Origin of the sequence: Mesorhizobium ciceri biovar biserrulae, assembly GCF_001618845.1 — a bacterium.
Taxonomy (GTDB): Bacteria; Pseudomonadota; Alphaproteobacteria; order Rhizobiales; family Rhizobiaceae; genus Mesorhizobium; species Mesorhizobium ciceri.
The window spans coordinates 4,924,116-4,981,786 of sequence record NZ_CP015064.1; the positions used below are offsets into that span (position 1 = coordinate 4,924,116).

The 57,671-nt window shown below is 62.9% G+C and carries 44 protein-coding genes (2 of these 44 cut by a window edge); 8 read left to right on the forward strand and 36 right to left on the reverse strand.

The features are described from left to right. The 4 genes from A4R29_RS23235 to A4R29_RS23250 all read right to left on the reverse strand — a co-directional run. Positions 1–352: the start of an aminotransferase class V-fold PLP-dependent enzyme gene (locus A4R29_RS23235; protein WP_063172974.1), read on the reverse strand. It extends 854 nt beyond the left edge of the window; 352 of the gene's 1,206 nt are visible here — the first part of the coding sequence; its start codon is at positions 350–352; its stop codon lies beyond the left edge, outside the window. A gap of 55 nt (positions 353–407) precedes the next feature. Next, positions 408–1,274: a formyltetrahydrofolate deformylase gene (purU, locus tag A4R29_RS23240; RefSeq protein ID WP_063172975.1), complete on the reverse strand. Its 867-nt coding sequence runs from the start codon at positions 1,272–1,274 to the stop codon at positions 408–410. Next, positions 1,271–2,164, reverse strand: a complete 894-nt coding sequence (locus A4R29_RS23245) for a methylenetetrahydrofolate reductase (RefSeq protein WP_063172976.1) — start codon at positions 2,162–2,164, stop codon at positions 1,271–1,273. Before A4R29_RS23245 ends, purU begins: the two co-directional genes overlap by 4 nt. A 143-nt stretch (positions 2,165–2,307) precedes the next feature. After that, entirely contained in the window at positions 2,308–3,564 is a 1,257-nt protein-coding gene (locus A4R29_RS23250) for an aminomethyl transferase family protein (RefSeq protein WP_013529879.1), read from the reverse strand. 700 nt (positions 3,565–4,264) lie between these two features. On the opposite strand from A4R29_RS23250, the gene A4R29_RS23255 reads away from it, so the two are divergent. From A4R29_RS23255 to A4R29_RS23270, 4 genes are all read left to right on the forward strand, one after another. Then, a complete protein-coding gene (locus A4R29_RS23255) occupies positions 4,265–4,912 on the forward strand; it encodes a response regulator transcription factor (RefSeq protein ID WP_013529878.1) in 648 nt (215 codons plus the stop codon). Between the two features lie 316 nt (positions 4,913–5,228). Then, positions 5,229–10,622 carry a DUF5801 repeats-in-toxin domain-containing protein gene (locus tag A4R29_RS35115; RefSeq protein ID WP_063172977.1) on the forward strand — a complete coding sequence of 1,798 codons (5,394 nt, stop codon included), beginning with the start codon at positions 5,229–5,231 and terminating at the stop codon, positions 10,620–10,622. 80 nt (positions 10,623–10,702) lie between these two features. Then, on the forward strand, positions 10,703–12,472 hold the full coding sequence (locus A4R29_RS23265; protein WP_063172978.1) for a type I secretion system permease/ATPase: 1,770 nt from the start codon (positions 10,703–10,705) through the stop codon (positions 12,470–12,472). Further along, positions 12,469–13,818: an HlyD family type I secretion periplasmic adaptor subunit gene (locus A4R29_RS23270; protein ID WP_082827485.1), complete on the forward strand. Its 1,350-nt coding sequence runs from the start codon at positions 12,469–12,471 to the stop codon at positions 13,816–13,818. Before A4R29_RS23265 ends, A4R29_RS23270 begins: the two co-directional genes overlap by 4 nt. Before the next feature lie 21 nt (positions 13,819–13,839). Here the strand turns inward: A4R29_RS23270 and A4R29_RS23275 are convergent, their stop codons facing one another. The 8 genes from A4R29_RS23275 to A4R29_RS23310 all read right to left on the reverse strand — a co-directional run bounded on the left by A4R29_RS23275 (position 13,840) and on the right by A4R29_RS23310 (position 22,304). Beyond that, positions 13,840–14,676, reverse strand: a complete 837-nt coding sequence (locus A4R29_RS23275) for a sulfite exporter TauE/SafE family protein (protein WP_027163700.1) — start codon at positions 14,674–14,676, stop codon at positions 13,840–13,842. Positions 14,677–14,798: 122 nt separating this feature from the next. Next, positions 14,799–15,545 (reverse strand): pyridoxal 4-dehydrogenase, SDR-type, encoded by a 747-nt coding sequence (gene pldH, locus A4R29_RS23280; RefSeq protein ID WP_063172979.1) that lies wholly within the window; start codon positions 15,543–15,545, stop codon positions 14,799–14,801. Between the two features lie 33 nt (positions 15,546–15,578). Next, positions 15,579–16,757 (reverse strand): pyridoxamine--pyruvate transaminase, encoded by a 1,179-nt coding sequence (gene ppaT / locus A4R29_RS23285; RefSeq protein WP_063172980.1) that lies wholly within the window; start codon positions 16,755–16,757, stop codon positions 15,579–15,581. Positions 16,758–16,782: 25 nt separating this feature from the next. Then, positions 16,783–17,589 (reverse strand): 4-pyridoxolactonase, encoded by an 807-nt coding sequence (gene pldA, locus A4R29_RS23290; protein WP_063172981.1) that lies wholly within the window; start codon positions 17,587–17,589, stop codon positions 16,783–16,785. A 47-nt stretch (positions 17,590–17,636) separates the two neighbouring features. Continuing rightward, on the reverse strand, positions 17,637–18,572 hold the full coding sequence (locus A4R29_RS23295) for a putative B6 ABC transporter permease subunit 1 (protein WP_027039488.1): 936 nt from the start codon (positions 18,570–18,572) through the stop codon (positions 17,637–17,639). Positions 18,573–18,575: 3 nt separating this feature from the next. Further along, on the reverse strand, positions 18,576–19,673 hold the full coding sequence (locus A4R29_RS23300; RefSeq protein WP_013529869.1) for a putative B6 ABC transporter permease subunit 2: 1,098 nt from the start codon (positions 19,671–19,673) through the stop codon (positions 18,576–18,578). Then, on the reverse strand, positions 19,670–21,238 hold the full coding sequence (locus tag A4R29_RS23305; protein WP_027163702.1) for a putative B6 ABC transporter ATP-binding protein: 1,569 nt from the start codon (positions 21,236–21,238) through the stop codon (positions 19,670–19,672). Before A4R29_RS23305 ends, A4R29_RS23300 begins: the two co-directional genes overlap by 4 nt. A 76-nt stretch (positions 21,239–21,314) precedes the next feature. Continuing rightward, positions 21,315–22,304 carry a putative B6 ABC transporter substrate-binding protein gene (locus A4R29_RS23310; RefSeq protein ID WP_244506860.1) on the reverse strand — a complete coding sequence of 330 codons (990 nt, stop codon included), beginning with the start codon at positions 22,302–22,304 and terminating at the stop codon, positions 21,315–21,317. A gap of 139 nt (positions 22,305–22,443) precedes the next feature. Here A4R29_RS23310 and A4R29_RS23315 point away from each other — a divergent pair, with 139 nt between their 5' ends. Then, the gene (locus A4R29_RS23315) at positions 22,444–22,869 is read left to right on the forward strand and encodes a hypothetical protein (protein ID WP_063172982.1); all 426 of its coding nucleotides are present in this window, start codon (positions 22,444–22,446) and stop codon (positions 22,867–22,869) included. 38 nt (positions 22,870–22,907) lie between these two features. On the opposite strand, the gene A4R29_RS23320 is transcribed toward A4R29_RS23315, so the two are convergent. The 9 genes from A4R29_RS23320 to A4R29_RS23360 form a co-directional block, all read right to left on the reverse strand. After that, positions 22,908–23,918, reverse strand: a complete 1,011-nt coding sequence (locus tag A4R29_RS23320; protein ID WP_063172983.1) for an ABC transporter substrate-binding protein — start codon at positions 23,916–23,918, stop codon at positions 22,908–22,910. A gap of 40 nt (positions 23,919–23,958) precedes the next feature. Then, complete coding sequence (locus A4R29_RS23325; protein ID WP_063172984.1) at positions 23,959–24,774, reverse strand: ABC transporter permease; 816 nt, start codon at positions 24,772–24,774, stop codon at positions 23,959–23,961. After that, on the reverse strand, positions 24,771–25,601 hold the full coding sequence (locus A4R29_RS23330) for an ABC transporter ATP-binding protein (RefSeq protein ID WP_013529863.1): 831 nt from the start codon (positions 25,599–25,601) through the stop codon (positions 24,771–24,773). The genes A4R29_RS23325 and A4R29_RS23330 overlap by 4 nt, the downstream gene beginning before the upstream one ends. A 130-nt stretch (positions 25,602–25,731) precedes the next feature. Then, positions 25,732–26,661, reverse strand: a complete 930-nt coding sequence (gene fhmpcd1, locus A4R29_RS23335; RefSeq protein WP_024505124.1) for a 5-formyl-3-hydroxy-2-methylpyridine 4-carboxylate 5-dehydrogenase — start codon at positions 26,659–26,661, stop codon at positions 25,732–25,734. Beyond that, positions 26,661–27,281, reverse strand: a complete 621-nt coding sequence (locus A4R29_RS23340) for a glutathione S-transferase family protein (protein ID WP_063172985.1) — start codon at positions 27,279–27,281, stop codon at positions 26,661–26,663. Before A4R29_RS23340 ends, fhmpcd1 begins: the two co-directional genes overlap by 1 nt. Positions 27,282–27,307: 26 nt before the next feature. After that, positions 27,308–27,718: a RidA family protein gene (locus tag A4R29_RS23345; RefSeq protein WP_013529860.1), complete on the reverse strand. Its 411-nt coding sequence runs from the start codon at positions 27,716–27,718 to the stop codon at positions 27,308–27,310. Positions 27,719–27,724: 6 nt separating this feature from the next. Then, a complete protein-coding gene (locus A4R29_RS23350) occupies positions 27,725–28,882 on the reverse strand; it encodes an LVIVD repeat-containing protein (RefSeq protein WP_013529859.1) in 1,158 nt (385 codons plus the stop codon). A 55-nt stretch (positions 28,883–28,937) separates the two neighbouring features. Beyond that, on the reverse strand, positions 28,938–30,089 hold the full coding sequence (locus A4R29_RS23355; RefSeq protein ID WP_063172986.1) for a cupin domain-containing protein: 1,152 nt from the start codon (positions 30,087–30,089) through the stop codon (positions 28,938–28,940). A 290-nt stretch (positions 30,090–30,379) separates the two neighbouring features. Continuing rightward, on the reverse strand, positions 30,380–32,008 hold the full coding sequence (locus A4R29_RS23360) for a GMC family oxidoreductase (RefSeq protein WP_063172987.1): 1,629 nt from the start codon (positions 32,006–32,008) through the stop codon (positions 30,380–30,382). A gap of 203 nt (positions 32,009–32,211) precedes the next feature. Between A4R29_RS23360 and A4R29_RS23365 the strand changes: the two genes are divergently transcribed. After that, the gene (locus A4R29_RS23365) at positions 32,212–32,889 is read left to right on the forward strand and encodes a FadR/GntR family transcriptional regulator (RefSeq protein ID WP_063172988.1); all 678 of its coding nucleotides are present in this window, start codon (positions 32,212–32,214) and stop codon (positions 32,887–32,889) included. A gap of 42 nt (positions 32,890–32,931) precedes the next feature. Continuing rightward, the gene (locus tag A4R29_RS23370) at positions 32,932–34,479 is read left to right on the forward strand and encodes a GMC family oxidoreductase (protein ID WP_063172989.1); all 1,548 of its coding nucleotides are present in this window, start codon (positions 32,932–32,934) and stop codon (positions 34,477–34,479) included. Positions 34,480–34,526: 47 nt separating this feature from the next. Here A4R29_RS23370 and A4R29_RS23375 read toward each other — a convergent pair whose 3' ends face one another. The 6 genes from A4R29_RS23375 to A4R29_RS23400 form a co-directional block, all read right to left on the reverse strand. Further along, on the reverse strand, positions 34,527–35,345 hold the full coding sequence (locus A4R29_RS23375) for a GGDEF domain-containing protein (protein ID WP_224621910.1): 819 nt from the start codon (positions 35,343–35,345) through the stop codon (positions 34,527–34,529). Between the two features lie 85 nt (positions 35,346–35,430). Continuing rightward, positions 35,431–36,135, reverse strand: coding sequence for a thermonuclease family protein (locus A4R29_RS23380; RefSeq protein WP_063172991.1), 705 nt, complete (start codon positions 36,133–36,135; stop codon positions 35,431–35,433). A 33-nt stretch (positions 36,136–36,168) separates the two neighbouring features. Continuing rightward, entirely contained in the window at positions 36,169–37,365 is a 1,197-nt protein-coding gene (locus A4R29_RS23385) for an ABC transporter substrate-binding protein (RefSeq protein ID WP_063172992.1), read from the reverse strand. A 166-nt stretch (positions 37,366–37,531) separates the two neighbouring features. Next, positions 37,532–38,215, reverse strand: coding sequence for a lytic transglycosylase domain-containing protein (locus A4R29_RS23390; RefSeq protein WP_063172993.1), 684 nt, complete (start codon positions 38,213–38,215; stop codon positions 37,532–37,534). Between the two features lie 32 nt (positions 38,216–38,247). Continuing rightward, positions 38,248–38,619, reverse strand: a complete 372-nt coding sequence (locus A4R29_RS23395; RefSeq protein ID WP_013529850.1) for a hypothetical protein — start codon at positions 38,617–38,619, stop codon at positions 38,248–38,250. A gap of 60 nt (positions 38,620–38,679) precedes the next feature. Next, positions 38,680–46,860, reverse strand: coding sequence for a DUF5801 repeats-in-toxin domain-containing protein (locus A4R29_RS23400; RefSeq protein ID WP_063172994.1), 8,181 nt, complete (start codon positions 46,858–46,860; stop codon positions 38,680–38,682). 323 nt (positions 46,861–47,183) lie between these two features. Between A4R29_RS23400 and A4R29_RS23405 the strand changes: the two genes are divergently transcribed. Beyond that, complete coding sequence (locus tag A4R29_RS23405) at positions 47,184–48,113, forward strand: transglutaminase-like cysteine peptidase (protein ID WP_063172995.1); 930 nt, start codon at positions 47,184–47,186, stop codon at positions 48,111–48,113. Between the two features lie 49 nt (positions 48,114–48,162). Here A4R29_RS23405 and A4R29_RS23410 read toward each other — a convergent pair whose 3' ends face one another. From A4R29_RS23410 to A4R29_RS23450, 9 genes are all read right to left on the reverse strand, one after another. Continuing rightward, positions 48,163–48,804: a ribbon-helix-helix domain-containing protein gene (locus tag A4R29_RS23410; RefSeq protein ID WP_024502654.1), complete on the reverse strand. Its 642-nt coding sequence runs from the start codon at positions 48,802–48,804 to the stop codon at positions 48,163–48,165. Then, a complete protein-coding gene (locus tag A4R29_RS23415; protein WP_013529846.1) occupies positions 48,794–50,083 on the reverse strand; it encodes an HlyD family type I secretion periplasmic adaptor subunit in 1,290 nt (429 codons plus the stop codon). The genes A4R29_RS23410 and A4R29_RS23415 overlap by 11 nt, the downstream gene beginning before the upstream one ends. 42 nt (positions 50,084–50,125) lie before the next feature. Beyond that, positions 50,126–52,258, reverse strand: coding sequence for a type I secretion system permease/ATPase (locus A4R29_RS23420; protein ID WP_013529845.1), 2,133 nt, complete (start codon positions 52,256–52,258; stop codon positions 50,126–50,128). 39 nt (positions 52,259–52,297) lie between these two features. Then, positions 52,298–53,746 (reverse strand): TolC family protein, encoded by a 1,449-nt coding sequence (locus A4R29_RS23425; RefSeq protein ID WP_013529844.1) that lies wholly within the window; start codon positions 53,744–53,746, stop codon positions 52,298–52,300. Positions 53,747–54,167: 421 nt separating this feature from the next. Further along, on the reverse strand, positions 54,168–54,716 hold the full coding sequence (locus A4R29_RS23430; protein WP_027161456.1) for an invasion associated locus B family protein: 549 nt from the start codon (positions 54,714–54,716) through the stop codon (positions 54,168–54,170). Then, positions 54,701–55,162 (reverse strand): DUF4189 domain-containing protein, encoded by a 462-nt coding sequence (locus A4R29_RS23435; protein WP_063173787.1) that lies wholly within the window; start codon positions 55,160–55,162, stop codon positions 54,701–54,703. The genes A4R29_RS23430 and A4R29_RS23435 overlap by 16 nt, the downstream gene beginning before the upstream one ends. Positions 55,163–55,200: 38 nt before the next feature. Then, positions 55,201–55,866 (reverse strand): hypothetical protein, encoded by a 666-nt coding sequence (locus A4R29_RS23440; RefSeq protein WP_013529841.1) that lies wholly within the window; start codon positions 55,864–55,866, stop codon positions 55,201–55,203. A gap of 13 nt (positions 55,867–55,879) precedes the next feature. Continuing rightward, complete coding sequence (locus A4R29_RS23445) at positions 55,880–56,437, reverse strand: invasion associated locus B family protein (protein ID WP_013529840.1); 558 nt, start codon at positions 56,435–56,437, stop codon at positions 55,880–55,882. A gap of 7 nt (positions 56,438–56,444) precedes the next feature. After that, a protein-coding gene (locus tag A4R29_RS23450; protein WP_063172996.1) for a beta strand repeat-containing protein crosses the window boundary here: on the reverse strand, positions 56,445–57,671 show its 3' end. Its footprint extends 3,768 nt past the window's final position; 1,227 of the gene's 4,995 nt are visible here — the last part of the coding sequence; its start codon lies beyond the right edge, outside the window; it ends in the stop codon at positions 56,445–56,447.

Here is a 57,671-nt window from a genome sequence, read left to right on the forward strand (position 1 = left end):
GAACCCCCTCACCCCATTCGACATCAATGCAATCGACCTCAAGTCCAAGGCGCTCGGCCATATCGACCCACAGGTGCGAGAACTGGCCGAAACGCGACATCAGCACCCGGTCGCCACGATTGAGCGTGTTGGAGATCGCCGCTTCCCAGGCACCGGTGCCCGAGCCGGGAAAGATGAAGACACTGCCGGTCTCGGTCTTGAATATCCGCTTCAGGTCGCGAAACAAGGGCAGCACCAGTTCCGGAAAATCCGGTGCGCGCATATCCTGCATCGGCACGTTCATGGCCCGCCGCACAGCGTCGGGAATGTTGGTCGGACCCGGGATAAAGAGATGCGCCGTTCCATTTTTCATGATCTGGTTCTCCTGTTGATATGAGCATCGCCACACACGGGTCGGTGTTGCCGCCTTACGCGAACACAACCGTTTTTCGTCCGTTGATCATCACGCGGGCTTCGAGGTGCCGTTTGATGGCACGCGCCAGAACGCGGCTTTCGATGTCACGGCCGGCCGCGATAAAATCCTCGACGCTCATGGAATGCGTTACCCGCTCGGTTTCCTGCTCGATGATCGGCCCCTCGTCGAGTTGGGCGGTCACATAGTGAGCCGTGGCGCCGATCAGCTTCACTCCGTGCTCGAAAGCCTGGTGATACGGCCGCGCGCCCTTGAAGCTTGGCAGGAACGAATGGTGGATGTTGATGACCTTGCCGAACAGGCGCCCCGCGAGGTCGTCGGAATACACTTGCATGTAGCGAGCCAGGACGACGAGGTCGGCGCCGACGTCCTCGATCACCGCCAGTATCCGGTCTTCCTGTTCCTGCTTGTTCTCCTTCGAGATGGGCAAGACGTGGTAGGGAATGCCAGCCCATGCCGCAGTTTCGCGGCTGTCTTCGTGGTTGGAGATGATCGCTGCAACCTCGGCTTCGAGCCAGCCAACACGGATCTGGTAGATGAGGTGAAGCAATGCATGGTCAAACTTCGAGACCATGATGACGATTTTCGGCCGACGGCTCCGCTCAAGCAGGCGGCTGCTCAGGCCGAAGCGATCCACCACAGGCGCAAGTCCCTTGGTGATGGCATCGGCAGACACCCAGGCGGGCCCCGAAAAGGCAATGCGCATGAAGAAACGGTTCGAGGCCCTGTCCCAATGCTGGCTGCTTTCAGCAATGTTCGTGCCAAGGTTGGCGAGTTCGGTCGTCACTGCCGCCACGATCCCGGCCTGGTCTTCGCAGGACAGCGTCAGAATGAACGACAGTCGAAGCGCTGCACAATTCATCGTTCGTTGACCCGCGGCCAGCACGCCTCGCGATAATCGGCGAACCAGGCAAGCGTCTTTTCCCATCCGCCGAATGGGAAGAAATGGAGGTGTAGTGGCGCGGTCGGCGCCGGGTAGCTTGCCGCCATGGTTTGTAAGATCTCGGCTGGGTTCCGGTCGGCCACGATGTTGAAGAGGCCGCTGGCGGAACGCCGCAGCGCCGCGATCGAAGGGCCGACACCGCACATCATGGCGAACCGGATGAGTTTGGTAAGGCTGGTCACACCGGCCAGACCAACATGAACCGGCAGCCCGGGATGCGCCGTATGCAGACTGCTCGCCCAGGCGGCGATCATGTCGCCATCGAAGGCGAATTGCGATACGACCCTGGCTTCCAGCGACCGCTCGGCACAGATCTCGAGCTTGCGCCGCAATGCGTCCGTCAGCACGGCTTCGACGATGCTTGGATGCCCTTCCGGATAGCCGGCGACGAAGGCGGTTCGTATCGCACTGTCTTTGACCACGGGATGGGCGAGCAACTGGGTTGCCTCTCCCAACGGCCCCGGAAAGAGAGCCGGATTGCCGCCAAGAAAGAGCGCTTCGCTTATCCCGTTTCGACTGTGGGCGGTGACAAGATCGACATAGTCCTGCTCCGAATTGAAGTTCCGCGCGCCCAGATGTGGCACCGGCACAAAGCCCAACTCCTTGATCCGGCGCGCTGCTTCGATTTGCAAAGCCTCGGGCTTGCCGGGAAGGTGAGTAAGAAAGACGCGCGAGCCAAGCGGGAAGCAGTCGGCTGGTGGCGCAAAGGTGCGTGCCTGCGCCGGTGCCAGTTCGATCGACACCTCCGCGTCGAACGCAAATGTAGCCGAACCTCGCGTCTGGATAAGCTCTTGGCGCATGTCGTTCATGATCTTTCCAGGTCTCTCCCGACCAGCTTCACGATTTCGCGGCACCGTAGGCCGCGGCAATGGGAGCCGGGCAGACCAGCTGCCCGGCTTGTCGTCACGGGAGGATGCAACGACAGGACTCCCAGTTCTGAAACAGCGTTTCGCTAACCGTTGGCGGCGCGTTTGAGCGACAGGAACGGCAGCCCCACGACACGCGCCCTGACATCGGCCGCCACGCCATCCTTGTTCCACTTCAGCGTGAGCTCGGTGCCGGTCTCGGCGGCCTCACGCCGCAGATGGCCGAAGCCGATCATCCTGCCGGTCGAAGGTGACCAGGCGACGCTGCTGGCGTGCCCAACTTCCTTGCCGCCGCGAAAGGCTTTCAGCGGATACCACTGCACGCGCCGCAGATTTCCGGGCGCATTGCTCTCAAGCCCCTTGCCGTCGAGGGCTTGCGACCAGTCGATGTCGAGCCCGACGAGCTGGCGATGGTCACCCGTGTTCGACATGCGCTGCAGCGCCGCCTTGCCGATGAAATCGGCCTTGCGAAAGTCGACCAGCCGGCCCAGGCCGAGGTCGAAGGGCGACGCACGATACTTTCCAGCTGCCTGAATGCTGGCGCCGCCATGGTCTGGGCCGGCACTTGTATAGTCGTAGCCAACGATCAGCAGCCCGGCTTCGAGACGTGCTATGTCGAGCGCCCAGGCGCCGGCAGGAAGGATGCCAAAAGGCTTGCCTGCCGCCTCGACCGCGTCCCACACGGCGGCGCCGTCATCCGCCTTGACCCACAATTCATAGCCATGCTCGCCGGTAAAACCCTGGCGCAGGATCTCGACCCGTCTGCCGGCAATTGTGACGATGGCCAAGCGAGAGAACGGCAATTCCTGCACGGACTGGGTGACAGCCTCCAGCACTTCGCGGGAACGCGGTCCCTGCAAGGTGAGGATGCCGTAGCTATCGGATATGTCGGTGACACGGACGTCGAGGCCTTCGGCATGCTGCTTCCACCAGGAAAGGCCGGGATCGGCGGAAACGCGGAAGGTGGTTTCATCCATGCGGAAAACCAGACCGTCGCCGACGACATGGCCGTTCTCGTCGCACCACGGTGCATAGTAGATCTGGCCGACCTGCAGCTTCTTGATGTCGCGCGGGATGAGCGCATCCATCATCCTCTCGGCATCCGGACCGGCAATGACATATTTCGACAGTGGTGACATGTCGCCCATGGCCACCCTGTTGCGGATAGCCGCCAGTTCCTCGACCATATCGGAGTAGCAATCGACGACCATGTTCCTGTCCCAGCGCATCCAGAGTGCGTTCTGGTTCAGTGGCGCCGTCCGTTCGACGAAGGGCGTGCCGCGAAAGGCGACATGGGCATCTGCCACCACGCTCAGGCCGGACGTGAATTTGATGTCGTTCATTCCAGGTCTCCTCCCAGTCGCAAGGCACTTTGCTGCGACATTCGACGACAACGGGTGAGGAACAGCGCACCTCGCGCCATGGAAACGAAACCATCCAAGCGCAGACCGCAGGGACGGCTTCCTGCGAGCAGCAACCCGCTCAGTCAGATGTCTCTTGCCTCATCCGTATCTTGGGTGAGACTTTCACTTCGCAGCGTTTTTCGGAATGCCCCCGGTTGCCGACGGCATACCCGCAGTTCAACCTGAATATTTGAAGCCGCCGTCGGATTGCTTTCGCTGTCAGCCTTCACCGGCAAATGCTCGCTTGCGGTCGACCAGGTAACGCCGTCGCACCGCACAAGCTCGGCCCGTTCAGCCGTAGCATCGAAGCCTGAATTGGCAGCTCGACGCGTGGGGGGAAAGGCGGTAGCGCGCTGGCGCTACCAAATTTCTCACCCAGGAGTGCGGTGAGACGTCCGGCGATTTCGACTTCGATTCCGCGGATCATCGTGCGATCGAAACGCTGGCATTTCAACCAAGTCCAGCATCGCCTCCGCAGAATCGTCAGCCGGCCTGCTACGCTGCGAGGGAGCCCGCCGGTCCGCCGTAGATTATAGCAATATGTATATTAGCTATTCCTTGACAATCGATGTGGGCTCTGGTTTCCTGATTTTACGGGTATTTAACCAAGTTCGTTGCGTTTTTTACGGACGGTGTTCGCATGTCAACAGTGGTTGTCGCGGACCCGCGGGGGGTATATCTCGCCGGTCTGGAATGGGTGTTGCAGAAGGCTGGACACGATGTTGTCGCCCAGTGTCGCCGCCCTGTGGACGTTCTCGCTCATGTGGAGCGCCATCAGCCTGATATGGTCATCGTAGGCGTGGATCTCGCGGATCAGCAGACATCAGGTCTTTCCTCACGGCTGAAGGCCGGCAACAGCGCTCTCGGCATCATCTTCATCGTGCAGCCAACCGGCAGGCTCGATGTCAGGGAAATACAGACGCTCGACGTCGATGGCCTGTTTCTGGACGGCATCAGCCACCGCTTTCTCATCGAATGCGTGAATGCGGTGGCGGCGGGCAAGAAGTGGATCGACAACAAGATCGTCCAGCAGCTGCTGATGCCCGGCTCGCAGCCCCAGCCAATGTCCCGGCTGACCGGGCGGGAGACCGAAATCGCCGATCTCGTCTCGCGCGGGCTGCGCAACAAGACCATCGCGCAGCGGCTGCATTTATCCGAAGGCACGGTGAAGATGCACCTGCATCACGTCTACGAGAAGTTGCACCTAGGCGGCCGGGCGGAACTGGCCTGGATGACGCACGGCAAAGCCGCCGAGCGTCCGGGAATGGGCCGAACCGGCCTGCTCTGAACACTCTCCACTCGCACCGACATTGTAGCACGGCAACGGCCGCAGAGCCGTCTGGCGGCATCTGGCGCGTGCCTGCGCGACCTCCCCGCAGCGCCCGTCAACCTGACCTATCGAAGGATATATATCGTTCGATCAGGTGCGGACATTGACCGCAATACTATCGAAGCGGGAATGGACGCGCCCTCTGCGCCGGCGGCACAATGAAATTGGAGGGGCGCATTTCAGTATGCGACCGGCTGCACCGGGGTAGGTGCATTTCCGGCATTAGGGGCTGCATCCCTTTTCCAGAGAGAATTTTGAACCAAGGAGAATCTCCATGGCACTCGACATCTTGACCCAGGACATCGTCCTCGACGAGACCACCGGTTTTACGGACGATGATATCAATCCGGCCATTCCGCCATACGACACCAACCCCACGGTGCAATATCTCCTAAGTCTCGACGATCCGGGTGGGCTGACCTCGCCGGAGGTCGCCTTCCAGGCCAACTTCGTCGTGGCCTCGGCGAGCGCGGGAGAAACCATCACCTCGGTCGTTCTCTCCCAGAATCTCACCGGAACCCCGTTTTCCACCACCGTCGGCGTCAACAGCGGCATTCAGACGGTCGATGGCAATTATGTCTGGCTGTTCAAAGACGCAGACCCGACCCATGCAAACGTCGTAATCGGTGTCATCGGCACCTCTGACCCGTCGGCCGCACCGGCTGCAACCGGCCCGCTCGCTTTCTCGTTTGGGCTGGTCAGCACCAGCGCCACCAATGCGGACCTGTACACGGTCGAGTATGTGCCGTTGCTCAATCCGGACGCGACCAATCCGGACGACCGTATCGGTTTGACCAACAAGGTGTTCGCGTCGGTCACCGGCACCTCCGTGGCTAGTTTTCTGGGCTCAGCCGCCGCGCCCGGCAACAATGATTTCTATCTGATCAATTCGGCCAATGACGCTTCCAAGCAGCTGCTGGTAATCGGTTTGAACGGTGGCAGTGCCAACGTCAGCGAACAGGGCTTCGGCATCAACAACCAGAGCATCAATCCGAACGAAACGCTGCAGGTCGATTTTGTCACCGGCGGTACCCTGAACGCAGGGAGTGCGTCGCAAATCCAGTACGGCAATCACATCGAGACCATCACGCAGGCCGGGTTCACGATCAGCCAGATCACACCTTCCACTCCGACTGCGCGTGTGGACGTCACCGTCAGCGCCTTCAACAATACGGGCAACGACCAAGGCACGAACTTCTTTGACGGCACCACGACCAGCCCCGTGGATATCACCGGCATCAAGTTGACGGGTACATCGGGGTTTGCGTCCGTCATCACTGTCGATGGCACCTATGCGACCGGCAGCGGCAACATCACCGTCACCGGGCTCAGCGGGACCGGAAACGCCGTCACCATCACCGGGCTCGATAACACCACCACCGTCGATATCACCACCGGCAGCCCAATGGATCGGCTGACGGTCAAAGGGGTCGATGCAAACGAGGGGTGCGACATCTCCGAGTTCCATTTCTCGGCGACGAGCACCAACGCCTATAGCGAAGAGGTCGGCTCCCACATCAACTTCGACGATGATGGCCCGAGCATCTCGACCACCGGCGCCGAGCCGACGCTGACCGTCGACGAGTCGGTTCTTACCACCAACGACACGCAGAGCTTTGCCGCCAACTTCAGTTCGAGCTTCGGCGCCGACGGGGCCGGCACGCTGACCTACGCACTGGGCGTCGTGGCAGGCCCTTCGGGTCTGATCGACACGGCGACCGGCCAGGCGGTCGTCCTCTCGCTCAATGGCAGCGTCGTTGAAGGCCACACCATCGGCTCCAACGACCTCGTATTCACCGTCTCCGTCAGCGCCGCCGGCGCCGTCACCCTCGACCAGCTCCGGGCGGTGGTCCATGCCGACGCCAGCAACCCCGACGACAGCACCAGCCTGGCCGCCGACAATCTGGTCACGCTCACCGCGACCGTCACCGACAAGGATGGCGACCACCTGTCGGCCAGCCTCGACATCGGCCAGAACCTCAACTTCAAGGATGATGGCCCGAGCATCTCGACCACCGGCACCGAGCCGACGCTGACCGTCGACGAGTCGGTTCTTACCACCAACGACACGCAGAGCTTTGCCGCCAACTTCAGTTCGGGCTTCGGCGCCGACGGGGCCGGCACGCTGACCTACGCACTGGGCGTCGTGGCAGGCCCTTCGGGTCTGATCGACACGGCGACCGGCCAGGCGGTCGTCCTCTCGCTCAATGGCAGCGTCGTCGAAGGCCACACCATCGGCTCCAACGACCTCGTATTCACCGTCTCCGTCAGCGCCGCCGGCGCCGTCACCCTTGACCAGCTCCGGGCGGTGGTCCATGCCGACGCCAGCAACCCCGACGACAGCACCAGCCTGGCCGCCGACAATCTGGTCACGCTCACCGCGACTGTCACCGACAAGGATGGCGACCACCTGTCGGCCAGCCTCGACATCGGCCAGAACCTCAACTTCAAGGATGATGGCCCGAGCATCTCGACCACCGGCGCCGAGCCGACGCTGACCGTCGACGAGTCGGTTCTTACCACCAACGACACGCAGAGCTTTGCCGCCAACTTCAGTTCGGGCTTCGGCGCCGACGGGGCCGGCACGCTGACCTACGCACTGGGCGTCGTGGCAGGCCCTTCGGGTCTGATCGACACGGCGACCGGCCAGGCGGTCATCCTCTCGCTCAATGGCAGCGTCGTCGAAGGCCACACCATCGGCTCCAACGACCTCGTATTCACCGTCTCCGTCAGCGCCGCCGGCGCCGTCACCCTCGACCAGCTCCGGGCGGTGGTCCATGCCGACGCCAGCAACCCCGACGACAGCACCAGCCTGGCCGCCGACAATCTGGTCACGCTCACCGCGACCGTCACCGACAAGGATGGCGACCACCTGTCGGCCAGCCTCGACATCGGCCAGAATCTCAACTTCAAGGATGATGGCCCGAGCATCTCGACCACCGGCGCCGAGCCGACGCTGACCGTCGACGAGTCGGTTCTTACCACCAACGATACGCAGAGTTTTGCCGCCAACTTCAGTTCGGGCTTCGGTGCCGACGGGGCCGGCATGCTGACCTACGCACTGGGCGTCGTGGCAGGCCCTTCGGGTCTGATCGACACGGCGACCGGCCAGGCGGTCGTCCTCTCGCTCAATGGCAGCGTCGTTGAAGGCCACACCATCGGCTCCAACGACCTCGTATTCACCGTCTCCGTCAGCGCCGCCGGCGCCGTCACCCTCGACCAGCTCCGGGCGGTGGTCCATGCCGACGCCAGCAACCCCGACGACAGCACCAGCCTGGCCGCCGACAATCTGGTCACGCTCACCGCGACTGTCACCGACAAGGATGGCGACCACCTGTCGGCCAGCCTCGACATCGGCCAGAACCTCAACTTCAAGGATGATGGCCCGAGCATCTCGACCACCGGCGCCGAGCCGACGCTGACCGTCGACGAGTCGGTTCTTACCACCAACGACACGCAGAGCTTTGCCGCCAACTTCAGTTCGGGCTTCGGCGCCGACGGGGCCGGCACGCTGACCTACGCACTGGGCGTCGTGGCAGGCCCTTCGGGTCTGATCGACACGGCGACCGGCCAGGCGGTCATCCTCTCGCTCAATGGCAGCGTCGTTGAAGGCCACACCATCGGCTCCAACGACCTCGTATTCACCGTCTCCGTCAGCGCCGCCGGCGCCGTCACCCTCGACCAGCTCCGGGCGGTGGTCCATGCCGACGCCAGCAACCCCGACGACAGCACCAGCCTGGCCGCCGACAATCTGGTCACGCTCACCGCGACCGTCACCGACAAGGATGGCGACCACCTGTCGGCCAGCCTCGACATCGGCCAGAACCTCAACTTCAAGGATGATGGCCCGAGCATCTCGACCACCGGCGCCGAGCCGACGCTGATCGTCGACGAGTCCAACTTGGGTGCCAACAGTGCGGATTTCGCGACCGTTTTCACCCCAAACGCCGGCGCGGATAGTGACGCTATCAGCTATGCGCTCGGCATCAATCAGGTTACGAACGTTAGCGGCCTCACTGACACCTTGACCGGCCTGTCCGTCCTGCTTTTCGTCGAAGGCGGCGAGGTGGTCGGTCGTGCCGGTTCAGCCGCTGGCGATATTGTGTTCACGGTGAGCGTGGCTGTTGACGGGACCGTGACGCTCGATCAGGCACGTGCCGTCATACACTCGCCCGACACCGGACCGGATCAGCAAACATCGCTGGCAGCCGATGATCTCGTAACCTTGACGGCGATCATCACCGACGGTGACGGCGACCAGGCCTCGGACAGTGTCAACATCGGTACAAGCCTCGTCTTCAAGGATGATGCGCCGACGATCACAGTGCCGTTCGACGGTGACCAGAACGCCGGCAACGGTATCGGGACCCCCGAGACTCTGGCCAACACGCTCAACGCGTCGGCCACCGGAGCCTTCGGGTACGACATCGGCGCGGATGCTCATCCGGCCGCGTTCTATGCGAGTGGTTCTGACTTTGTCGACCAGAATGGCGCGCTTGCCGGCGTCCAGATCGGGCTCACCGGCACGATCACCGGCGGCGGCGGTGGTAACATTCTCACCTCGGAGGTGACGCTGGCGTCGGAGAGCCTTACCTCCGCGACGTTCAACTTCACTTTCACCTACGACAAGGATCCGGCGGCTGGCACCCAGACCGGGACGGCGGGCGGCACCCTCGTCTTCGACAAGATTGCCGATACTTATACCATCCACCTGACCGACCCTCTCGAAGGCTTCAGCTTCGACGTTATCCACACCAGCCAACTCTTGTCCAAGGAGCCCCTCGGCAATACGGGCCACCCACAGATCGTGCTGGAAAAATTGCAGGCTGATGATCCGAATACGCCGGCTAACGAAAATTTCTACGTGCAGTTCACGGGCAACTTGATCAACAAAGCCAACCCGTTCAGCTTGACAGCCAATGGCGAGGGGTCATCCGGCGACGCCACCTTCACCCTAGGTGGTCACGAGATGGTGAGCAACGCCAATGAAAGCTGGGTATCCGCGACGCAGAGTACCAACGGTGTCGCCGGTGACACGATCCAGAAAGGCGAACTGCTCACATTGCGGTTCTTCGACAGCAACGTCGGTATCAACAGTCAGAACGAGGCTACCCAGCCGACAGCGACCGCCGGCACCATGGCCATCAAGTTCGATGGCATCGGCAACAGCGAGGATCTGATGCTGATCCTCAACCTGATCGACGACAAGGGCACGGCGTCGACGCTCGACGATGTCTCGATTACGAGGGCGATGTACGTGCAGAATGCCGACATCTTCAAGATGGGTCACGTCCCGGCCCCGTACAGCGGCGAGTTCACGCTCGACAACAATGACGGCCTCGTGATCATCGAGCAGAACGACTACAACGCGGCCGGCGAGCACTTCGTGTTGCAGGGTGTCCAGATCATGCAGTCGGGCAACGGCATCACCGGCAACAACACGGCAATCAACCTGAACCCGACGACCGGCGCCGGTGGCGGCAGCGATGCGACCACCAACCTGGTGAATTTCGACCCCACCGACAACGACGTGCTGAAGATCACGGACATCGGCTTCACCTCGACCTCGACCCAGACGCCGGATGCCCACCTCGACTTCGCCTTCAAAGTGGCGGACGCGGACGCGGACCAGACGGCGATGCAGCACATACTTGTCGACGTCGCCTGACACTGGCCAACGGGGGGGCAGCCAATGCTGCCCCCAACCTTCCCGCACGAGATGTCATCCCGCACACCAGAGAAATAACGATGAAAACCAAACAACAGCCCCCTGCCCTGCAGGTGGTGATGAAAGAGGCCAGACGTGCCATCCGGCCGCTCGTCTGGTTCAGCGGCGGCATCAACGTGCTGATGCTGACCGGAGCGCTCTACATGCTCCAAGTCTACCACCGCGTGTTGTCCAGCCACAGCCTGGAGACGCTGGTGATGCTGTCGCTGATGGCGGCAGGGGCGCTCGCGGCAATGGCGGGGCTGGAGGTGGTGCGCGGGCGCCTGCTGGCTACCGTCGGATCGTGGATGAACGCGCGATTGGCACCGGTTCTCCTGACCGCATCGGTGGAATATGCCGCCTCGGCGCCAGGCCAAGCCAACGCCCGTCCGCTGCGCGACCTGGATCAAGTGCGCAACTTCTTCACCAGCCCCAGCATCTTCCCGATCCTCGACGCGCCTTGGGCACCGTTGTTCTTCGTTGCCATATTCTTCATGCACCCATGGCTGGGCTGGTTGGCGCTTTGCGGCGGGATCGTGCTGTTCGCTTTGGCGCTGCTCAACGAATACCTCACACGCAAGCCGCTGACCGAGGCCGCAAGCGCACAGTCGCGGGCCTATGTGCAAGCCGAGGCGGCGATCCGCAACGCCGAGGTCGTCCAGGCGATGGGCATGTTGAAGCCATTGCTGGAAGGCTGGAAGGCCCAACAGGACGAGGCCAACAAGGGACAGGTTCTTGCCGCCAACCGTGGCGGCGTCATCGCGGCTATCGCGCGTTGTCACCGGCTGGCCCTGCAAATGGCCATACTCGGCCTCGGCGCCTATCTGGTTGTTCGCAACGAGGCTTCACCCGGCATCATGATCTCCGCCTCGATCCTGATGGGTCGCGCCTTGTCACCGGTCGAGCAAGCGATCGGCACATGGAAGGCGACGGTGGGAGCGCGTGCCGCTTACAAACGCCTCACCGCGGTCGCCGGACAGCACCGGGAAGCCACACCGGTCCTGCCACTGCCCCGTCCGAAAGGCAGGTTTGAGGCCGACAACCTTGTGCTTGCCCGACAGGGTGGCGAGCACATCCTGAAAGGCATCAGCTTCCGTCTCGAGCCGGGTGAAGCGATGGCCCTGATCGGTCCGAGCGGGGCCGGCAAGACGAGCCTGGCGCGCATACTTGCCGGTGCCTGGCGCCCGTCGGGGGGGCGTGCCTTGCTGGACGGAACGGATGTTGCCCAATGGGCGGCGGAAGACCGTGGCCGTTATGTCGGCTATTTGCCGCAGGACATCGAACTCTTCGCCGGCACCGTATCCGACAACATCGCCCGCTTTGCGACGGTCAATCCGGCGGTCTTCCAGCACGTGATCAAGGCAGCGCAGTTGGCCGGCGTCCACGAACTCATCAAGGGACTGCCGAAGGCCTACGGCACCGAGATCGGCGAGGCGGGTGCGATACTGTCGGGCGGGCAGCGCCAACGCATCGGGCTGGCGCGGGCACTTTACGGCGACCCCACGCTGCTTATCCTCGACGAACCCAATTCCAACCTCGACAGGGAGGGCGAGGAGGCATTGATTGCCGCTCTCGGCGTGGCCAAGGCGACGAACACAACCGTTATCCTGATCGCGCACCGCGCCAACATCTTGGAGAAGGTAGACAAGATACTGGTCCTCAACAGGGGTCAGCAAGATCTCTTCGGGCCGCGCGACCATGTCTTCAACGAACTCGCCAGCCGCGTCAGCAAGGTGGCCCATCTGCCCAAGGCTACCCAGTTGCCTGCCCTCGAAGTGGTCAAGGAAACCAAAGAGGTCAAGGAAGCATGAGCCGCCCCCCGGAATTGAACGTCGTGCCGTTGCCCCTTCCGCCGCCCTCCCTGCTGCAACCGATGCCGCTGCGTCTCACAGGCGTGACCTGCACCGGGTTCGCGATCATGTTCCTGTTCTTCGGCGTCGCGGGAGGTTGGGCGGCCCTGGCACCGTTGGACAGCGCCGCTGTGGCGCCGGGCGTTATCAAGGTCGCCGGCGACCGCAAGCTGATCCAGCACCTCGAGGGCGGCATCATCGCGGAGTTGAACGCAGCCAACGGTGATGTCGTCAAGGCCGGCAAGATCCTCGTCCGGCTCGACGACACGCAGGCAAAGGCGCAGCTCGACCTGATCCAGAACCGGATAGCAACGCGTGAGGCGCTGGCCGCACGTCTCAGGGCCGAGCGTGACGGCAGGGCCGAGATCGAGTTCGATCCGGCGTTGCTCGCCAACCCCGCCACCGCCGCAAGGGACGCGGTGGCCGCACAGCGTGACGTGTTCGCTGCGAAGCACCACAATCTGGCGGACGAGCGGGAAATCCTCAGCCAGCGCCGCCACCAGACCGAGGAGGAGATAAAGGGACTGGAAGAGCTTATCGTCACCAAGGACAAACAGATCGAGGCAATCGAGGGTGAGACCAAAGACCTCGAGAGTCTCCTCAAGAAGGGGCTGACTACCCGCGAGCGGAACCTGTTGCTCAGACGACAGCAGCAGGAGATCGAGGGCGAGCGCGCCACCAACATCGCCGCAATCGCCCGCGCCAGAAGCGCCATGGCCGAGATCGACATGCAGATCCTGAACCTCGACACCGTGCGGCTCAACGAGTCCGTCGATGAGTTGAGCAAGGTCGAGGCGGAACTGTTCGACCTGAGACAGGAGGAGCGTGCCGCCAGGGACGTGCTTACCCGTACCGATGTCGTCGCACCGGTTGACGGCATCGTCATGGATCTGAAGGTCCACACCGCGGGCGGTGTCGTGAAACCCGGCGATACATTGATGACGATCGTACCGCTCGGACAACAACTCGTGGTCGAAGCCATGGTCAAACCGGAGGATGTCGAGACGATCGCACCCGGACAGCCCGCGCGCGTCAGCTTCCCGGCCTTCGCCCGCTACAACCTGCCGCCGCTCGAGGGTGTCGTGGAGATCGTGTCGGCCGACCGCATGGTTGAGGAGCGCAGCGGCGCACCGTATTTCGCCGCGACGGTTGTGATCGACAAAAGCGAACTCGGCAAGCTGGAGGGCCGCAAGCTGCTGCCCGGCATGTCGAGCGAGACGATGATCCGGACGGGGGCTCGCACCGTTCTCTCTTATCTCGCCGAGCCGATCACGCAGAACTTCCGCCGGGCGATGCGGGAAAAATAGCCGTACGCCGCCCAGCGAAATTCAAGACAGCAGCATTCGCCCGGCCGTGATCGCCAGGAAGAATGCAAAGGCAAGTTTCAGGTAGCGCGGGTTGAGCGCGTGGGCGAGCCTTGCGCCCAAGGGTGCGAAGAGGAAGCTCACGGGCGCTATGATGGCAACCGCCGGCAGGCTGACGTAACCCAGGCTGAGCGGAGGCCTGCCTGCGATTGCGAGACCCGACCAGATGAAGCCAGCCACTGCCGGAAGCGCAATAAGCAGGCCAAGCGCCGACGATGTGCCGACGGCCCGGTGCACCGGAAAGGAAAAGCTGGAAAGCGTCGGCACCGAGAGCGTGCCGCCGCCAATTCCCATGAGCGAAGAGACAAAGCCGATCACAGAAGCGATCGCACGGTTGATCCAGCCGCTCTGCGGCAAGTGATCGGAGATCACGAGGTGCTTCGGCAACGCCATGTTGAGGGCCACCAGCAGGCCGACGACGCCGAAAACCAGCCGCAAGCCGGCGCCCGGGATGAACTTCGACGTGATGCCACCGATCAGGGCACTCACGAAAACGGCCGGTCCCCACAGAGTGAGCAGAGGCCGATCGACATTGCCGCGCCTGTTGTGCGACCGCATTGACGAGATCGAGGTGGGGATGATGACCGCAAGCGACGTCGCGACAGCCAGATGGCTGATCACAGCAGGCGAAAAGTGGAACAGGCTAAGCACCCAGAACAGCACCGGGACGATGACGATGCCGCCGCCGACCCCCAGCAGACCGGCGAGCACGCCGGAGGCCATTCCGGTCATGGCCAGACCGGCGACCAGCATTGCAATCGTCAGCCCGTCGAAAACCGACGTGTCGAATCCGAAGTCCACTGTGATCTTTCCTTGATTGGCCGACTGCGGCCTTGCGGATACATTTTTGGCCGCGCCTGTCCGCCCGTCGCGACCTGGGTGCAGATCGCCCGAAAGCGTACAGGTTTGGGGTGCGGAATGCTTTAGTGGCGCACCATCCCGGCGTCGACATTGAGCGTCTGGCCGGTGATCCAGCGCGCATCGTCGGAGGCCAGGAACGAGACCACATCGGCGATATGTTCCGGCTGCCCCTTGCCTTTCATCGCCTGAAGCATCTCGACGAAGCCGAACGCCTCATTGTGCGGGCTCGCCTTGACGCCGTCGCTCTCGATCAGGCCGGGCGTCACCGCATTGGCGGTGATGTTGTATTTGCCGAGTTCGGTGGCGAGCGCCCTGGTGAAGCCTATGACGCCACCCTTGGCTGCGACATAGGCCGCCATGTTCGGCGTGCCGGCAAAGAAGGTGTTGGATGCGATGCTGATCACCCGCCCAGCTTTGCCTGCCGCACGCATCTGGTCCGTGCCGGCGCGGCTGACGATGAAGGTGCCTGTCAAATTGACGTCGATGATCTTGCGCCAATGGTCGAGATCGACATCGTCCCAGGCGACGAACGGCACGATGCTGGCATTATTGACCAGGATGTCGATGCCCCCGGTCAGGGTCTGGATTTCGGCGAAGAGTGCCTTGACGGAGGCCGGATCGGAAATGTCGGCGGCAATCGCCCTCGCCCTTCCGCCTATTGCCGCGGCCGCCGCCTTGGCGCCTTTGGCATTGATGTCGCTGACGATGACGGTTGCCCCGTCGGCGGCGAGCCGCGCGGCGATCGCCTTGCCGATACCCTGCGCAGCGCCCGTAACCAGGGCCGTCTTCCCCGCAAGCCGTTCAGTCATGAAAATGCTCCCTCAATCCGTGGTGATATCTGTTCAGGCGTCGGCGTCGATCACGGCGAGCGCCGCGTCGATACCCCTGCCGATCGCCAGTTTCTGGCCGGCCGCGTTCATGGCGCCGCCAAGTGCCGTCAGGGCCGCGATCGCATAGATCGGCTGGGCGGTCGGTCCCATGTGGCCGATGCGCGTCAGCTTGCCCAAGGTCTCGCCGCGGCCAGACGAAAACACCACCCCGTAACGGGCGCGGGCAGCCTGGCGAAGCGCCTTCTCGTCGACACCTTCGGGCGTGCGGACGGCGGTCGTGGTCGGCGACGCGATGCTGTCGCTGGCAGCCCAGATCGACAGGCCCATCGCGGCGACCCCGGCGCGCATGGCCTTGGCGGTGAGCGCGTGGCGCGCCCACACCGCCTCCGGTCCCTCATTGAGATAGAGGTCGAGCGCGACATCGAGCCCGTTGATTTCCGAGACCGACGGCGTGAACGGAAACGGCTTATCCCGCGACCACGCATGCTCCCAATCGACGATGCTCAGCATGGATGCGCGCGGCGCTAGGGGATTGCTCTTCATCTTGGCCCAGGCCCGCTCGCTGACGCCCATCATCGTCAGGCCGGGAGGCGCGCCCAGGCATTTGTTCGGGCCGGTGACATAGATATCGGCCTTGCAGTCCTCCGGGTGCGTCTGCATGCCGCCAAAGGACGAGACGGCATCGACGATGAGATAGCCGCCATGCGCTGAAACCAGCGCACCGATGGCGTCGATCGGATTGATGGTGCCGGACGGCGTGTCGTGGTGGCAGACCGACACGATGGTGATTTCCGGATGCTTCTTCAGCATTGCCTCGACCGCCTGCGGATCGATCGCCTCGTTGTAGGGCACCTCGATCTCGAGCAGATGTGGCGAATAGCGCTTCGCCCAATAGCCGAACCCCTTGCCGTAAACGCCGGAGGCAAGGTTGAGCACGACATCGTCCGGCGTGATCAGCGAGGCCGCGGCGGCCTCCAGGCCAAGCACCGGCTCGCCATGCAGGATGACCGGCTTGTTCGACAGCCGCATCGCCTTTTGCGCCTTGTCGACCACACCCTCATAGAAAAGCTGGAACGCCGGGTCGTAGTCGTAGAGCACCGTGCGGCCGAGACCGCGCAGCACTTCGGCATAGGCGTTCACCGGTCCCGCGGTCAGGGTGATGACCGGATCGGCGTGTTCGAGATAGCGCATCGTCTTGTCTCCGGATTGGCGGCGGTCAGCCGTAGAATTGCGTGCCGGTCTTGTAGGTCTTGAAGTTGTCCATGTCGTGCGAGTACATCAGCTCGGCGCCATGGTCTTCGGCGAGTTTCTTCACCTTGCGCATCGAATTGATGCCCGCCACCGGATCGATGTGGAAGGCCGCCTGGCACAGCGTCTCGAGGCTCTTCTGCGTATAGGCCGCATCGATCGTGAACATGATCGGCTTGCGCTTGGGGAACTCGACCAGCAGGCTGTAATGGCCGATCGAATGGCCGGGCGTCGAGATCAGCCGGACGCCCCTGGCAAGCTCGACGTCGCCATCGATGCCTTCAAAGGTCGAATTCGCCCGTGTCGTTCCCGCAAGCAATTGCCCGGTCGCGCCACGCGCTTCGGCAGCCTCCGCCGAAAAACTCAGATCGGAATAGCCGAGATGCTCGAAAGGTTCGGGATTGCAGGCCTGCGGCACCTCGGTCCGGTGGCAGATCTTCTTGGCGTGCGGAAAATACTTGTTGCCGCCGCAATGATCGAAGTGGAAATGCGAATTGACGACGACGTCGATGTCCTTCGGTTCGAGGCCGAGCAGCGCCAGGGCGCCTGGGATGGTCTGGTGCTTTTCCTGGATCGGCTTTTCGAACGGCAGCACCTTCATCACGTGATCGTAGTCGTAGCCGGTGTCGATGAGGAACCGGCCCTCGGCATGTTCGATCAGGATCGAATAGACGGGGAAGCGCACTTCGCCGCCAGGGCCGCGGTTCCAGAACACATGATATCCGTCGAGAACGAGCGAGCCGCCGTCGAGCAGGTAGACCTTGGTATCCGACATTCTTGCCTCCTTTATTGGCGCGGGTCCCGTCCGCGCATGAATTGTCCTCAGCGCGCGCCGCGCTCATATGGAATGCCGAGCGCCGCCGGCAGGCTGGCGCGCCGGCCGAACAGCACCAGCATGATCATCACCGCCAGGAACGGCAGCATCTGGATGATGTCGGTCGGTATGTTGATGCCGGCCACTTGCATGGCCGTCGTCAGCGACAGGCAGACACCGAACAGCAACGCGCCGAACAGCACCCAGATCGGGCGACCGCGCGCCAGCATGGCCAGCACGATGCCGAGAAAGCCCGCGCCATTGGTGATGAACGGAATGAACAGCCCGGCCCCGACATTGGCGAGATACGCGCCCCCGAGCCCGGCCAGCGCTCCGGTCGTCAGCACGGCGATGGTGCGGGTCCGCACGACATCGATGCCGGCGACATCGAGCGCGGCCGGCTTGTCGCCTGCCGCCTGCAAATTGAGGCCCAGCTGCGTGCGCCGGTAGATGTAGCCCATGCCGAAAACCAGCGCGACCGCCAGATAGACGATCAGATGATGCTTGAAGAATGCAGGCCCGATGACCGGGATGTCCGAAAGCAGCGGAATGACAGTCGCATCCGCCGCGGGCAGGCGCGGGTAGCTGCGCGAGAACTGGAAATGGTGGAGCAGCGCCGTCAGGCCTTCCAGCCCCAAGGTCAGCGCGATGCCGATGACGATCTGGTTGAGCCCGATGCGCACGCAAAGCAGCGCCATGACAAGCGCCACCGCAGCACCCCCGGCGGCGCCGGTGAGAAAGCCCAGCCACAGCGACCCGGAATAGAAAGCGCCGACAAAGCCGAGATAGGCGCCGGCCAGCATCATGCCTTCGATGCCGATATTGAGCACGCCAGCCTTCTCGGAGATCTGCTCGCCGAGCCCGGCAAGCAGCAGCGGGATCGCTGCGGTGACGGCGCCGAACAGCAGCGCGCTGAGAAAGACCTCGCTGAACAGCCCGGTCATGCCCTAGGCCCTCCGCGACTGGTTGTATCGGTGATCGAAATATTCGGCGAGCGCGAGCACGATCAGCACGATGGAAACCAGCACCAGCGTGAAATGATTGGGCACGCCGAGCCGGCGCGCCGCGCTCTCGCCGCCGATCGAAAGCACCGAAAGCAGGAATACGAAGCCGATGGCTGCAAAGCCGTTCATGCGGGCGAGAAACACGGCGGGTATTACGGCAAGCCCGTAGGCGGGATTCCAGTCGGCGCGGACATTGCCCTGGACGCCAATGATGTCGACGGCGCCGGCAAGCCCGGCCAGCCCGGCCGAAATGGCGAAGACGGCGACGGTCAGGCCGGGAACGCCGAGCCCCGAGTGAACCGCCGCTCGTGGATTGGCGCCGACGATCCTCAGCTTCAGCCCGAACGCCGTGCGCGTCATCACCAGATGCACGATGACGATCGCCGCCAGCCCAAGCAGCAGGCCACTGGTGATGGTCGTTTCGAACAGGCGCGGCAGCCGGTCCTCCACCGGCAGCGTGCGCGTCTGCGGCACGGTCGTGCTTGGGTCGCGAAACGCCAGCTTGACCAGCACATTGGCGAGCGAGGTGCCGAGGAACGTCATCATCAGGGTGGTGATGATCTCGTTGACGCCCTGATAGGCACGCAGCAGCGCCGGCACCAGCGACCAGATCATCGCCACCACCATGGCGATGAGAAACGAGCAGACCAGCGCCAGCCAGGCTGGCATGATCTGCACGAACACGGGAGCGCTGGCAGCCGCCGTCACCGCGCCAAGCAGGAACTGGCCGTCGCCGCCCAGATTCCACATGCCGGCGCGAAAGGCGACGATCAGGCCGGCGGCGAGAAACAGCAGCGGCGCCATGCGCGTCAGTGTCTGCTGGATGCCGAGCGGCGAGAACAGTCCCTTCTCCAGCACGAAGCCATAATAGGCCAGCGGGTCGACGCCGACGGCAAGCAGGATACAGCCGGCTATGACCAGCGCGATAAGGATCGGGCCGAGCGTCATCAGCAGCCGATGCAGGATGTCGCGGCGCGTCGCTGCCCCGCTCGTGGCATCGAGTGCGGTGGCGCTGACCGTGGGTGCGGTGTCGATGCTCATGCGGCAAGTCCGATCATCAGGCGACCGACCTTTGTGCGGGCGTCGTCTACGTTCTCGACGGTGCCGACCAAAGCGCCGTCGGCGATGACGGCGATGCGGTCGCACATGCCAAGCAATTCCTCGAGGTCGGTGGAGATCAGCAGCACGGCAAGGCCACGCGCCGCCGTATCGCGAATGCGCTGGCGCGACGCCAATGTGTTGGCGAGATCGAGCCCATAGGTCGGCTTGTTGAAGATCACCACCTTGGCGCCTTCAGCCAGTTCCCTTGCCAGAAGCACCTTCTGGATGTTGCCGCCGGACAGCCGCGCGACGGGCGTCTTCAGGCTCGGCGTGCGCACGTCGTATTCGCGCACGAGCTGCGCGGCGCGCTTGTCGATCTCCGCGCGCTGCTCGACGCCGTTGCGCCAGAACGGGGCCGCGCCGACCTGCTTGAGGAAGAAATTGATCGAGACCGGGAAGGTGCCGACAGTGCCCTCGCCCAGTCGGTCGTCGGTCAGGTAGCGAAGGCCGCGCCGGCGGCGCTCGCCGACGCTCAGCGTCTCGATGGCGGCGCCGTCCAGCCGCACCGAGCCGCTTGTGGCTGTACGCTGGCCGGCCAGCGCTTCCGCCAGCTGCTTCTGGCCGTTGCCGTCGATGCCGGCTATGCCGAGGATCTCGCCCGGGCGGATGTCGAAGGAGATCGACGACAGGCCCGGCGCATTGTCCGTCGCCGCTACCGCCAGGTCCGTCACCTGAAGCAGCGGGTCAGCGCCGGCGCGGGCAGTGCGGACAGGACGCTCGACGGCTTCCGGGTCATCCTTCTGCTTGCCGAACATCAATTCCACGATCTCCGAGACGATCTCCTGTTCGCCCAGCGTGCGAAACCGCTCGGGTGGAATCTCGCCGACCTTGCGGCCAAGCTTCAGCACCGAGATGCGGTCGCCGAAGGCAGCCGCCTCCTTGAGCTTGTGGGTGATGAAGACGATCGCAAGGCCCTGCTCGACAAGGCGGCGCATCAGCGCGCCCAGTTCGTCGATACCTTTCGGCGTCAGCATGGAGGTGGACTCGTCAAGGATGAGCAGCCGGCTGTTGCGCAGCATCGCGCGCAGGATCTCGACCTGCTGCTGCTCGCCGAGCGACAACTCTGATACCTTGGCTTGAAGCTTGACGGTGATGCCGAGCGTGCCGGTGATCTCGGCGACGCGCGCCGCCAGTTCCTCGGTCCTGGGGCGCTGCCACCACGGCCCGCCAAGCAGGAGGTTCTCCGCCACCGTTAGCGTCGGCACCAGCATCATGTGCTGGAATACGGTGCCTATGCCGAGTGCCAGCGCATGGCGTGGCGAGGTGATCGGCGTCGGTTTGCCGTCGACCAGTATGCGTCCTTCGTCAGGCTGCTGCAGGCCGGACAACATGCCGATCAATGTCGATTTTCCAGCGCCGTTCTCGCCCAGCAGCACATGCACTTCGCCCGGGCGGATCGACAGGTCGACGCTGTCATTGGCAACGATGCCGGGGAACCGTTTGGTCACGCCTTCAAGCGCGACGATGTCGCGCCCGGCAACGGACGATGAAGAAAAACCGCTCATGAAGCCCAGCACCAAAAAACAGGAATCGTCCGGAGGGGTGAACGGATCACCCCTCCGGCAGCCGACCATGATCGCCTTACTGGGCGACGCTGGTCATCAGTGCCCTTACGGCGGCCGCGTCATAGACCGGCTCGACCTTGATCTTGCCGGAAATGACGTCCTCGCGCAGCGCCTGGATTTCCGTCCAGACATTGTCCGGGATCGCAGCGGTCTTCAGCAACTTGACCGAGTCGTCCTTGAGGCCGATCGTATAGTGTTTGGTGCCGAACGTGTCCGCCTTCAGGTCGGCAATCATCGCCGCATAGACCGGCTCGATATTCCACACCACCGACGACAGCAGGAAGCCCTTGTCGATCGGTGACTTGTCGCCGATGACGTCGATGAAATAGACCTTGCCGCCATCGGCTGCCTTGGTTGTCTCGACCGCCTGCAGCATGCCGAAGCTCGAACCGTTGCCTTGGCCGAAGATGATGTCGGCGCCCGACGCGATCACGCTTTCGGTGACGCGCTTGCCGCCGGCCGCATCGCTGTAGGCGGCCGGGCCGATCACCGCGTAGGTGATCTTGACGTCCGGGTTCTCCGCCTTCACGCCTTGCGCGAACGCCGCCGACTGCGAATTCCACGATGGCGGTTCGCCCGACACCACGATGCCGACCGACTTGGAACGCGACACCTTGGCGGCGAGACGGCCGGCGAGATAGGCGCCCTCGTGGCCGCTCAGCGTATAGTCGGCGACAAGGCCCTTCTCCAGGCCGGCTGGCGTGTCGACGATTGCCACCGGAACTTTCAATTCCTTGGCGATTTCAGGCGCCGAGGTGTTGTAGCCGCTGGCATGCGCGATCAGCAGGCTGGCGCCGTCGGAGGCAAGTTCCCGCAAGGTCGGACGAACATCGCCATAGCCGAGGCCCTGGGCCACGACCACTTCGACGCCGGCGGCCTTGCCAGCCGCCTTGGCGGCATCGATGCCTTGCTGGTTCCAGCCGTAGTCCGTGCCTTCTTCGGGCGTGAGGATGGCGATCGACTTGACCTCGCCGGCAAGCGCGCCGCTCAACAAGACACTGGTCAATATAACTGCACTTACACTGCTCTTAAGAAGCTTTAACATGTTACCCTCTCTGTTGTTTCACCAATCAATATTCTTATTGTTATTGCGCAAAAGCGAGATAGACTGCCTAGGAAAAATTACATTGTGAAGCTCAGGCAAAGTGAAGATCCGTTATGCCCTTCCGGTGATGCTGGCGTTGTCGTCCTTCGCCAACGCGGTTGAGTTGCACCATGTCGCCGTCCGCACCGGCACTGACGGGCTCGACATGGTTCCGTTGACGATTTCGAATGCGGGCAGCGAAGGCCTCTCCTGCAACGCCGACTTCGCCCACTGGTATTCGGCCGGGATCGCAACGATCGAGCCGGGCAAGAAGACCCGCGTCGAGCTCTGGTTCGATGCGAAGACCGGCACGTTCACGATCCTCAACGACAAGCGCGAGAACCTGCCCGTCGAGCGGCTGTGGTGCGGTCTGGCGAGCCGAGCATATGCCACCCGCGTGCAGATCACGCTCGACCGCACCGATGCGGCGAAAGGCGAGCGTGATGTGTCCTGCGCCATGGCGCAGGACAGCCTGGCCTGCCGGTAGGCGCTCATTCCCGCGTCCGTTCGAACATCGCGAGCCTCTTATTCTTTCGCCAGGAACGCGTCGGTGAAGACGTCGTCCGCCGACAGAGCCGCCTTGAGCACGCCCTGGTCCGTCAGCGTCTTCAGGGTCTCCTCCCACTGCGTCTTCGTCATCCAGCCGAGACCGTGTTCCTTGGTGTCGGGGCTGGTGAACGTCGAGGCGATGTCGGCGTTGATCTGCGCCAGCAGTACGTCCTTCTTGTCCGCATAGCCGGGCGCTGCCTTGGCCGTGATCTCGGCGGCCTCTTCCGGATGAGCCACGACATAGTCGAAGGCCTCCCTATATGCCTTGACGAAGCGGCGCACGACCTCCGGCTTGTCCTTGATCATCGCCTGCGAGGTGAACAGGCCGGAGCCATAGGCTTTCCACCCATAGTCCGCCCCCATCATGATGCTGAGCGAGCCGGGGCCCCCGGCCTTCGCTTCCAGTTCGGGAACCTCCGCATCGATATAGCCGACGACCGTCTGAACCCGGCCAAGCAGCAAATAGCTTTCATAGGGAGGCGAGACGCTGTTCAGCGTCATGTCCTTTTCGGTCAGGCCGTTGGCGGCCAGGAAGCCTTTGAAGAAGATGTAGGTGGAACCGGCCGGATGAATGCCGATGGTCAGTCCCTTGAGGTCGGACGGCTTGGTGAGCTTCAGCGTCTTGGCCAGCGAAATGATCCCCAGCGGGGAGTGCTGATTGACGGCTGCCAGCGCCACGACCGGGACATTCTGCGACCGTGCGACGGCAAGCGTGGGAAGATCGCCGAACCCGAAATCCGCGTTCTCATTGCCCACCAGCCGCATCGCGTCCGGCGAGCCGGATCCCTTGCGGATCTCGGCCACATCGATGTCGTTCTTGGCGAAGAAGCCCTTTTCCTTGCCGACGAAGAACATGGCGTGATTGCCGCGCACGACCCAGTCGAGCTGGACGTTGACCTTGTCCGCCGCCAGAGCCGCGTTGGAAAAACCGAGTGCTGCAACAAACGCCGCGAAGGTAGCGGCCTTGATAAGTGAGCGTCTCAGCATTTTTTGTTCCCCTTTTTTGAATTTGGTTGATCGAGCGGGCCTAGGATTGGCTGAATTTCGGCGCCCACGGCACCACGATGCGTTCTAGGATTTCGGCGGCGTAGTAGAAGGCGATGCCAAGCACGGAAACGAGCAGCAGCGCTGCGAAGACCAGCGCCGTGTCGAGCTGGGTCGACGCGAACTGGATGACGTAGCCGAGACCGTCCGACGCCCCGGCGAACTCACCGACGATGGCGCCGATCACGCTCAACGTGGCGGCGATCTTGGTTCCGGCCATCAGGTTCGGCAGCGAGTGCGGAACGCGGATCCTGAACAGGATCTGCGTCGGGCTGGCCCCGACGGAATTCATCAGCGACAGCAGCGAGCGGTCGACCGATTGCATGCCCGCCAGCATGGAGAGCGTCACCGGAAAGAAGGCGATGACCAGGATCAGGCCGATCTTGGGCGCCAGCCCATAGCCGAACCAGAGGATGAAGATCGGCGCGAGGGCGACTTTCGGCACGTTCTGGAACAGCACCACCAGTGGATACAGCGCGCGTCCCAACCAATCGAAGCGCACGATGACCAGCGCAATGGCAATGCCGACCACGACCGAGACCAGGAAGCCGAACAGGATCTCGCCCGCCGTCACCAGCGTCGCCTGCATCAGCGTGCCCCATTGCGCCACCAGCGACTTCGCGATCTCGGACGGCGCGGGAATGATGAAGGCGGATATGGCAAAGATCCGCACCGCGGCTTCCCACAGCACGACCGTCACCAGCAGGAGGATGACAGCCGGCAGCCAGCTGCCGGTCGCCGCACTCCAGCTGGAGGCGAGGCGCGGCTCGGAAAGGTTGGTGATGGGTTGGTCGCTCAAGACGCGCCTCCCGGTTGATGGCTGGAGCGCAGCATCGTTCGCAACTGGACCACCAGCCTGACGAACTCCGGATCTTCGGTGACCGACAGGTCGCGCGGGTAAGGCAGCGCAATGTCGAGGCTCTCGGTGATCCGTCCCGGCTTGATCCCCAGCACGTGAACGTGGCGCGACAGATGGATGGCCTCGTCGATGGAATGGGTGACGAGCACGATCGTCTTGCCGGTCCGCTGCCAGATCTCCAGCAGCGACTGGCCCATCGAATCGCGGGTGATGGCATCGAGCGCGCCGAACGGTTCGTCCATCAGCAGGACCGCCGGATCGAGCGCCAGGGCCCGTGCAATGGCGACCCGCTGCCGCATGCCGCCCGACAGCTCGTTTGGCCGCTTGTGGGCGCTGTCGCCCAGCCCCACCAGTTCCAGCATCTCCTGCCCGCGCGCCCGCAGATCCGAGCGCGAGAGCGACTTGTCGGCGATGCCGAGCAGCATCGAGGCATTGTCGACGGCGTTTTTCCAGGGGAGCAGGTTGGCGTCCTGGAAGACGAGGCCGATCATCCGCTTGCGCGCCGCCTCGACCGGCGCGAGCCCGGCGATCGAAACGCTGCCCTGGGTAGGCTGCACCAGCCCGGCCAGCACCTTGAGCAAGGTGCTCTTGCCACATCCGGAAGGACCGATAAGGGAAACGAATGATCCCTTTGGCACCGAAAGATCGATGTTCCTGAGGATCAGCTGACGGGCCATGACCACCGAAACGCCCTTGGCGGAGATTAGATCGTCATGGCGGATATGGGCCGGCCTGTCGCCGGCGGCTCGGATGGTTTCAATGCGCATGGCTTGTCGCCCCGCGCGCTGTTTTCTGCCGCACCCGCACCATCTTGATGGCGAAGGCGCCCTTCACACAAACAGCCGACCGGTGGAACTCCTCAAACCGGCTGGCCCTCTGCGCACCATGTGACATTGGCTACTCCCGGCCTTCCAGGATGCGCCGCACCGCGACGAGCTTGCGCGCCCGTTCACCTTGCAGCGCCTTTGTCTGCTCGGGCGTGTAGGCAAACATGCCCTCGCCCGACTTGATGCCGAATTTCGACGCAGCCGTCTTCTCCAGAACCATCGGCGCCACATCGTCGCGGTTGGAGAGATCGGCATTCAGGAAGGACGAGACGGATTTGTAGATATCCAGCCCCGCCATATCGAGCAGCGCCATCGGGCCGATGACGGCGATCTTGTAGCCTATGCCCCACGACACGCAGGTGTCGAGGTCTTCCGGCTCGATGACGCCGCGCTCGACAAGATCGACCGCCTCGCGCAGCAGCGCATAGAGCACGCGGTTCTCGACGAAGCCTGGAACGTCCTTCTTCACTACCACCGGCAGCAGGCCGATCGAGCGGATGAGATCGCGGATAACAGCCACGGTTTCAGGCGCGGTCTTCTCGCCGCCGATCACCTCGATCATCGGGATGATGTGCGGCGGGTTCGACCAGTGCATGCCGACCATCCGCTCGGGATGCGAGATATGAGCCTGCAGCTTGGTGATCGGGATGCCCGACGTGTCGGAAGCGACGATGACGGACGGGCCGATCAGTGGATCGATGTCACGATAGGTCTGCGCCTTGATGTCGATATTCTCGGGCACGTTCTCGATCACCAGTTCGGCGCCATCGACGGCCTCGGCGATCGTCTCGACGAAACGCACTTTGCCGGCACCAGTCCCGGGCGCCTCGATGTCGAGACGGTCGAGCACGCCGCCGGCAAGATCGAGCATGCCGCGGGCGCGCTCGATTGCCCCTGGCGAAACGTCATACGCCGTCACATCGAGCCCGCCGCGCGAAAGCCGCGCGGCGATGCCTGGACCCATCGTTCCCAGTCCGATGAGAGCGGCGCGCTTGATCATCATGCGGCCTTTGCGGGAGCAGCAGTGGTTGCCGCCTTGAAGGCCGGCCGAGCGGCGATCGCGGCCACCCAGCGCTCCAGATTGGGCATTGACGGCCGGTCGATCTTGAAGTCGACGCAGCGCTTCAGGATCGGCGCGCAGGCAATGTCGGCAAGGGTCAGCTTGCCGAGCGCCAGGAAGTCCTTGCCGGCCAGGTGGCCGTCGACGATCTTGAGCTGCGCGACAAGGTCCTTCACTTGTTCCTTGTATTCGGGGGTCTGTTCCTCGGGCGTGAGCTTGGCGCCCTTGAAGGCCGCCAGGTAGCCCGGATTGACTGCCGCCAGCAGGAAGTCCATCCAGCGCTCGACCTCGGTCTTTTCCGCCGGCGTAGCGCCATTCAACTGTTCGCCGCCGAATGCCGCGAGATAGCGCAGGATGGTGTTGGACTCCCAGATCACGGTGTCGCCGTCAACCAGCGTCGGCACCTTGGAGGTCGGGTTGAGCGCCTTGTATTCCGCCGTCTGCGTGTTCTCGAACTGGCGGCCATAATCCTCACGCTTGTAGGACGCTCCCAGCTCTTCGAGCATGAAGAGCACCTTCTGGACGTTGCCTGATGTCTGGCGGCCTAACAGCTTGTACATGTCTTCTCCTCGCTAGTGTCCAGGGCCTACTTGCTCGCCGGCAGCGGCTTGTAGACGATGGCGTCCATTTCGATCTTGGTGTTGATGACCGCTTTTGCCTCGACGGTCGTGCGCGCCAGAACGGCGTCGCCGATCCCTTCGAGGAACGCCTTGTTGTAGCGGCCGAAATCGCGCGTATCCTCGAGATAGGTGGTGATCCGCACGACATCCGACAGCGTCGCGCCTTCATGCGCGATGACGCGCGCGATGGTCTTCAGCGTCGCCAGCGTCTCTTCTTCGATCGTGCCGCTGATCATGTTGTTGTTCTCGTCTTTCGGCACCTGGCCCGAGACGAAGATGAAATCGCCGGCACGCACCGCCGGATGAAACGGCAGGTTCGGGTTCTTGTTGCCGATGGCGTAGTGGCTGGCGGATTTTCGCGTGCTGTCGCTCAACATATCCCCCTAGAGAACGCTGGTTTCGATGATGTCGACGCCACGGATGCGGTCGATCAGGTAGACGATGCCGCGGTCGTCGATGGTCACGTCGTTGGACGAGGAACGCTCCGCGCCCTCCGGCGCGTCGGGCATGAAATGACCGACTTCCTTTGGCGCGAACGGATCGGCGATGTCGACGAGGCGCAGCCCCTGCGCGAACCACGCAAACGGAATGACGGTGCCATTGAACCGCTCGGAAGGCTGATGGCAGCCGGTCATCTGCGGCTGCGGTGAACCGTCCGTGTCGAGGCCCGGCACCTGGAAGGTCGAGATCGGCAACGGGTTGGTCTCGTCGGTGATATCGTAAATCCAGGTGAAGGCCGGCGGCGATGGCCGAAGCTTGGCGACATCCTCGTCCGCCACCACCATGATGTTGCGGCCTTTGAGCGGCTGTGGAATCGGCAGGCAGGTGTGCGTGGGATGCGGAAAGCTCGGGCTCGAATTGACGTGCGAGACCAGCTTCGGCTTGGTGATGTCCGAAATGTCGAGGATGAACAGGCCATGATGCCAGTAGCTGACATAGAGCCTGTCGCCCATTCGCAGCGGATGGTGACAGCGCGGCGTGACATAGTCGTGCCAAGGATACTCTTCGCCGCCCCCGGTCCACTGGCCCGGTATCCACCAGCGTCCGACCTCGACCGGCTTCGCGGGATCGATCAGGTCGAGGATCATCACGATGTTGCCGACATAACCGTCGGCGGTCGGCGATATGTAGGCGTAACGGCCGTCGAAGTCGTAGCGGTGGACGCCCTTGCCGCCGGTTATCCATTTCGAGATGAGCTTCGGCTGTGCCGGCTTGGTGGTGTCATAGAGCGCCAGTCCGCCGCCGAAATCAGCCGGGCCGGCGTCGCCAAAGCGCTCGTGGTTGATGATCATCAGTCCGTCCTTGGCGCGCACCTTGTGCGAGTGCCAACCGGGCGGGACATCGATCGTCGTAATTTTGCGCGGATTGCGCGGGTCGGAAATGTCGACCAGCGTCGTGCCGCTCGGCGGCCGCATGTGGCCGATATAGAGGATGTTGCCGTCGACCCAGACCTGACCGCCGCCTGGGCAGTCGACATGGCCGATCTGCTTTGTGTTGAACGCCGAAACCAAATGCATACGCCCTTGCTGCTGAAATTCCATTTCGATGTCCACGCCGCCAATGGCGGCGCGGACATTGCCTGCCGGAGGACCGGAACTAGACGAGACGGAGCAGATCGCCGGCCTGGTTGCGGCCCCAGCGCTTGTAGAGGAGCAGCGCCTTTTGCGTCGGCGCATCGGTGGCGCCGAAGAAGATCACCGGCTCGCTCGACGAGCCGTTGACATGCTCGACCCAGGAACCGCCGGGTATGGCGATGGTGTCGAACTGGTTCCAGTCATAGCGCTTGCCGTCGATGATCGAATGGCCGTTACCGCGGAACGGCGCCAAGAGCAGGCTGGCGGTCTCGCGCTGCGGCAAGGTCTTCTCGCCGGGACGCAGCATCTGCACGTAGAAATTGATGGTGTGGAAGACGGGTCCGCCGGTCGTCGGATCGACATAGTCGATGACGATGCCTTCATGGGGGTCGCCTTCCCAATCCTTGTGGGCGTCGAGAACCGCTTCCATCTTCTCCCAGCGATAGACATACATCGGCGACGACAGGCCGCCGCCACGCTTGTGGTCGACGAAACGCGGCATCAGGCCACCTTCGCCGTAGATGCGCTGTGAGTAGTCGCTGGGATAGCGGGCGGTCTGCACCTTCTTCTCGACTTCCTTGCCATCGACCATCTCGGTGTATTTGTGGTCGAAATGGACGGCATGCAGCGTTTCGACCAGCGGCAGGTCGAGCACCGACAGGTTCACCGCCTGCTCGCCGCCAACGGTGCCATGATTGTGCCAGGCGTCGTTGGGCGTCAGCACCATGTCGCCCGGGCCGAAGACCACGTCTTCGCCCTCGACGCCGGTGAAATTGCCCTTGCCCGTCAGGCCGAAGCGGATGGCGCTCGGCGAGTGCTTGTGCGGCGGCATGATCTCGTCGGGATCGTTCAAGCGGTAGGCGGTGTACATGGTGCTGACCGATGCACGCTTGGGTGCAAGACCGGGATTGACGAGGATCAGCGAACGGCGCTCGCTGTCGTCCATGGTCACCAGTTCGGCGGCGCGCTGGAGCAGCGGCTCGATGTCCGAATAGGACCACACGAAGGGAACGGCTTTCGACGTCGCCATCAACTGCTTGATCTCGTCATGGTCGACGCCTTCCGACGTCGCCCAGAACGGAAACATGTTCTTTGCGTAGAGGGCGTCGTAGAGGCCCTTGAGTGCCGCCTTCTTGTTGGTGAGCACATCGTTAGCTGGTTGCGCCAGGGACATATCGGACACCTCTCGTCACGAAGAAAATACTTCTAACCAACTCAACCGTATTCGCATTGGTTTTGCTCGACAATACCCAAATTGCGAATCTTATAAGTTTTTGGTTGAGGTGCATTTTTGAGTGGCAAATGCCCAGAAATAGGCAGAACCAGCCTAGAAATGCACGGAATTCAGCTCACAATCAGGGCGTGAAACCGCTTCGTCACGGCCATGCTGACGCGCATGACAGTCCAACCAACGCAGTTTTTCAGTCTCAACCAAAAGACTTTGGTTGCATTCCGGCCGCCTTATCAGGCAGCCACGCTCTGTTGAGCGCGGCTGCGGATCAGATCCGCGGCCTTTTCGGCGATCATGATGACCGCCGCATTGATGTTGCCGCAAACGAGGTCGGGCATGACCGAGGCGTCCACGACACGAAGCCCGGCAATGCCGCGCACCCGCAATTCCGGATCGACCACCGATGCCGCATCGACGCCCATGCGGCACGTGCCGGCCGGATGATGCACGGTGATCGAGGTCTTGCGGATATGCTCGTCGATCTCTTCGTCGCTCTCGCATTTCGGGCCGGGGAAGAACTCCGCGCCGACGAACGGGGTCATGGACGGCTGGCTGGCAAGGTTGCGTGCAACACGAAAGCCGGCGCGAAGCGACTGCCAGTCGCGCTGCGAGGACAGGAAATTCTGACGGATCAGGGGCGCGGCGACCGGATCGCTCGACGCCAGCTTGACGCTGCCGCGGCTCTCCGGCTGCACCGCAACGATCCGGGTCGCAAAGCCGTCGGCGAACGGCGCCTTGAACGGCGACATGTAAGGCCATGCCCCAAGCGGCGCGGCGGTGAAAAGCAGCTGTACGTCCGGCAACGGCCGGCTTGCGTCGCTCTTCAGGAATGCCACGACGCCGCCAGGCACATCTCCCGAAAAGCCCTTTCCGGTGAGATAAGTCCTGACGAAATCCAGCCCGATACGATCGGCCCGCATCATCTTGAGAAACGGTCCAGGCTGTTTGCGCCGATACATCACGATAACCGAAACGTGGTCCTGCAGATTCTTGCCGACTTGCGCACGATCGACCTTCGTCTCGATGCCATGCGCCGCCAGCTCGCCGCTGTCGCCTATGCCTGACAGCATCATCAGCTGCGGCGTGTTGATGACGCCGCCGGCAAGCAGAACTTCGCGCCGCGCCAGAACTTCATGGCTCGCCCCGCCTCTGGTGTAGGCAATGCCGGCTGCGCGGCCATCCCTGAGCAGGATCTTCGTCGCCATCGCGCCGGTCAGCACCTTGACATTGCCGCGCCGCATGGCGGGCCGCAGATAGGCGGTTGCGGTCGAGCAGCGGCGGCCGTTGGCAATTGTCATCTGCAGCCGGCCGAAGCCTTCCTGTATGGCGCCGTTATAGTCATCGGTCTGCGGGTATCCGGCATCACGGCTGGCTGTGGCGAAGGCATCGATCAGTTCGTCCTTGTAGCGGCAGAACTGGGTGTTCAGCGGCCCGCTGCCGCCACGGTACCGGCTTTCGCCCGCTTCCCAGCGCTCCTGCTTCTTGAAGTAGGGCAGCACCTTGTCGAACGACCAGTCCGTCAGGCCGCTTGCCGCCCAGCGATCGTAGTCGCCGCGATTGCCGCGCACATAAGCCATGGCGTTGGTGGAGGAAGAGCCGCCGATGACCTTGCCGCGCGCGCATTCGACCTTGCGGCCGCCGACATTGGCCTCGGGCTCGCAGAAATACATCCAGTCGTGGCGGCGCTCCGTCAGTATCTTGCCCCAGCCGAGCGGGATGTGGATCATCGGATCGCGGTCCCAATCCCCCGCCTCCAACAAAAGCACCGACACGGCAGGGTCTTCGCTCAGCCGGTTCGCCAGCACGCAGCCGGCCGATCCCGCACCGACAATGACGTAGTCAAAGGTTTCGCCAGCCGGCATGCGTGATCCTCGGGAGAAAGACGTCTGCCGCGATGGCAACCGTCGACATGGGCAGTCAACCATCGCGCAACTGGTGTTGTCAACCATTGCGTACAGTTGTAGATTGGTTGAATTGGTTGAGTGCCGTCGAACAGGTTTTCGTGTCACAATATGATGTCGGGACGTTGAGTCGGCGGTCTGCCGATCGGACAGGAGATTTGGTTTTGAGCGCATTCGAGCCGCAGGTCGGACCATCTGATCTCGACGACATCATCGCCGCGGTCCGCCAGTTGCAGCAGGGCGGCGGCAAGCTTCCGTCCGAGCGCGATCTTGCGGAACATCTGAGCGTCAAGCGCCATCAGCTTCGCAAGGCGCTTGAAGTGCTGCGCCTTTCGGGCGACCTCAAACCGGCGCGAGCCAGGCGGGCGCCGACCGCCCTTCCGAGATATGGCGAGGAACTGGTCAGGGTAACCAATCCGATCGAGGTCCTGGAATTGCGCCTGATCATGGAGCCGGGCCTTGCCCGACTGGCGTCGCTGCGCGCCTCCTCTTTCGAGACGGCGCGGATCCTCGACGCGGCAACCACGCCGGAGAACGCCCCGTCGGGTGAGGTCGACTTCGCTTTCCATCTCGCGATCATTGCCGCGGCCCGCAACCATCTCGCCGCGGAATTCTACAAGATGCTGCGCCAGGTCGGTGTCGATGCGCGGGTGAAGGTTGCGCGCACCGCGGCACCCACCTGCCCCAAGCGGATCGCCCACCGCGACGGCGAGCATCGCCTGATCGCCGAAGCGATCTCGCAGCGCGACCCCGAAGCGGCAGAGGCCGCAATGCGCGCGCACCTTTTGTCGGTGCAGAGACAGATCATGGAACGGTCGAATGCCGGCGCCTTTGCCGCGTGATCGCATCACCTCTGACGTCGAGCCTGTGCGGGGAATTTCAAATTGAAACGTCATTTCGACGTGCTGGTGATCGGCGCGGGATCCGCTGGCTCGGTTGTTGCCAGCCGTCTCAGTGAAGACCGGTCGTGCCAGGTCGGCCTCATCGAGGCCGGGGCGATGCCGGCCGATCCCGACATCGCCGACCCGCTGAAATGGACGATGCTCCAGGGCCGCGCCTACGACTGGAGCTACCGGACCGTGCCCCAACCCTTCACCGCCAACCGCGTCCATGAATGGCCGCGCGGCAAAATCGTCGGCGGCTCGAGCTGCCTGCATGCAATGGCCTATGTGCGCGGCCATCCCGATGATTTCGAACCCTGGGTGCAAGCCGGCGGCGAGCGCTGGTCCTATCGGGGGTTGTTGCCGGGCTTCATCCGCAGCGAAGCCTTCACCGCCTTCGACGGGCCAACACGCGGCAGGAGCGGCCCGCTGGACGTCTATCTGCCGGACGCCGAGGTCAGTCCGGTCGTGCGTGCCTACATCGCCGCCGGGCGGGCCATGGGGGCTCCCGCCCTGAGCGACCACAACAGCGGCGAGCTGGTCGGCACCAGCCCCAATTCACTCAACATACGCGACGGCAAGCGCCTGAGCGTCGCCGACGCCTATCTGCCGCCGCGGGTCATGGCGCGGCCGAACCTGACCTTGCTCACCGGCCACGAGGTCGAGCATCTGGTTCTGGACGGCCACAGGGTCACGGGCGTGAGCGTGGTCTGCGAGGGCCAGACCAGAACGCTCTGTGCCGACCGGATTGTCCTTTGCGCCGGCGCCGTGTCCACGCCGCTCATCCTCATGCGGTCGGGCATTGGTTGCCCGGATACGCTGAAGCAGGCTGACATACGCTGCCTTGCCGATCGCAGCGAGGTGGGCCGCAACCTGCAGGATCATCTGCTGGCTCTTGGAAATGTCTACAGCACCAAAAAGCCGGTGCCGCCTTCCCGCCTGCAGCACTCCGAATCGCTGATGTATCTGCACAGCGACGACCCGACCCGCTCCATGGGAAGTCCCGATATCGTGCTCGCCTGCGTCTTCGCTCCGTCGGCGGCCGAGGGCCTGAATGCCCCGCTTTATGGCTCGGCCTTTACCATCCTTTGCGGCGTCACCCATCCGACAAGCCGCGGGCGCATCACACCGAGCGGCCCGGGCCGCAACGATGCGCCGGTCATCGACCCGCATTATCTGGAAACCGAACACGATCGCGCGACATTCAGGATGGCGTTGAAGCGGGCGCGCATGGTCGGCCATCATGAGGCCCTGGACGAATGGCGCGATACGGAGATCCTGCCAGGCGCACCGGTTCGGTCCGATGCCGAACTCGATGCTTTCATCGCCAGGGCTGCTTCCACCCATCATCATCCGGCCGGCACCTGCCGGATGGGTCTTGACACCGAGGCCGTCGTCGATCCTGACTTGCGGCTGAACGGCTTCGACAATGCCTTTGTCGTCGACGCCTCGGTGATGCCGGCGATCCCGAGCGGACCGATCAACGCGGCGATCGTCGCCATCGCCGAAACCTGGGCGGCGTCTTCACGGGTTACCCCGCCGGCCGCGTGAGGGCGTCCGCGTCCGACAATTCCCCTGGCTCCGGTTCCCGGCGACTATCAGCTATGGAGATGCGTCAGCTCAAACGCCGCTCCGTCCTGGACGCCGGCCATGCGCTGCTCGGCGGACCGGAACATGTCCGCGAACTCCACCTGGTTCTCGAACACCACGCCGCCGACCTTGACGGTCAAGGCATCCTCGGTGCCTTTTGGCGCGAAATAGACTTGTGCGATGCGCGCCCTGATACGCTCGCCGATTTCCCTGGCTTCTGCTTCGGTCGCGCCGGCGAGGAAGACCCCGAACATCGACGTCCCCATGCGTCCAACCAGATCCTCCGCGCGCACTGACGATTGTATGGTTGAGGCTATGAGCCGCAAGGCTTGATCGCCCCATTCAAGACCAAAGCGCAGGTTGATGGACCGCAGATGCTCCGAATGGATGACCAGGAAGGCGCCGGATTTCGGCCCCGGCACCGACGGCCTTGCGGTTCTTTTTTCGACCATAGACGTGAAGACCGCTCCGTTCAGGCAGCCGGTCGTGGTGTCGAAGGTTGCTGACTTGTCGAGTTCCCGGCGATAGCGACGAAGCTCGATCTGTTTCAATCCAACGAACAGAAAAAGCGGAACACCAAGAACAACAGGCAACAGGATTGCCGTGACCATGCTGCGCCCAAATGGCGTCAGCGCCTCCGAGAACAGAAGCAGATAATTGAGACCGACGGAAACGCCCAGGATTGCAGTGGTTCCCAGAAAGGTCAGCAAAGCGACGCCTTTCCATGCCTGGTCGGTGGTGCTCGCCATAGTCTTTGTCACTGGCCGATCTCCTGTGGATGGGCTTGTATAAGGCCGGTGTGTTGCAATTTCAGTTTCAAGGAACATTGCAATTTAATCGATTGCGCGATGACCCCCTCAAGGCTGCGCCCGTGGCGGTTAACAAACAAAACATCAGGGATTGAATGACAGCCTATTGTGCCGGGCCGAACATGCCCATCTCCGCGTCCCTGGCTGTCGCCTCCGCCTTGCCGTAGATGCCGCTCGGCAGCGCCGTGGCCCAGCCGTTGGAGACAAGCCAGGCGCCAACATCCTGCTTGCCCAGCCTGCACGGTGCGGCGACGGCAAAACGCTCGACGTCCGGCGGTACGAAACAGTGCAGCGCGCGTCCCCTCAGCCAGGAATTGAAAACGGCGCGGGCGCGCACGCCGCAAGGCCAGGTGACGTCATGAAACGAGCAGGAGCTGTCGAGATCGATGCCTCGCACTCCGCTGATGACCACCTTGCGGCCCATGGCTTCGAACATCGCCGATGATGTGGCAACCGGGCGGTAGAGCAAGACCTCCCGCCAATCCCTGGGCGTCGGCGATTTCGGGGGCACGGCGAGACCGAGCTCGCTGAGCGGCGGACGGGGCTCGGTCCGTTCGATCTCAGCGGGATCAAGCCGTGGCGGAGCGATCAGGTCTTGAGCAACCTTGCGCGCCGGCTCCAGGCGTTGTGCGCCGGCAACCCGGGCAACCGGCCGGATAGGCTGGGTATCGTCAACATCCCGCGACCGGGCACGGACAGGCCGATCGACCGAAAGCAACGCCCCGCCCTGAATGATCAGCAGTATCCCCGCCAGGAGCAGGAGGCTTCCAAGTGCGATCGCCAAGCGGCTGCGGCCCGGCCTGGCCATCAGCTTGAACAGGATCCCAGGGATTTGCGCCGGTCAGAAACCCGACGTCGATTTGGCAACCAGTTTGAGCGCACCTTTTTCAATCCGATAGAACGGCATCGAGCGTTGGCTGGATCCGTCGGCCCGAAACCGGAACAGGCCGGTTGACCCCCGAAAGCCGTTTGGATTCTCAAGAACCTTTTTGCTGAAACCATCGGGCCCGACCGCGCTGGCAATCCCTGCCGTCAGCGCAACCATATCATAGGCGTAGGCCACATTGACGTCAGCCGGATAGTTGTATGTCGTCCTGAAGCGGTCGGCGATCGGCCCGGTTTCGCTTGCATCGAGCGTGGCGACAAACGCCCCCTCGAAGAGCGGATCCATGGGGTGCTCCAGCCAACGGTTCGTCCCGACGACGGAGATCGTCTTTCCCGGAATGCCCTTCGATTTGAGGGCGGCAAGGACAGGCGACGGACTGCCATTGCCGCTGGCGACGATGACGGCGTCGGGGGCGTCCACCAGTGAGCCCATTTCGTCGACCGTCTTCGCGCCGTCGCCGGCAGAATATCGGAGAGTGACCGCGAGCGCCGCGCCGTAGATGCTGAGGCCGTTTGCGACCCGCTTCTCCATGGCGCCGGCGTTTGGGCCATCCGCGACAAGCAGTACGAACTTCTTGCTGCCTTTCGCGGCCAGTCCCGCGGCGCCCGCGGCGGCGCTGTCCGCTTCGCCAAGGAGCACGGCATAGACCCCGGGGCCGCCGGCGAAATTGTCGGCGAGCGCCAGGACCGGTGGCCGCTTCGACCCCGACAGCGTCGCAATATGCTGGGCCGCCGGCAGCTCGGTCGGGCCGATGACGACTTTAGACCCCGTCGTAATGGCCGTAACCGCCAGTTTGCCGGCCAGTGCGCTGTCGCCTTTGGTGTCTTCTACCGTCAGCGCCAGCAATCCGTTGCCGATATCCGTCATCGCCAGCTTGGTCGCATCGAGCATCTTCCTGCCGTTTTCCCCGGCCGTTCCAGGGGCGGACAGCGGCAGCAGCATCGTGACTTTGGTCGACCCGGTGCCCAGCGACTGGGTCGCCTGGACGGGACCGGCACCGGCGGCGCCGTTCTGCCCGGCAGGCGCGGTAACGGCCGCCGGATCGAGCACTTCGGACACGCCGCCCTTCGACTGGCAGCCCGACACGATCGCGGCGAGCGCCAAGGCGATTGCCCATGTCCGCGGACGGTGGACCTGTCGGCCAGCTTCCATGAATGCTCCACCCCTATGTGCCGCCGGATATTGTTCCCGGTCTGGTCTTCAACGCATGTTACGGCGGACTTGCAGTGCCGTCTGTAGTTCTTTTAGCCGCCGAAAAGCCTGCCTCTGAGCGCCCTGATCTGCCTTGTTTGCCCGGCACTTCGATAGTCGGCGCATTTCATGTATCGCGGCCCAGGCACGAACACGCGGCGCACGCAAACGCCTTTCCCTGGGCAGGGGCTCCACCCTCCCCGCCTGGCGAAAACGCGGAAAAGCCGAATGTCGCCACCGGCAAGGGGCCGGTCACTTCGATCCCTTCCCTTGCCAGGATTGCCCGCGCACGCTGGCAGTAGCGGACTGAAAGTGCCGAGAACCGGCTTTCATTGTGCCCGGCGCGATACTTCATGACGGTGGTGCAGAGATCACCCGCGGCGAGCCTGTTGGCCTGTGCAAGATATTTGACCCCCAGCGCGATGTTGGCCGCCGGCGCGCTGAGATCGTCGAGGGAACCTCGAAAGCCGAGCATCCTGGCGGTCGCCGGCATCACCTGCATCAGGCCGACTTCGCCGTCGGCGCCTTGCACGTCGGGATCGAAGCCGCTTTCGATCTCCATCACGGCGTGCGCCAGCATCGGCTCCAGGCCATAGATCGATGCCTGGCAACTGGCAAACGCCTTGAAAGCCTGCCGGGTCCACTCCGTGGCAGTGTCACAGTGTGCCGGCCGCGTCAGGCTGGACGGCTGCTGTTGTTCCACAAAAGGCCGTTCCAGCCAGTTGGCGTGGGCCAGCGTGACAGTGAGGCCAAAGCCGACGAACGCGATCGCGCCTGCGATCGCCTTCGAGAATGATCCGGCGGCTGTCATGATGGCCAACAGGCGTGGGTTCGCCTATCCGGTCAGTGCATGTACTCGACCATGCGATCGTGAAAACACTCGCATTTGTTGAGGGTGTCTTCGTCCTTGTAGTTCGTCTTCAGGTAGCCATAGGCCTTGCCGCAAGCGACCTTGGCTTCCGATGCCCAGACGAAGACGGGCCGGGACGAGTTGATCCACTCCGAGCTGTTGGCGGCGGCGACCGACTCGTCCATCAGCTTCACCACCTGCTGCTTCAGATCGACGATGTTGTCGTTCAAGACCAGATTGGACGTGCCGACGACACGGCAATAATCGCCTGTCGGACCTTCGATGATATCGGCGGCATACCCCGTCGACCCGACTGCCAGCAACAGCGTCGCAGCGGAAACAAGCAGTCTTGCAGAACGTTTCATGTTGAGCTCCCCTAAATATTAGCGACGTATAACATAATCGCGTGGTTGTGCGCTATGGCGTTAGATCGTGACCGTGTGTTGTACATGCGCCGTGTCGTCGTAGAGTATCGTGATGGCACCGGCAGTGGTCGGTCCGGCCTGCAAATCGGCGACAACCACGAAATTGGCCGCATTGCCCGAACCATCGGTGTCGACGCTCAGCGTCTTGGTGCTGGTGTCGTAATGCACGTAGTCGTCGATGGTCCCTGCAGCCTTGTCGAACAACGAAGTCAGGTCGATCTGATCTCCTTGGCCTTTATTGTAGTCGATGATGAGATCTTTGATATTGAGGTCGTCGAGCTTAAACGTGTCGGCGCCGGTGCCGCCGGTCATCGTGTCATGGCCAGCGCCGCCAACAAGAATGTCATTGCCACCGCCGCCGTTGAGAGTGTCGTTGCCGCCGCCGCCCGCGAGGTAATTGTCTCCGGAGTTGCCGAACAGGTAATCGCCGCCATTGCCGCCGATCAGCCCTTGGATATTGGCAAGGATGTCTCCAGCCGCGTCGCCGCCGCCGATAGTGCCCGCTGCCGGATTGCTCAAGTCTGCCGGTACACCCGATGCGGATCCATTGTCCGCGAGATGGATCGAGACCGCTCCGACGCTGCCGGTGTAGTCCACGATGTTCAGTATCCCGCCAGCACCGTCAAATTGGTCGGTACCGGTCCCACCGTGGAAAACATCATTCGCTGCTGTACCAACGAAGTGATCGGCGGATGTAGCTCCGCCAACCGAGTTGACGTCAAAGCCGGTACTGACGGAATCGTTGTCGCCATCTTTGCCGCTCACGTTGACTGTGAAATGCATGTCGCCAGCGGGGTGAGATTCCGAGTAGGAAAACGTCGAGAACGAAACTTTGATATCGTTGGCATTAGCAGGCTGATCGACTCCCGTTAGTATCGCAGACGTAATACCTGTCAAACCGTTGGCCGTCAGATCGCTTTGCGTGATGGTAAGATAAGTGGACGTTGAATCGATAGTTTTCGGTATCGTAACGGTTGTTGTGCCATCCGATAGCGTGACGTTTATAATGCCTTTATTGTCCACGCTGGCAATCTTCAGGCTGAAATTGGACAGCGGGCTAGGAAACTCCAACTTGAAACTGTCATCTATGCCGAATGTGGGATTTCCAAGTCCGAAAGCATGGCCACCGGGCTCCGAATTATCCGTATATGCATTGAAGTTGGCCGTAGCCGATGATCCGGTATCATCCGTCAAGGCAGTCAGCTTCACGGCACCGAAGTCATAGTTTCCAATCGGCGAGTTTGCGATGCTGGAAGCCAGATCGATCGTCGACGTTGTTCCAGGCCGCGCAGCCAATTGGATGACATCGTAGGTGCCGTCGAGATTGAGTTGAACGGTAAAGATCTGCGTCCCGTCCGATGCGAAGATGTTGACCGAGGAGCCTCCAGCAGCACTGGTTGTCCAGCCTGCCGGCAAGCCCGCGATGCTGGAAATAGTCAGCGATCCCAGGCCATCTGCTCCCGTATCGTACTGCAAAACGCCCTGCAAATGCCCGACTTCGTTTGACAGGTGGGCGTTGGTTACAGTTCCAAACTGGGGACCGTCATCGTTGAAGGTCAGGTTGCCGCCGATATTGGCCGTCGCACTCGCCGTGTCGCCGTCCTTATCGGTCACCGTTGCCGTCAGCGTGATCAGATTGTCAGCCGACAGGCTCTTGGCATCGTTGGGATCGGCGGCGTTCGGGTGAACCACAGCCCGCAGCTGGTCGAGCGTCACATTGCCCGACGCATCGGTGGCGACCGTGAACACGATCGCGCCGCCGGCGCCGGCCCGGCCGACCACCTGGCCAGCTTCGAGGCTCAGCACCACAGCCTGGCCGCTCGCCGTATCGACAAGACCCGTCGCTCCGGCGTTGAAGCCCAGCGCATAGGTGACCGGGTTGACCAGCGCCGCGCCGTCGGCGCCGAACACCGGTGTGAACACCGATGCGAAGCTCGCTGACGCATTCGTCCCAAAATCGCTCTCGTCGACCGTCAGCGTAGGCTGTGTCGCATTCGCCGTCACAGACGGGCCGTCATCGTTGAAGGTCAGGTTGCCGCCGATATTGGCCGTCGCACTCGCCGTGTCGCCGTCCTTGTCGGTCACCGTTGCCGTCAGCGTGATCAGATTGTCAGCCGACAGGCTCTTGGCATCGTTGGGATCGGCGGCGTTCGGGTGAACCACAGCCCGCAGCTGGTCGAGCGTCACATTGCCCGACGCATCGGTGGCGACCGTGAACACGATCGCGCCGCCGGCGCCGGCCCGGCCGACCACCTGGCCAGCTTCGAGGCTCAGCACCACAGCCTGGCCGCTCGCCGTATCGACAAGACCCGTCGCTCCGGCGTTGAAGCCCAGCGCATAGGTGACCGGGTTGACCAGCGCCGCGCCGTCGGCGCCGAACACCGGTGTGAACACCGATGCGAAGCTCGCTGACGCATTCGTCCCAAAATCGCTCTCGTCGACCGTCAGCGTAGGCTGTGTCGCATTCGCCGTCACAGACGGGCCGTCATCGTTGAAGGTCAGGTTGCCGCCGATATTGGCCGTCGCACTCGCCGTGTCGCCGTCCTTGTCGGTCACCGTTGCCGTCAGCGTGATCAGATTGTCAGCCGACAGGCTCTTGGCATCGTTGGGATCGGCGGCGTTCGGGTGAACCACAGCCCGCAGCTGGTCGAGCGTCACATTGCCCGACGCATCGGTGGCGACCGTGAACACGATCGCGCCGCCGGCGCCGGCCCGGCCGACCACCTGGCCAGCTTCGAGGCTCAGCACCACAGCCTGGCCGCTCGCCGTATCGACAAGACCCGTCGCTCCGGCGTTGAAGCCCAGCGCATAGGTGACCGGGTTGACCAGCGCCGCGCCGTCGGCGCCGAACACCGGTGTGAACACCGATGCGAAGCTCGCTGACGCATTCGTCCCAAAATCGCTCTCGTCGACCGTCAGCGTAGGCTGTGTCGCATTCGCCGTCACAGACGGGCCGTCATCGTTGAAGGTCAGGTTGCCGCCGATATTGGCCGTCGCACTCGCCGTGTCGCCGTCCTTGTCGGTCACCGTTGCCGTCAGCGTGATCAGATTGTCAGCCGACAGGCTCTTGGCATCGTTGGGATCGGCGGCGTTCGGGTGAACCACAGCCCGCAGCTGGTCGAGCGTCACATTGCCCGACGCATCGGTGGCGACCGTGAACACGATCGCGCCGCCGGCGCCGGCCCGGCCGACCACCTGGCCAGCTTCGAGGCTCAGCACCACAGCCTGGCCGCTCGCCGTATCGACAAGACCCGTCGCTCCGGCGTTGAAGCCCAGCGCATAGGTGACCGGGTTGACCAGCGCCGCGCCGTCGGCGCCGAACACCGGTGTGAACACCGATGCGAAGCTCGCTGACGCATTCGTCCCAAAATCGCTCTCGTCGACCGTCAGCGTAGGCTGTGTCGCATTCGCCGTCACAGACGGGCCGTCATCGTTGAAGGTCAGGTTGCCGCCGATATTGGCCGTCGCACTCGCCGTGTCGCCGTCCTTGTCGGTCACCGTTGCCGTCAGCGTGATCAGATTGTCAGCCGACAGGCTCTTGGCATCGTTGGGATCGGCGGCGTTCGGGTGAACCACAGCCCGCAGCTGGTCGAGCGTCACATTGCCCGACGCATCGGTGGCGACCGTGAACACGATCGCGCCGCCGGCGCCGGCCCGGCCGACCACCTGGCCAGCTTCGAGGCTCAGCACCACAGCCTGGCCGCTCGCCGTATCGACAAGACCCGTCGCTCCGGCGTTGAAGCCCAGCGCATAGGTGACCGGGTTGACCAGCGCCGCGCCGTCGGCGCCGAACACCGGTGTGAACACCGATGCGAAGCTCGCTGACGCATTCGTCCCAAAATCGCTCTCGTCGACCGTCAGCGTAGGCTGTGTCGCATTCGCCGTCACAGACGGGCCGTCATCGTTGAAGGTCAGGTTGCCGCCGATATTGGCCGTCGCACTCGCCGTGTCGCCGTCCTTGTCGGTCACCGTTGCCGTCAGCGTGATCAGATTGTCAGCCGACAGGCTCTTGGCATCGTTGGGATCGGCGGCGTTCGGGTGAACCACAGCCCGCAGCTGGTCGAGCGTCACATTGCCCGACGCATCGGTGGCGACCGTGAACACGATCGCGCCGCCGGCGCCGGCCCGGCCGACCACCTGGCCAGCTTCGAGGCTCAGCACCACAGCCTGGCCGCTCGCCGTATCGACAAGACCCGTCGCTCCGGCGTTGAAGCCCAGCGCATAGGTGACCGGGTTGACCAGCGCCGCGCCGTCGGCGCCGAACACCGGTGTGAACACCGATGCGAAGCTCGCTGACGCATTCGTCCCAAAATCGCTCTCGTCGACCGTCAGCGTAGGCTGTGTCGCATTCGCCGTCACAGACGGGCCGTCATCGTTGAAGGTCAGGTTGCCGCCGATATTGGCCGTCGCACTCGCCGTGTCGCCGTCCTTGTCGGTCACCGTTGCCGTCAGCGTGATCAGATTGTCAGCCGACAGGCTCTTGGCATCGTTGGGATCGGCGGCGTTCGGGTGAACCACAGCCCGCAGCTGGTCGAGCGTCACATTGCCCGACGCATCGGTGGCGACCGTGAACACGATCGCGCCGCCGGCGCCGGCCCGGCCGACCACCTGGCCAGCTTCGAGGCTCAGCACCACAGCCTGGCCGCTCGCCGTATCGACAAGACCCGTCGCTCCGGCGTTGAAGCCCAGCGCATAGGTGACCGGGTTGACCAGCGCCGCGCCGTCGGCGCCGAACACCGGTGTGAACACCGATGCGAAGCTCGCTGACGCATTCGTCCCAAAATCGCTCTCGTCGACCGTCAGCGTAGGCTGTGTCGCATTCGCCGAGATCGTCGGCACATCGTCAATGATGTCAACAGAGATGGTCGAGGTAGAGCTGTTGCCGAAACTGTCGGTCACTGTGTAGGTGAACACGTCCTTGCCGGGCTCGGTCACGGCGCCGTTGTCGGTAGCAGGTGCCGTCGTGAAGGGCGTCGTCAGCGTGTAGGTAAAGTGGCCGTCTTGATCGATCTGCAGCACGCCGTAGGTGCCCTGCACAGTCACCGGGCTGCCGTTAACCGCCGATGATGTGGCTCCGGCGATGTTGGTTACATGCGGGCTGTCCGGATCGCCGAGCGTCAGCGTCCCCGTAACAGTCTCGGCCGGGCTCGACGGATTCGTGCCCGTCACTGTGCCGTTGGCGATGTCGTCGCCTGTCATGCTGGTGTCCAGCGCGGCTTCGTCAACCGTCACTGTTGCCGCGACCGGCTGCGGCGTGCCGCTCGACACGGCAATTGTCAGCGTCGAGGGTGAGGTGTCGCCGTCGCCGTCCGTGATCGCGTAATTGAAGACGTCGATGCCCGACGCGTTGGGGTTGGCATGATAGCTGTAGCCGCCGTTGGCATCGACCGTCAGCACGCCATACGTGCCCGTCACCGTGCTGCCCGCAACGTTCGCCCAGGCAATCGAAGCGATGCCGTCAGCGCCGGCCGTGTCCGCCGAACCGATCCCGTTGGTGCTCGTTCCGGTCTCGACATTGCCCGTCACCGTCTCACCCGACTGCGCCGCGTCCGTGTCAGCCTTCGCCGTCGGAATGTCGTCGACGATGTCGATGACGATGGCTGCCGGGGCCGACGACGAGGTGCCGTCAGAGACGGTGAGCGAGAAGCTGTCGGTCTCGGTGACTGCCGGAACGTCCGTCGTCGTGCTGGTCAGTGTGTACTGATAGGCAGCAACGCCGGTTGCCGGGTTGTAGCCGGTGATCAGCAGCGTGCCGTGGTCGCCCTGGAAGACCGAACCGTCAAGGCTGCCAATGGCAACCGTGACGCCGCCGATGGTGACGCTCTGCACGTCGTCGAGCCCGTCGGCGTCCGACACCGTGAAGGTGCCTGTTGCAACCGTGCTGCCGTCGCCGGCCGCCGAACCCGCCGCCAGACCTGCTTCATAGACCTGGTCATGCGCGCCGGCCGGATTGCCCTGGTCGACGACGATCTGCGGCACGTCGTTGGTGCCGTTGATGGTGATGGTCAGCGTTGCCGTATCGGTGTCGCCGTCGGCATCCTTCATCGTGTAGTTGAAGGTCTCGGTCAGCGTCTGGCCGGCGTCCAGCGCCTGCACCGCCGGATCGGCGTTGTTGAGCGTATAGGTGTAGGTGCCGTCGGGATTGGCCACGAAGGTGCCGTGCGCGCCCGTCGTCGAGCCATCCCAGCTGACGAAGCTCGTCGGCGTGTCGGCGCCCGGCTGGTTGTTGGCATGCAGGTCGTTGGTCAGCACATTGCCGTTGACCGGCGAAAGCGCGTCCTCGCTGATGCTGTTGGTGTCGTCGACCGCATTGGGCACGTCGTCGACGATGTCGATGACGATGGCTGCCGGAGCCGACGACGAGGTGCCGTCAGAGACGGTGAGCGAGAAGCTGTCGGTCTCGGTGACTGCGGGAACGTCCGTGGTCGGGCTGGTCAGCGTGTACTGATAGGCCGCAACGCCGGTTGCCGGGTTGTAGCCGGTGATCAGCAGCGTGCCGTGGTCGCCCTGGAAGACCGAACCGTTAAGGCTGCCAATGGCAACCGTGACGCCGCCGATGGTGACGCTCTGCACGTCGTCGAGCCCGTCGGCGTCCGACACCGTGAAGGTGCCTGTCGCAACCGTGCTGCCGTCGCCGGCCGCCGAACCCGCCGCCAGACCTGCTTCATAGACCTGGTCATGCGCGCCGGCCGGGTTGCCCTGGTCAACGACGACCTGTGGGACGTCGTTGGTGCCGTTGATGGTGATCTCGACCGTTGTCGTCGAGGTGTCGCCGTCGCCATCGGTCAGCGTATACGTGAACGTGTCCGTCAGATGCTGGCCGGTGGTCAGCGCCTGGACCGCCGCAGCGCCGTTGTTCAGCGTGTAGCTGTAGTGGCCGTCCGCATCGATCGTGATCGAACCGTAACTGCCCGCCACGGCCGACCCGACATGGCCCGAGGCCGATGCAACCGTGCCTGCCTCGACGCCCGTTACCGTCGCCCCGTCCGCGCCCTTAACGTCGGCGACGCCGTCCGTCACATTCGCGTCCGCGCCGCCGCTGGCCGTGATCACGTTGCCGTCCGCGACCGTCGCGCCGTCTTCCGTCACGCTGTCCGTATCGGCAACCGCGGTCGGCACGTCGTCGACGATGGCGACGGCAAAGGTGGTGCTGGCCGAATCGCCGTCGACGTCCGTGACAGTGATGCTGAAATTGTCCGGAACCGTGTCGTTGGGATCGAATCCGTTCGTGTGCTCGGGATGAGTGACCGACTCGGTCACCGTGTAATTGTATTGGATAGCACCCGTGCTTGGATTGTAGGAGACGATCTCCAAATAGCCGAACTGGCCCGGGATCTGCTGGCCGACGCCGGTGACGGCGACACCGTTGATAACGATCGACCCGATTCCATCCGGTGCGTCGATGCTGATCGTTCCGATGCCTGAGGTTTCGGAATTGCTTGGCGCGTCGCTGCCGGGCGATTGTGTCTGGTTGCCATCGAGGCCAGTTTCACTGGCCGCTTCGGTCGGGGCAAGCAGTGACGTGGCCACCACTGAAACCGGCCTGTCGACGATGGACGGGAACAGTTCGCGGCGATCCAGAAGCCCAAACTGCAAGGCGGTCGGCGGCAGCAATGCCGACAGGTCGAACCCGTCGCCGATGCCGCCGGGGGGAACCGAGAAATCACCGCCTGCGCTTGAATTCGAACCGCCGGGGCCGGCCGAGATGGAACCGTCGGCGCCGAAGGCGACATCGACATGGCTGGCTTCCAGCGCCGCCAGCAGCGCGACGCGCGGCACCTCGACGTCGCCGATGATGAAGGTCGGCACGTTCAGGGCGCCGTCCTTGATCACGATCACCGAGCCGTCGGCCTGTTCGAGCACAAGGTTTTGGCCGTCGACCTTGATGTTGTCGATGGAAGCGTTGGCAGGAAGCCTTACCACGTGGCTGGCGTCGGCTACATATTCGTGCGGCGCAGCTGCCGGCAGCGTCTTCGCTTCCGCGGGGGCTTCCGGCTTGACGGGCGCTCCGCCGCCGACATCGACCGGCACCGGTTCGGACGCTGCCGGTGCGGCCTGCTGCGTCGAATTTGCCTGTGCGACCCGGATCTCCGCCGGCGATGTCTGATCGCCGTGTTCACTGGACGCGGAATGCTCGTTCAAGGAACCCGAAAAGCTGTCCAACTCGATATTGTTCGTCATGGCTGAAACCCCTCCGATATTTACCGGATAGAGACAGCGGCCATTTCTACTTTGCAACTGCCCCCTAATCTATTTCATATACTATGATATGCATTGCTCGGCATTTTTTACACGTGGTAAACCGCGACAATATAACCTGATATATGCTGGCTTCCGGAGGCTTCCCTAACGGAGGACTGGCCGGGATTTTTTGGTAAATCAAAGTATAAAATTGAATAGAATTTTAAATAAAATAGATGAAGACAGTTGCTGGATATTTATCCACCTTCCTTTCCAATAATTTGAGACAAGATTGGTAGCGTCCACAGTCAAAGGTGGGTGTTATGAAAAAGCAAAAATCGGTTCCGGGAAAAACCGGGCTCCAGATGCTCCTGCTGGCAATCGGGCTTGTCGGCCTGGCGGGGCCGTCATTCGCCAGCGATATCCCCGCACCCGGCAGGCCCCAGGAGGAGGTCCAGACGCCGCCCTGTCTCGGCGGTGTTTCACTGACGAGGCCCCAGTCCTGGCAGCCTGCGGACGCTTACCGGATCGGCATGGTCACCGGCAGCTATAGCCCGGATATCGGCCGCGGGGACGGCTCGTCAACGGCGCGAGATGACGCCGGAATAGATCCGGTGCAGACCGCGTCGATTATTCCAGGGGTCTTCGGATCGGTTGCCTTGTCCATGCGCAATTTTCCCGTCGCGGCGCGCTGGGCGCCTGTCTACCGGGCAATCACCGCCTGCTCGGCAGGCAGCCCCTGCGAGCACAAGAGCACGGCTTTTGCCGGCATGATCGCTGCCGCTCAAGGCAAGGGATTCAGCGAGAAGCTGTCCTTCGTCAACAGCAGCGTCAATCGCCTGATCGCCTACAGGAAAGACAGCGTCGTCTACGGCAAGCTCGACTATTGGGCGAAGCCTTCGGAGATTCTTGAGCGGCGAGCCGGCGATTGCGAGGATTTTGCCATCCTCAAGATGACGGCCCTGCTGAGGGCCGGCATTCCGACGCAAAGCATGGCGCTTGTCGTCCTCCAGGATCGCAAGAGAGGCTTCTTTCACGCAGTGCTGTCGGTGAGCACAGGCAGCGGCACCTTCATTCTCGACAGCCTCAGCAACACCGTTATGCGTGACAGCGATCTCCCGGATTACGTCCCGCTCTATTCGTTCAGCACGGACCGGGCCTGGATCCACGGTTCAAGACCGGGCGGCGCCCAGATGGCCGACATCAAGGGCGGTTTCGCCACCGTCGCACCCGGCGAAGGTTTTCAGCCATAGGGTTTCGGCCAGTCTAAGCCATAGGTTCTCGCCAAGGACTGGCGGGCATTCAGCCGCCGAAGACGAACGCCATCAGCAGTTCCGGCTCGAGCACCGGAGCCCGCACCGCATTCAATTGCCCCCGGTATCGACGGTCACCCGCGCCGATGACAAAACCGGTGGCCACCGGCGATTCGCCATTGGCGTCGAGCCGCGTGAAGATGTCGGCCACATTGAGGTCCAGCGCCAGCTTGAGGTCGTGCCGTGCGTCATCGCTTGGAGCGATCGGCAATTGGCGTTTGACCAGTTGCTGGAACGGCGCGTTGAACGACAGGATCTTCTTCGAAGAAGCCAGGGCAAAGGCCGGAGACGGGCACGCGACCAGTATGGCGTTGATGGTGTTGATCGATGCAAGCCTTCGCAAGGTCAGGTTTTCGTCCCCCAACCCACGCATGCAGGCCACCCGGATCGCGGATGTCAGATTGCCTGTCTGGGCCTGGCTTTCGGCGATCTCGTCGATGAGCATGCCGATCGTGCACTTCCTGCTTTCGGCCATCTGCTTCAGCGACATCCAGAATGCCCGCTCCAGACGAATGCCGCGCCGTATGCCGCCTCGCGCCACGACCCGAAACTCCAGCCCGAAATCCTCGGCGGCGACTGGCGCAAGCAGCCGCTCGCGATCGGAATGATGAGGGCTGGCGCTACCGCTCACTCATCGCCTCCTCGCGCGCTTTGTTGATCGGCTTCAGGAGGTAGTGCAGGATCGTCTTGCGCCCGGTCTTGATGTCGACCGAGCAGATCATTCCGGGGATGATCGAATAGGCCTTGCCGTCTCTTTGAAGCGTCGATTTGTCCGTCGCCACGCGCACCTGATAATAAGGCTCCCCCGTTTTCTGATCGACCAGGCTGTCGGCTGTGATGTTGGAGACCTTGCCCTCGATGCCGCCGAAGATCGAGAAGTCATAGGCGGTGACCTTGATAAGGGCTTCCTGGTCGGGCCGGATGAAGGCGACATCCCGCGGCGAGACCCGTGCCTCCACCAGCAACGTTTCGGAGGTTGGCACGATGCCGGCCACGACGGCGCCAGGCTGGACGAAGGCGCCGACCGTGTTCAGTTCCAGCGTGTTGACGATGCCGTCCACGGGAGACCGGATATCGGTGCGCGCGACCTTGTCGGTGGCTCCCCTTATGGTCTCATCCACCACCGAAAGGTCCGCCAGCGCCTGGGTAAGGTCGTCCAGCGCCTCCTGCTGCAGTTGCAGGCCGAGTTCCTCGACCTGAAGCTGAGCTTCCGTGATCGACGATTTGATCTTCTTTATCGTTTCGCCGGCAAGGTTCAGCTGGCCGTTGAGTTCGGTCTGCTCGCGCTCTACCCGGAGCTGCTCGGTCCTTGCCATCAGGCCTTTCTTGACCATCGCGTCGACGAGTTTTGCCTCCTGGTCGCTGACGACCAGGTTCTTAGAAAGACGATCGGAATTGGCCTCCGCCTCGGCAAGTTCCTTCTCGCGCTGATCGAGGCGTGACTTGAGCACGGACAGCTTGTTGTCGAAGTTCCCGCGCCGGGCGATGAGCAGCTTCTGTTCATTGTCGCAGATTTGCGGAGCGACCGACTGGATGTCCTGCGGGCACGGAAATGGGCCCGAGAGATTGCCGGCCTGTTCGTATTTCAGCCTTGCTATGCGCACTTCGAGCGCGCGCGCCTTGGCCTGCTGCTCGCCAAGGCTGGACGTGTTGAGCGTGTTGTCCAGGCGGATGATGAGATCGTTCTTCTTGACGACCTGGCCGATCGTCACGGCGATTTCCTGAACGACACCGGCCTCGCTCGCCTGGATGATCTGGGTCTTGGAAGCAGGTATGACCTTGCCGTCGCCGCGTGCGATCTCATCGACTTCGGCAAAGGACGCCCAGGCGACAAAAACGACGAAGAGCGCTCCGATGATGAATATGGACGCCGACGCAAACAGCGGCGGTCGATCTTCCCTGGCAAGCATTTCCCACGCCCCAACGCATTGGATGCAGCAATAATTGTTTTGTCAGGCGCTTGTTTTCTGCAACGCCTGTATGACTTGGTCCTTCGGTCCGTCGGCAACGATTTTGCCCTGTTCGATAACGATCAGGCGGTCGGCCAGTTCAAGCATGCTGAACCGATGTGTGGAGACGATCAGCGTCGTGTCGCGGTCAAAGGCGACTTTGAGCTGCTTGATCAACTGGCGTTCGGAAGCAAGATCCATCGAGCCCGACGGCTCGTCCAGAAAGACGATTTTCGGTTTGGTCAGCAGCAGGCGCGCGATCGCCACCGTCTGCCTTTGGCCGCCCGAAAGATTGGTGCCGCGCTCGCCGACATTCATGTCGTAGCCGCGCGGGTGGCGTGAAACGAAATCATCGACGCCGGCAGCCTTTGCCGCTTCGATGATCTGTTCGTCTGTAGCCTCGGGGCATGCCATCAGGAGGTTTTCCTTGATGGTGCCCGAGAACAGGTCGCCGGCCTGCGCAACGATGCCGACCGCGGCGCGAACCTCGGACGGGTGATACTGGCGAATGTCGATCCCATCCAGCAGCAACTCACCGGAAGTCGGCAGGAAGAGCCGGCCGACCAGCCGACCCATCGTCGTCTTTCCCGATCCTATGCGGCCGATGATGCCGATCCGCTCACCCGGCTTGACCGAGAAATTCAGGCCGGTCAAAACTTCGTTTTCCGAGCCTGGATAGACAAACCCGACATTCCTGAACACCATCGCGCCCTTGCGGATGGGGCGGTTGACGAAGCCCACCGTGTCGGGCCGGTCTTCCGGTTGAGCCATGATCGAATTCACCATCCTCAGCGAGAGCATGGCCTGGCGGAACCGGGACAACGTTATGGCGATCTGGCCGAGCGGCGCCACGGCCCTGCTCGCCAGCATCACCGTTCCTATGATTGCTCCTGTCGAAACATGCCCTTCCGAGAAGGCATAGGCGCCGGCCACGACCAGGGCGACGGTCACCAGCTGCTGTATGGACTGGGTGATGTTGCCCGCTGCCGCCGAAAGCTGCTTGATTTTCTCGGACGTGTTGGCGGCGTTCTTGGAGTGCTCTCCCCATTTCCGCAGCAGATACGCCTCGGCGCGCAGCGACTTGATGGTCTCCAGCGTCGAGATGGATTCGACCAGCAGGGCCTGGCGCTGCGACGCTTCGTTCATCGAGGCTGCGACGCGCTTGCCGATGCGGCGCTGGGTGACCAGGCCGACGATGACGGACATCACGAAGGCCAGCGCCGGTATGATCACCAGCCAGCCGCCTATTGCATAGATCACAAGGAGAAAGACGAAGACGAATGCCGTGTCGATGAACACGCTTATGGTGTTGGAGGTGAAGAACTCCCTGACGAACTCATATTGCGTGACCCTGTTTGCGTATTCACCGGTCGAGCCGGGGCGCGCCGAAAGCGACGAGTTCAGCACTTTTTCGAACAGCAGATAGGATATCCGCAGATCCGCCTTGCGCCCGGCATAGTCGATGAGGGAAGCCCTGGCCGTCTTCAAAAGCAGGTCGAACAGGATGACCGCACCGATGCCGAGAGCCAGCACCCACAGTGTCGATATTGCCTTGTTCGGCAGGATCCTGTCGTAGACGTTCATGGTGAAGATCGGCGAGGCTATGGCCAGCAGATTGATGAACACCGCCGCCAGGACGACTTTCGAGTAGGTGCGCCAGAAAGCGCCCATCGTCCCTGTAAGCCAATGTCTTCGCTCGATCCTGGCCGCCGAGCCGACCGACATGGTCTCGGCGGCATTGGCATAGGTGATCGAAAAGGAAGCGCCGCCGCTGATGTAGCTGGCGGCCAGTTCCGACCGGCCGATCGTGGTGCGGCCGTCTTCCTGGGGCGCGGTGATATACGCATCGCCTTCGCCTAGAGCCAGCAGGGCGACGGGCAATTGGCTGACGCGAAAGACGATGGCCGGCAGGTCGATACGCCCCCTGAGAAAATCGCGATGATTGAACTCCGTGACTTCCAGGCCGATGCGTTCGGCAAGGTGCCTGATGTCGTCGGCCGCAATTCGCGTATCCGAGAGCGGCACGCCGGCAAACAGCACGGTCTCCGCGCTCGGCCTGCCGAGATATCCGGCAACGGCCGAGAAGCAGGCCTTGAACGCCTCCTTCGGGGAGAGGATGTTGGGTTGCTGGTTCACGATCTGCCCGTCAGGACGCTCGCTGGACCTTGTGCTGTCCTATTTCTTCCTCACCGGAGCGAGAATATCGAATGGCAGGTCGTTCTTCTGCTCCGATGGCGTCCGCGCATAGGTTTCTGTGTCCGCGGTTTCCGGTGCTGCGAACTCGGTGCGTGCATAGGCCGTCGCTTGCTTTGCCGGCTCGAGATTCATCGTTTTCAGCAACTGTCCGGTCGCGGCCAGGAGCCGGTACTGGGCAAACAGCGATGCGTAGGACGCGGTATCCGCCAGCGTTGCCGTGTTGAACCGTGTATTCTGCGCATCGAGCACGTCGAGCAGCGAGCGCTGTCCGACCTTGAACTGCTCGCGATAGGAAGCAACCAGCTTCTCATTGGCAGCGGCTTGTTGCCTCAGGGTCTTTGCCAGATCGGCTTGCCGGAAACGGCGATCCCATGAGGTGCGAACGGCTTCCTCGATTTCACGCTGGACCTGATGCAGCGCGAGACGCTGTTCACTGGTGCGGCGGATCTGTTCCTGCTCGTTGGCCTTGTCGATGCCACCGCGGTAGAGGTTCCAGCGCAGGACCACGCGCGCCTGCAGGTCGGTGGTGTCGCCATCGTCGCCGTCAATGTCGGTTCCTGCCCGGGCCCGACCTTCAGCGATGATGGAGGGGCCAAATTTTGCCCGCGCAGCGTCCACGAGGGAGGCCGCCGCGTCGATGTCGCTGTTGGCCATGTGTACGCGCGGATTGCTTTCCCGCGCCAACCCTATCGCGTCGTCGAGCGAGCGCGGGAGTGCGGCCGAAACATCGCCAGGCCTCGAAGGGCTGGTCAGTGGCTTTCCGACGGTTTTGAAGAAGCGGATCTTGGCCGCTTCCAGTTCCTCGGTCGCCTCCTGCATGCGCGCCTTGGCGGCGAACAGCCGTTCCTCGGCCTGTTGCCGGTCGGCCTCGTTCAGCGCGCCGCCCGAGATGCCTTGCCGGATGTCGCCGAGAATTGCCTGGTGGAAGCCGAGATTTTTCTTCGCTTCGGCAACGATCGAGGCCTGCAGCATGTATTCCAGATAGTCCTGGACAACGGACAACCCGATGAATTCGGACCGTTCCAGAACGCGGAACGAAGCGCCGTCGACGCGCGATGCCTGACGGTTCAATTCGGCCCGCCTTCCGCCGCTGTCATAAAGCGTCTGCGAAACGGTAAGATCCGTTTCAGCCGGATAGAGCGCATCGCCTTCGATGGAAAGAGAGCGCCGGGACGGATTGTCGAGCCGGCGAACGCCAGCCGATGCCTCGACATCGACACTGGGAAGATAAAGGCCCTTGGCCTGCCGCAACTCGAACTCGATGGCTTCGCGATTTTCGATCGCCTGTCCAATCTCGGGATTGGACTCCACCGCGACAGCCATCGCCTCCTTGAGCGTGAGCGCGTGAGCACTGCCGCAGGTCAGCATAGTGGCCGCCATCAAAAGACCAAGGCGCCTGCCTATGGTCGACATGTTTGTCGTATTCATTAATCCCACCCTAACGTTTCCCCAGCGTCCTTTTCAGAGCGCTAACCAAGCCAAGGCCTGCCCGTCGGTGGATTATTCACAGATTCACGAAATATGTGAGCGATTATTGATTTAGAGATCGCTAAATAGCCTTTTTGGGCAACAAGGCTGCGAGATGTAGCAAAAATAGCACATAACGTCGGCTCGCTGCGGTTGTATCCGGACGCCGCATTCAGTGGGAAAGCACAAAAAACGGCAGGCCAGTGGGCCGGTATGGCCAGAATCATGGCCGGTTCGGATAGCGGCTGTCGATGATCCAACCTGAAGTTGAGCCCTTTTTCAGGCACGCCCCTTTGGATGCCGCGTCCAAAAATACTCCATCGCGGCGGCCGGCGTACGTTTCATGTGGCTCACTGCGGCCAAAAGCTGGTCAGCGCGCACCCTAATTTGCGCTCAACGCCACCATGCGGTCGAGCGCCGCGGTCAGGCCGCGAAGCGACACAGGGAAGCTCAGCGGGGTCTCGGCGTCCGTCGTGACATTGAGCTTCAGCACCGAGCCTCCCCTCAGCTTTCCAAGCGTCGGCCGATCGACCGTAAAGACGGAGACGCAACCCGTCGGCAGGCAGGTCCTGAAGCGCTGCGGGGACAGCGGCGGTTGATCGTCGATCTGCAGCGTCACGCCCGGATCAAGGAGGATGCCGAAGGGCAGAAGCAGGGTAGCCGTCGTCGAACCGTCCGGGCGTGCCGCGATCTCCATGGCAAGAAGCCTCTGCCCGTTCTGCTGGACCTGGTCTTGCGCAAGCGAGCACACTCTCGCCTTTTCCCGTACCGAACAGGTCACGCTCCAGTCCTGATAGACCTCACGCAGCGATGAGGGTCCATCCGGGACAGCCGCCACCTGTTGCTGGGCAGACGCCGGCGACATCAATGAGAATAGAATTGCTCCACATGCGGAGACGGCCTTCGGGCCAAGCTTCATGTGCAGACCCATTCGCGGATCTTGCATTTCTCTCCCGTCGCCTCGCAGGCCTGCAAAGCGAGATCCTCCGCTTCCCGACGGGTCTCGGCCGAGTTCACGCCCCAGGGCGTGAAACGGTTCTCCACTTTGTCTGCCACGGCAAGCGCACCGCAGTGCTTGTAGGGAAAGCCGGTCTCGTCGTCATCATTCCAATGGCGATGGTTGCGGAAGACGGTGACGACGTTGCAGGCCTTTCCGCCTGCGTTCTCGCAATATTTCTGTGCGATGTCCTTCGCTTCCTGCCGCTTGTCGGCGCCCCAGAAGAAGCCGTATTTGCTATCGGCCTGCGAATAGGCAATGGCCGCCCATATGCCTTTTTCCTCCTGTTGCGGTTCCGATGGGGCCACAAGGTCGGCTGAGACGACTTGTCCGCTCCACAAAAAGGTCAAGCCCAAAACTGCCAAAGCCTGCAATCTCATGGTCGGCATCCTTTCCTTGACCTCACTCGCTTCGCGTCCTACTTCGCCGCCGAAGCAAGGGAGATCACCACACAGCTTTTGCCCGTCGGCAGGAGAAGCGCTTCACCGGCATTGCCGCCGAGCTCGTAGACCTCGACCTGCCCGAGATGGTCGGTGATCTTGCTGCCCTGCGGCAGGATGGATGGGATGTCGGCGCACGGGCTGGCGAATGGCGCCACCCGCACCATCGCCCCTTCGCAACCCGTGGCGGTGGGCGATGCGAAGACGATGCCGGCGGCCGGGCCGCTATAGCGTTCCGACGCATAGTCCATGCCGACAAAGGCCTGGATGGCGTGCTTGTCGGCGGCCTGGTCGTTCCACAGGGATTTGACGCTGTATTTCGTGCCGGTCGTCAGGATCTGTCCGAGCACTGGATAGACGGTCGAGCAGGCCTGCACACCGGCCTGCTTGACATGCTCGAGGAAGGGCGTGTCCGGAAGCACGGGGGCCGCCGCTGTTGCTGCAGGTGCGGCCGTCGCGCCGCCGACCAGATTGGCGACCGCGGCGTAATTCCCGGCGGCGAAGCCAAGCCCCGCCACGACCAATCCCAGCAGTGAATATCCGGCCGCGCGTGGCCAGCGCCTTGGGGGCTCGGCCCGCCTCTGCCGATCCGCCTCGACGCTCGGAGTGCGTTTGGCGGACGTGAACTGGTCCTGCTGGCTCATGGTGGCGCCTCGGTTATTTGAGTGGTGAAAGGGCGTCTGACAGCCCCTTGAGCGTTGCGGTAACGGTGATCGTCTGCCCATCGACCGTCGAGTAGGAGATCGCCGGCGTCGCGTTCTGCGATATCTGCCGGCGCATGACGGGGCCGACCGGCAACATGCCGACACAGACCATTTCGTTGCAGCCGTTCAGCTGCACGTCGATCGGCTGCTTCTGTCCATCGAATTTCACGGACACAAGGCCATCGCTCCTGGCGTTCGGGGCGGTGCGCAGGATCATGTACGGCTTGCCGTCCTGGGTGGCGGCAAGCGACCAGCTGAAGGCCATCTTGCCGGACGCGTCCTCGATGATCTGCGAGACGTTGCAGACCTTCTTGCGGGCTTTGAGGTTCTCGTCGCAGATCAGCGTCCAGTTGTCGAATGGGCGTATGGTGCGCTGGTAGTCTCCGAGCTTCACCTCGGGCGGGAGCACCACATCCGAAGGCTTGATCCTGTAGGTCGACGCGACCTGCCCGGCGGCCGGCACGAGGCCGCCGCAAAGCGCCAGGCAGGTCAGGGCAACAAGTCCTTTCATCCCTGCCTCAGTTCAAGGTGAAGCTGATGCCGGCGCCGACGCCGACATGCCCACCCGCTGCCGTGCCCGACAGGTTGCCGCGGATGCGGCCGTCCTCGCTGGTGTAGCCCGCACCGAAGGCGAATGCGCCGGCGTCGCGCCAGAGGCCGCCACCCGCCGCGACGCTCAGCTTTCCGGGCCGGTCGTCGTAGCGCAGCGAGGCGGCGGCGAGACCTATCGCGGCCGCCTGCCGGGCCTCGTCGCGGATGCCGTTGATGTCCGAATTGAGCTGGCCGAGCTTCTGGTCGGTATAGTCGTTGGCCTGCTGCAGGGTCGTGGCGGCTACCTTGTCGGTGTAGTCGTTGGACGTATCGATAGCGTAAGCCACGCGGTTGTCCGTATAGCTCTTGCCGGCGGTCAGGCCCTGGTTCATCTGGTCGACATTGACCGCATCGGTCCCTTTGACGCCGGGGCCGACATTGGAGATGACGACCGGGGCGTTGACGTCGCCACCCTGCAGCGTGATGGTGTTCGACTTGACGCCGCCCGGGGCGTCATAGGTCACCGCGTTCTGGGTGAGGTTTCCGACGCCGGCTTTCAAATCCTCGATCGCCGTGTTGGTGGCGTAGAGCTGCGAGCCGTTGATCGCATCCGTGCTGCCGGCATCGACGCGCCCGGCGGCGACGTTGGTGATCGTCCGCTCGGCGCCGGCATCGCCGACGCTGACGGTTCCGGTCGGAGTCGTTCCGGCGAAGGTGTAGGTCTTGCCGCCGATGACGGTGCTGGAGGTGCCGACGGCTGTCTGCGTCACCGAGCCGGAGCCGAGCGCCACATCGTTGGCGTTGTTGGCCTGCGCACCCTGGCCGAGCGCGACGGCGCCCGCCCCGGTAGCCGTCGAGCCATGGCCCGCAGCCACGCTCTCGGCGCCGCTCGCCACGCTTTCCGGCCCGATCGCCACCGCGTTGGTGCCGCCGGCGATGCTGTCGGCCAGCGTCGAATTGGCGTGGAAGTATTTGATGCCGCCGCCATTGCTGATGGTGGTCAGGGCATTGTCGACGGCCGTCAGGCCGTCATAGACGGTCGAGTAGTTGTTGCCCTGGATAGTGTAGGTCGGGCCGGTGATCGAGCCGTCGGGATTGATCGTGGTAACGCCGCCGAACAGGTCGGTGACGTTTTTCGTCACGCCGCGCAACTGCGAGACGTTGACGCCGTCGGTGTCGGCCGAGCCCGCCGCGACATTGGTGAGCTTGCGTTC

Bases quoted from the DNA above. Each gene is read 5' to 3' on its own strand.
- A4R29_RS23385 (WP_063172992.1), bottom strand. From the start codon at position 37,365: ATGGAAGCTGGCCGACAGGTCCACCGTCCGCGGACATGGGCAATCGCC.
- A4R29_RS23375 (WP_224621910.1), bottom strand. From the start codon at position 35,345: ATGTTCCTTGAAACTGAAATTGCAACACACCGGCCTTATACAAGCCCA.
- pldH (WP_063172979.1), bottom strand. From the start codon at position 15,545: ATGACTGAACGGCTTGCGGGGAAGACGGCCCTGGTTACGGGCGCTGCG.
- A4R29_RS23265 (WP_063172978.1), top strand. From the start codon at position 10,703: ATGAAAACCAAACAACAGCCCCCTGCCCTGCAGGTGGTGATGAAAGAG.
- A4R29_RS23405 (WP_063172995.1), top strand. From the start codon at position 47,184: ATGAAAAAGCAAAAATCGGTTCCGGGAAAAACCGGGCTCCAGATGCTC.
- purU (WP_063172975.1), bottom strand. From the start codon at position 1,274: ATGAATTGTGCAGCGCTTCGACTGTCGTTCATTCTGACGCTGTCCTGC.
- A4R29_RS23245 (WP_063172976.1), bottom strand. From the start codon at position 2,164: ATGAACGACATGCGCCAAGAGCTTATCCAGACGCGAGGTTCGGCTACA.
- fhmpcd1 (WP_024505124.1), bottom strand. From the start codon at position 26,661: ATGATCAAGCGCGCCGCTCTCATCGGACTGGGAACGATGGGTCCAGGC.
- A4R29_RS35115 (WP_063172977.1), top strand. From the start codon at position 5,229: ATGGCACTCGACATCTTGACCCAGGACATCGTCCTCGACGAGACCACC.
- pldA (WP_063172981.1), bottom strand. From the start codon at position 17,589: ATGTCGGATACCAAGGTCTACCTGCTCGACGGCGGCTCGCTCGTTCTC.
- A4R29_RS23360 (WP_063172987.1), bottom strand. From the start codon at position 32,008: ATGCCGGCTGGCGAAACCTTTGACTACGTCATTGTCGGTGCGGGATCG.
- A4R29_RS23270 (WP_082827485.1), top strand. From the start codon at position 12,469: ATGAGCCGCCCCCCGGAATTGAACGTCGTGCCGTTGCCCCTTCCGCCG.
- A4R29_RS23320 (WP_063172983.1), bottom strand. From the start codon at position 23,918: ATGCTGAGACGCTCACTTATCAAGGCCGCTACCTTCGCGGCGTTTGTT.
- A4R29_RS23250 (WP_013529879.1), bottom strand. From the start codon at position 3,564: ATGAACGACATCAAATTCACGTCCGGCCTGAGCGTGGTGGCAGATGCC.
- A4R29_RS23340 (WP_063172985.1), bottom strand. From the start codon at position 27,281: ATGTACAAGCTGTTAGGCCGCCAGACATCAGGCAACGTCCAGAAGGTG.
- A4R29_RS23395 (WP_013529850.1), bottom strand. From the start codon at position 38,619: ATGAAACGTTCTGCAAGACTGCTTGTTTCCGCTGCGACGCTGTTGCTG.
- A4R29_RS23445 (WP_013529840.1), bottom strand. From the start codon at position 56,437: ATGAAAGGACTTGTTGCCCTGACCTGCCTGGCGCTTTGCGGCGGCCTC.
- A4R29_RS23440 (WP_013529841.1), bottom strand. From the start codon at position 55,866: ATGAGCCAGCAGGACCAGTTCACGTCCGCCAAACGCACTCCGAGCGTC.
- A4R29_RS23380 (WP_063172991.1), bottom strand. From the start codon at position 36,135: ATGGCCAGGCCGGGCCGCAGCCGCTTGGCGATCGCACTTGGAAGCCTC.
- A4R29_RS23415 (WP_013529846.1), bottom strand. From the start codon at position 50,083: ATGCTTGCCAGGGAAGATCGACCGCCGCTGTTTGCGTCGGCGTCCATA.
- A4R29_RS23355 (WP_063172986.1), bottom strand. From the start codon at position 30,089: ATGTCCCTGGCGCAACCAGCTAACGATGTGCTCACCAACAAGAAGGCG.
- A4R29_RS23330 (WP_013529863.1), bottom strand. From the start codon at position 25,601: ATGCGCATTGAAACCATCCGAGCCGCCGGCGACAGGCCGGCCCATATC.
- A4R29_RS23350 (WP_013529859.1), bottom strand. From the start codon at position 28,882: ATGGAATTTCAGCAGCAAGGGCGTATGCATTTGGTTTCGGCGTTCAAC.
- A4R29_RS23305 (WP_027163702.1), bottom strand. From the start codon at position 21,238: ATGAGCGGTTTTTCTTCATCGTCCGTTGCCGGGCGCGACATCGTCGCG.
- A4R29_RS23295 (WP_027039488.1), bottom strand. From the start codon at position 18,572: ATGACCGGGCTGTTCAGCGAGGTCTTTCTCAGCGCGCTGCTGTTCGGC.
- A4R29_RS23300 (WP_013529869.1), bottom strand. From the start codon at position 19,673: ATGAGCATCGACACCGCACCCACGGTCAGCGCCACCGCACTCGATGCC.
- A4R29_RS23400 (WP_063172994.1), bottom strand. From the start codon at position 46,860: ATGACGAACAATATCGAGTTGGACAGCTTTTCGGGTTCCTTGAACGAG.
- A4R29_RS23430 (WP_027161456.1), bottom strand. From the start codon at position 54,716: ATGGGTCTGCACATGAAGCTTGGCCCGAAGGCCGTCTCCGCATGTGGA.
- ppaT (WP_063172980.1), bottom strand. From the start codon at position 16,757: ATGCGCTATCTCGAACACGCCGATCCGGTCATCACCCTGACCGCGGGA.
- A4R29_RS23425 (WP_013529844.1), bottom strand. From the start codon at position 53,746: ATGAATACGACAAACATGTCGACCATAGGCAGGCGCCTTGGTCTTTTG.
- A4R29_RS23390 (WP_063172993.1), bottom strand. From the start codon at position 38,215: ATGACAGCCGCCGGATCATTCTCGAAGGCGATCGCAGGCGCGATCGCG.
- A4R29_RS23435 (WP_063173787.1), bottom strand. From the start codon at position 55,162: ATGAGATTGCAGGCTTTGGCAGTTTTGGGCTTGACCTTTTTGTGGAGC.
- A4R29_RS23345 (WP_013529860.1), bottom strand. From the start codon at position 27,718: ATGTTGAGCGACAGCACGCGAAAATCCGCCAGCCACTACGCCATCGGC.
- A4R29_RS23255 (WP_013529878.1), top strand. From the start codon at position 4,265: ATGTCAACAGTGGTTGTCGCGGACCCGCGGGGGGTATATCTCGCCGGT.